Origin of the sequence: Vibrio sp. 10N.222.49.C12 (assembly GCF_041475025.1) — a bacterium.
Classification (GTDB): Bacteria; Pseudomonadota; Gammaproteobacteria; order Enterobacterales; family Vibrionaceae; genus Vibrio; species Vibrio crassostreae_C.
On record NZ_JBFRVF010000049.1, the window covers coordinates 22,594 to 70,364 of the forward strand.

The 47,771-nt window shown below is 44.0% G+C and carries 45 protein-coding genes and 1 pseudogene; 23 read left to right on the plus strand and 23 right to left on the minus strand.

Annotation, left to right across the window (positions count from 1 at the left end):
• Window positions 1-122: 122 nt before the first annotated feature.
• Together AB4583_RS15370 and narQ are read right to left on the minus strand one after the other, a co-directional pair.
• A complete protein-coding gene (locus AB4583_RS15370; protein WP_017062609.1) occupies window positions 123-755 on the minus strand; it encodes a response regulator in 633 nt (210 codons plus the stop codon).
• Window positions 742-2,472 carry a nitrate/nitrite two-component system sensor histidine kinase NarQ gene (gene narQ, locus AB4583_RS15375; protein WP_372118135.1) on the minus strand — a complete coding sequence of 577 codons (1,731 nt, stop codon included), beginning with the start codon at window positions 2,470-2,472 and terminating at the stop codon, window positions 742-744. The genes AB4583_RS15370 and narQ overlap by 14 nt, the downstream gene beginning before the upstream one ends.
• Before the next feature lie 253 nt (window positions 2,473-2,725).
• Here narQ and napF point away from each other — a divergent pair, with 253 nt between their 5' ends.
• From napF to AB4583_RS15405, 6 genes are all read left to right on the plus strand, one after another.
• Window positions 2,726-3,205 (plus strand): ferredoxin-type protein NapF, encoded by a 480-nt coding sequence (napF, locus tag AB4583_RS15380; RefSeq protein ID WP_017069141.1) that lies wholly within the window; start codon window positions 2,726-2,728, stop codon window positions 3,203-3,205.
• 23 nt (window positions 3,206-3,228) lie between these two features.
• The gene (locus AB4583_RS15385; RefSeq protein ID WP_017062612.1) at window positions 3,229-3,534 is read left to right on the plus strand and encodes a chaperone NapD; all 306 of its coding nucleotides are present in this window, start codon (window positions 3,229-3,231) and stop codon (window positions 3,532-3,534) included.
• Window positions 3,531-6,020, plus strand: coding sequence for a periplasmic nitrate reductase subunit alpha (gene napA / locus AB4583_RS15390; RefSeq protein ID WP_104216304.1), 2,490 nt, complete (start codon window positions 3,531-3,533; stop codon window positions 6,018-6,020). Before AB4583_RS15385 ends, napA begins: the two co-directional genes overlap by 4 nt.
• A 109-nt stretch (window positions 6,021-6,129) precedes the next feature.
• A complete protein-coding gene (locus AB4583_RS15395) occupies window positions 6,130-6,585 on the plus strand; it encodes a nitrate reductase cytochrome c-type subunit (protein WP_017069143.1) in 456 nt (151 codons plus the stop codon).
• Between the two features lie 29 nt (window positions 6,586-6,614).
• Window positions 6,615-7,193 carry a NapC/NirT family cytochrome c gene (locus tag AB4583_RS15400; protein ID WP_017069144.1) on the plus strand — a complete coding sequence of 193 codons (579 nt, stop codon included), beginning with the start codon at window positions 6,615-6,617 and terminating at the stop codon, window positions 7,191-7,193.
• Between the two features lie 11 nt (window positions 7,194-7,204).
• Window positions 7,205-7,342, plus strand: a complete 138-nt coding sequence (locus AB4583_RS15405) for a TIGR02808 family protein (RefSeq protein ID WP_017069145.1) — start codon at window positions 7,205-7,207, stop codon at window positions 7,340-7,342.
• 127 nt (window positions 7,343-7,469) lie between these two features.
• On the opposite strand, the gene phaC is transcribed toward AB4583_RS15405, so the two are convergent.
• From phaC to AB4583_RS15430, 5 genes are all read right to left on the minus strand, one after another.
• Window positions 7,470-9,296, minus strand: a complete 1,827-nt coding sequence (gene phaC / locus AB4583_RS15410; protein ID WP_372118141.1) for a class I poly(R)-hydroxyalkanoic acid synthase — start codon at window positions 9,294-9,296, stop codon at window positions 7,470-7,472.
• Window positions 9,297-9,371: 75 nt separating this feature from the next.
• Window positions 9,372-9,719 (minus strand): phasin family protein, encoded by a 348-nt coding sequence (locus AB4583_RS15415; protein WP_017062616.1) that lies wholly within the window; start codon window positions 9,717-9,719, stop codon window positions 9,372-9,374.
• A 130-nt stretch (window positions 9,720-9,849) separates the two neighbouring features.
• Window positions 9,850-11,061, minus strand: a complete 1,212-nt coding sequence (locus AB4583_RS15420) for an acetyl-CoA C-acetyltransferase (protein ID WP_029235610.1) — start codon at window positions 11,059-11,061, stop codon at window positions 9,850-9,852.
• A gap of 26 nt (window positions 11,062-11,087) precedes the next feature.
• Complete coding sequence (locus AB4583_RS15425) at window positions 11,088-11,828, minus strand: SDR family oxidoreductase (RefSeq protein ID WP_017062618.1); 741 nt, start codon at window positions 11,826-11,828, stop codon at window positions 11,088-11,090.
• Between the two features lie 529 nt (window positions 11,829-12,357).
• Window positions 12,358-13,041: an SH3 domain-containing protein gene (locus AB4583_RS15430; RefSeq protein ID WP_372118144.1), complete on the minus strand. Its 684-nt coding sequence runs from the start codon at window positions 13,039-13,041 to the stop codon at window positions 12,358-12,360.
• Window positions 13,042-13,137: 96 nt separating this feature from the next.
• Between AB4583_RS15430 and AB4583_RS15435 the strand changes: the two genes are divergently transcribed.
• Window positions 13,138-13,713 carry a hypothetical protein gene (locus tag AB4583_RS15435; protein WP_372118146.1) on the plus strand — a complete coding sequence of 192 codons (576 nt, stop codon included), beginning with the start codon at window positions 13,138-13,140 and terminating at the stop codon, window positions 13,711-13,713.
• Window positions 13,714-13,982: 269 nt separating this feature from the next.
• Window positions 13,983-14,225, plus strand: coding sequence for a hypothetical protein (locus AB4583_RS15440; protein ID WP_017062621.1), 243 nt, complete (start codon window positions 13,983-13,985; stop codon window positions 14,223-14,225).
• A 169-nt stretch (window positions 14,226-14,394) separates the two neighbouring features.
• Here the strand turns inward: AB4583_RS15440 and AB4583_RS15445 are convergent, their stop codons facing one another.
• Entirely contained in the window at window positions 14,395-14,853 is a 459-nt protein-coding gene (locus AB4583_RS15445; RefSeq protein WP_017062622.1) for an Lrp/AsnC family transcriptional regulator, read from the minus strand.
• A 149-nt stretch (window positions 14,854-15,002) separates the two neighbouring features.
• On the opposite strand from AB4583_RS15445, the gene AB4583_RS15450 reads away from it, so the two are divergent.
• Both AB4583_RS15450 and AB4583_RS15455 read left to right on the plus strand, forming a co-directional pair.
• On the plus strand, window positions 15,003-15,932 hold the full coding sequence (locus AB4583_RS15450; protein ID WP_372118172.1) for a DMT family transporter: 930 nt from the start codon (window positions 15,003-15,005) through the stop codon (window positions 15,930-15,932).
• Window positions 15,933-16,090: 158 nt separating this feature from the next.
• Window positions 16,091-16,555, plus strand: coding sequence for a hypothetical protein (locus tag AB4583_RS15455; RefSeq protein ID WP_017064489.1), 465 nt, complete (start codon window positions 16,091-16,093; stop codon window positions 16,553-16,555).
• A 49-nt stretch (window positions 16,556-16,604) separates the two neighbouring features.
• On the opposite strand, the pseudogene AB4583_RS15460 reads toward AB4583_RS15455, so the two are convergent.
• Window positions 16,605-17,360 (minus strand): annotated as a pseudogene (locus AB4583_RS15460) (sensor histidine kinase); the annotation flags it as partial.
• Between the two features lie 90 nt (window positions 17,361-17,450).
• On the opposite strand from AB4583_RS15460, the gene AB4583_RS15465 reads away from it, so the two are divergent.
• Window positions 17,451-18,212: an IS5 family transposase gene (locus AB4583_RS15465; RefSeq protein WP_026028612.1), complete on the plus strand. Its 762-nt coding sequence runs from the start codon at window positions 17,451-17,453 to the stop codon at window positions 18,210-18,212.
• Between the two features lie 229 nt (window positions 18,213-18,441).
• On the opposite strand, the gene AB4583_RS15470 is transcribed toward AB4583_RS15465, so the two are convergent.
• On the minus strand, window positions 18,442-18,783 hold the full coding sequence (locus tag AB4583_RS15470; RefSeq protein ID WP_017062629.1) for a YggL family protein: 342 nt from the start codon (window positions 18,781-18,783) through the stop codon (window positions 18,442-18,444).
• A 254-nt stretch (window positions 18,784-19,037) separates the two neighbouring features.
• On the opposite strand from AB4583_RS15470, the gene AB4583_RS15475 reads away from it, so the two are divergent.
• Window positions 19,038-21,065 carry a PhoX family phosphatase gene (locus AB4583_RS15475; protein ID WP_372118149.1) on the plus strand — a complete coding sequence of 676 codons (2,028 nt, stop codon included), beginning with the start codon at window positions 19,038-19,040 and terminating at the stop codon, window positions 21,063-21,065.
• Between the two features lie 254 nt (window positions 21,066-21,319).
• Here AB4583_RS15475 and AB4583_RS15480 read toward each other — a convergent pair whose 3' ends face one another.
• The 3 genes from AB4583_RS15480 to AB4583_RS15490 form a co-directional block, all read right to left on the minus strand.
• Entirely contained in the window at window positions 21,320-21,940 is a 621-nt protein-coding gene (locus AB4583_RS15480) for a LysE family translocator (protein WP_017064486.1), read from the minus strand.
• Window positions 21,941-22,104: 164 nt separating this feature from the next.
• Window positions 22,105-23,391 (minus strand): DEAD/DEAH box helicase, encoded by a 1,287-nt coding sequence (locus AB4583_RS15485; RefSeq protein WP_017062632.1) that lies wholly within the window; start codon window positions 23,389-23,391, stop codon window positions 22,105-22,107.
• Between the two features lie 182 nt (window positions 23,392-23,573).
• Window positions 23,574-24,557 (minus strand): GTP-binding protein, encoded by a 984-nt coding sequence (locus AB4583_RS15490; protein ID WP_017062633.1) that lies wholly within the window; start codon window positions 24,555-24,557, stop codon window positions 23,574-23,576.
• Between the two features lie 542 nt (window positions 24,558-25,099).
• On the opposite strand from AB4583_RS15490, the gene clcA reads away from it, so the two are divergent.
• Window positions 25,100-26,506 (plus strand): H(+)/Cl(-) exchange transporter ClcA, encoded by a 1,407-nt coding sequence (gene clcA / locus AB4583_RS15495; protein WP_017062634.1) that lies wholly within the window; start codon window positions 25,100-25,102, stop codon window positions 26,504-26,506.
• 239 nt (window positions 26,507-26,745) lie between these two features.
• Entirely contained in the window at window positions 26,746-27,693 is a 948-nt protein-coding gene (locus AB4583_RS15500; protein WP_017062635.1) for a TDT family transporter, read from the plus strand.
• A gap of 158 nt (window positions 27,694-27,851) precedes the next feature.
• On the opposite strand, the gene hmpA is transcribed toward AB4583_RS15500, so the two are convergent.
• A complete protein-coding gene (hmpA, locus tag AB4583_RS15505; RefSeq protein ID WP_017062636.1) occupies window positions 27,852-29,048 on the minus strand; it encodes an NO-inducible flavohemoprotein in 1,197 nt (398 codons plus the stop codon).
• Window positions 29,049-29,416: 368 nt separating this feature from the next.
• Here hmpA and norR point away from each other — a divergent pair, with 368 nt between their 5' ends.
• Together norR and AB4583_RS15515 are read left to right on the plus strand one after the other, a co-directional pair.
• A complete protein-coding gene (gene norR / locus AB4583_RS15510) occupies window positions 29,417-31,009 on the plus strand; it encodes a nitric oxide reductase transcriptional regulator NorR (RefSeq protein ID WP_017062637.1) in 1,593 nt (530 codons plus the stop codon).
• Window positions 31,010-31,098: 89 nt separating this feature from the next.
• The gene (locus AB4583_RS15515) at window positions 31,099-31,458 is read left to right on the plus strand and encodes a glutaredoxin (RefSeq protein ID WP_017062638.1); all 360 of its coding nucleotides are present in this window, start codon (window positions 31,099-31,101) and stop codon (window positions 31,456-31,458) included.
• Between the two features lie 101 nt (window positions 31,459-31,559).
• Here AB4583_RS15515 and AB4583_RS15520 read toward each other — a convergent pair whose 3' ends face one another.
• Window positions 31,560-32,195 carry an OmpA family protein gene (locus AB4583_RS15520; RefSeq protein WP_029235219.1) on the minus strand — a complete coding sequence of 212 codons (636 nt, stop codon included), beginning with the start codon at window positions 32,193-32,195 and terminating at the stop codon, window positions 31,560-31,562.
• A 258-nt stretch (window positions 32,196-32,453) separates the two neighbouring features.
• On the opposite strand from AB4583_RS15520, the gene AB4583_RS15525 reads away from it, so the two are divergent.
• From AB4583_RS15525 to AB4583_RS15550, 6 genes are all read left to right on the plus strand, one after another.
• The gene (locus AB4583_RS15525; protein ID WP_017062641.1) at window positions 32,454-33,080 is read left to right on the plus strand and encodes a thioredoxin domain-containing protein; all 627 of its coding nucleotides are present in this window, start codon (window positions 32,454-32,456) and stop codon (window positions 33,078-33,080) included.
• A 76-nt stretch (window positions 33,081-33,156) separates the two neighbouring features.
• Window positions 33,157-33,630 carry an FKBP-type peptidyl-prolyl cis-trans isomerase gene (locus AB4583_RS15530; RefSeq protein WP_017062642.1) on the plus strand — a complete coding sequence of 158 codons (474 nt, stop codon included), beginning with the start codon at window positions 33,157-33,159 and terminating at the stop codon, window positions 33,628-33,630.
• A gap of 180 nt (window positions 33,631-33,810) precedes the next feature.
• Window positions 33,811-34,401 carry a TetR/AcrR family transcriptional regulator gene (locus AB4583_RS15535; RefSeq protein WP_017062643.1) on the plus strand — a complete coding sequence of 197 codons (591 nt, stop codon included), beginning with the start codon at window positions 33,811-33,813 and terminating at the stop codon, window positions 34,399-34,401.
• Between the two features lie 143 nt (window positions 34,402-34,544).
• Complete coding sequence (locus tag AB4583_RS15540) at window positions 34,545-35,576, plus strand: NADP-dependent oxidoreductase (protein WP_017064480.1); 1,032 nt, start codon at window positions 34,545-34,547, stop codon at window positions 35,574-35,576.
• 35 nt (window positions 35,577-35,611) lie between these two features.
• Window positions 35,612-36,232 carry a glutathione S-transferase family protein gene (locus AB4583_RS15545; RefSeq protein ID WP_372118159.1) on the plus strand — a complete coding sequence of 207 codons (621 nt, stop codon included), beginning with the start codon at window positions 35,612-35,614 and terminating at the stop codon, window positions 36,230-36,232.
• A 150-nt stretch (window positions 36,233-36,382) separates the two neighbouring features.
• The gene (locus tag AB4583_RS15550) at window positions 36,383-38,059 is read left to right on the plus strand and encodes a pseudouridine synthase (RefSeq protein ID WP_372118162.1); all 1,677 of its coding nucleotides are present in this window, start codon (window positions 36,383-36,385) and stop codon (window positions 38,057-38,059) included.
• Window positions 38,060-38,225: 166 nt separating this feature from the next.
• On the opposite strand, the gene AB4583_RS15555 is transcribed toward AB4583_RS15550, so the two are convergent.
• From AB4583_RS15555 to AB4583_RS15565, 3 genes are all read right to left on the minus strand, one after another.
• Window positions 38,226-38,519, minus strand: coding sequence for a YkgJ family cysteine cluster protein (locus tag AB4583_RS15555; protein WP_080582263.1), 294 nt, complete (start codon window positions 38,517-38,519; stop codon window positions 38,226-38,228).
• A gap of 175 nt (window positions 38,520-38,694) precedes the next feature.
• Window positions 38,695-39,879 (minus strand): D-alanyl-D-alanine carboxypeptidase family protein, encoded by a 1,185-nt coding sequence (locus AB4583_RS15560; RefSeq protein WP_017064476.1) that lies wholly within the window; start codon window positions 39,877-39,879, stop codon window positions 38,695-38,697.
• Window positions 39,880-40,057: 178 nt separating this feature from the next.
• A complete protein-coding gene (locus AB4583_RS15565) occupies window positions 40,058-40,645 on the minus strand; it encodes a DUF4136 domain-containing protein (protein WP_017064475.1) in 588 nt (195 codons plus the stop codon).
• 268 nt (window positions 40,646-40,913) lie between these two features.
• Here AB4583_RS15565 and AB4583_RS15570 point away from each other — a divergent pair, with 268 nt between their 5' ends.
• Window positions 40,914-41,168, plus strand: a complete 255-nt coding sequence (locus tag AB4583_RS15570) for a YgjV family protein (protein ID WP_017068159.1) — start codon at window positions 40,914-40,916, stop codon at window positions 41,166-41,168.
• 135 nt (window positions 41,169-41,303) lie between these two features.
• On the opposite strand, the gene AB4583_RS15575 is transcribed toward AB4583_RS15570, so the two are convergent.
• From AB4583_RS15575 to AB4583_RS15595, 5 genes are all read right to left on the minus strand, one after another.
• Window positions 41,304-42,767, minus strand: a complete 1,464-nt coding sequence (locus tag AB4583_RS15575; protein ID WP_372118166.1) for a diguanylate cyclase domain-containing protein — start codon at window positions 42,765-42,767, stop codon at window positions 41,304-41,306.
• Window positions 42,768-43,061: 294 nt separating this feature from the next.
• Window positions 43,062-46,229 carry a chitinase C-terminal domain-containing protein gene (locus tag AB4583_RS15580; RefSeq protein ID WP_017072213.1) on the minus strand — a complete coding sequence of 1,056 codons (3,168 nt, stop codon included), beginning with the start codon at window positions 46,227-46,229 and terminating at the stop codon, window positions 43,062-43,064.
• 232 nt (window positions 46,230-46,461) lie between these two features.
• Complete coding sequence (locus AB4583_RS15585; RefSeq protein ID WP_372052159.1) at window positions 46,462-46,926, minus strand: acyltransferase; 465 nt, start codon at window positions 46,924-46,926, stop codon at window positions 46,462-46,464.
• Between the two features lie 118 nt (window positions 46,927-47,044).
• Entirely contained in the window at window positions 47,045-47,194 is a 150-nt protein-coding gene (locus AB4583_RS15590) for a hypothetical protein (protein WP_017067591.1), read from the minus strand.
• A 94-nt stretch (window positions 47,195-47,288) separates the two neighbouring features.
• Complete coding sequence (locus AB4583_RS15595; protein WP_017062659.1) at window positions 47,289-47,645, minus strand: hypothetical protein; 357 nt, start codon at window positions 47,643-47,645, stop codon at window positions 47,289-47,291.
• Window positions 47,646-47,771 lie beyond the last annotated feature (126 nt).

The following is a 47,771-nucleotide window of genomic DNA, read 5'->3' on the forward strand; positions in this document are numbered from 1 at the left end:
GAACTTAATAAGTTCAGCGCCTTTTTTAATGTCACTTTCTCAACATCGTTAAAACTATCGAGACATGTACAAAATGTATAAACAGTCAGGCTTGAAATAGTGTTATCTCAAAGGAACAAGCCCTACTTCATTTCACCATAGCGTTCTAGATACAGAACCGTTGCAGCGGTACGGGAAGGCACTTGCAGCTTTTTCAACAAGCTTTTCATATGTACCTTAACTGTCGATTCAGAAATAAACAGGTGATCGGCGATCTGCTTATTACGGTAACCTTTCGCGACTTCTTGAAGGATCTGCATTTCACGTTCAGTCAGTTGTTCGAAGATATCATTGCGGCTTCCAGCATCATTTAGGTAACGAGCAACCACACTGCTGTAAGCCTTGTCACCGCTGTGTGCTTGCTTAAGCAGTTCAATTAACTCATCGGGTTCAGTGTCTTTCAACAAGTAGCCATCAGCGCCTGCTTTTACAATCGCTTCAATGTCTGCAGGGCTATCAGAAACCGTTAGAATAACAATGTTTGCGCTAGAACCGTCAGTGCGAAGTGCTTTCAAGGTATCTAAACCAGACATGCCCTTCATATTGAGATCCAAAAGGATCAAATCAGGTTCTTCTTCATGAGCAAGAGCAACCGCTTCAGTGCCGTTACTTGCTTCTGCAATCACTTCGAATTCGTCTTCAAAGCTCAGTAATTGGCTTATACCTCTGCGCATCAATGGATGATCATCAACCAGCATTACTTTACAAATCGTCAACTTTAACTTCCTTCAAACTTTTATATTTCAATATGACTGTACAGCCTTCACCTTGCGCCGCTTCAATCGTCAAGTCGCCATTCAGTCTTGCCGCACGCTCCTGCATAATGCTCATCCCGTAGTGGTTCACCTTGGAACTACTTGAGTCAAAGCCATCTCCATTATCTTTTATCACGACTAATACTTCACCGTCCTCATCGATACAGCATACATCTATCAAGTCGGCATTGGCGTGTTTTATTGCATTTATTGTTGCTTCACGAATCAATTGAAGCAAGTGAACCTGACTATGCGCATCAAGCTCGATCGATGAGAGATTATTAGTGAGGTTAATCTTCGCATCGGTTCTCTCGCTGAGCGCCTCAAGCATGGTACTTAAGGCGTCTCCAAAGTTGCCCTCTTTAATGGTCAACCTAAATGTGGTGAGTAGCTCTCTTAACTGGGTATAAGCGTCGGCTAAGCCGTTTCCGATCTCAGACGCGATTTGTTCAGATTGCTCTCGGTGCTGTTGCTCTGGCAGTTTGCCAATCACACGCTTTAATAGTGTAACTTGAATTTTCAAGTACGACAGTGATTGAGCCAATGAATCGTGGAGTTCACGTGCAATCGTGGCACGCTCTTCCATGATAATAAGCTGTTCAGCTTTCTTTTGAGCACGATTGTAGTAGATCGCTCTCGATAGCAGTTGAATGAAGCTTTCGATCAGAGCTTTAGTTGAGTGCCCGTGGTGATATGAACAGTATAAATAGCCGAGAATAAGTTCGTTATCGTCGAGTTTCATCTCAAACTTTTCGTAGTCTAAATTCGAATCGTAACCTTCATCCATAATCAATGAACGGCCTGAGTTATCGACAATCTCGAGCCTCAGTGATCCAATCCCTTCCAAGCTCACGAGATGCTGCAAGATAGCTCGGAAGTTTTCAGGAGCAATACGCGTCACCGTGAGCTCTTGTGACGAGTTATAAAGTGCCTGCAGCGACTGGTTCGCATTTTGCAGCTCAATCGTCTTTGCATCCACCACATCTTCAAGGTTTCGATAAAGCACGCCTAAATCTTTGGCCATCGAGTTGAAGGTTTTGGTCAAAATGCCCATTTCGTTGTTACTGGTCACCTTGAGTTCTACCTCGAAGTCGCTGTTTTTGATTCTTTGGCTCGCACCGACAAGAGCATGTAGCGGTTTAACAACCTGTTTACGTACAAAATGAACAACAAAAAGAGATATGACGAGAATTCCGCCCAAACCGATACCACCAGCCCACGCCAGTTTAATCAATTTGTCTTCTGAGAATTCTTGCAGTTTAAAAACAAATCCATCGATTTCAGCCACGAAGTTTTCAACCAACACCAGGTAGTGATCGCGCTCTTCGCTATTCAAGACCTGTTTTAGCTCATGCCAACGGCCGATAATTAAATAGTAATCTTCTGTGATGTCTGTCGGAACATTCCAACTGACCAAATTAGTCATGGATGGCGAGTAAAGAGAACTTTCGAATTCACGAATATGAGATTCATAATCGACAGATTCTATTTGAATATCATGGGCTAAACGGTAGCTTTGCATTCGCATTGAACCGGCCACGTTAACCGCTTCCGCATCATTCAAACTTGAAGCCAAAGTAAAGATGGCAAAGCCAGTCGTAGCAACCGACAACAGCAGTATAGAGAGCAAAGATTTTGCTATCGTACTTGTTACAGATGAAACCGGTTTTATAAGCAAAAGTGCCTTCCTATTGATAAATGACTTGCCAGCGATATCGTATTGTCACACATCAAAAATCATAGCTCCATTCAATATGTGATCACTCGCTCCGTAATTTATTGATCTAAGACAATATATGCCCCCAATTAGCCCTTAGGGGGTATTTATACAATTGTTTCTAAAACTACACTACTTGTGAGGACTCATTACAAGATATTAATAGAATAATGACCTACAATTACAACATCTTAGTAACATCTATAGGTATCTAGTGGTAGATCTATCAAAACGCCGTCTTTTTTCAAGACGAAAAGTTGACTCAAGCCAGATTCGTTTGCCTTGGATTGACAGCCTAGAAAGCTTTACAGATGACTGTACTCGCTGCGGTAAATGCATCGAGAGTTGTGAGACTAAGATAATCATTGTAGGCGATGGTGGTTTTCCCACTGTAGATTTCTCTATTGATGAGTGTACGTTCTGCTATCAATGTGCAGATGTTTGTCCCGAACCCATTTTTAAGCCAAAGCAAGGAGAGCCTTGGCAAGCAAAAGCACAAATCTCTGATAAGTGTTTAGCGCAACAAAATGTTGAATGCCGAAGCTGTGGTGACATATGTGAACCTATGGCCATTCAATTTGAACTTAGAGCAGGCAGTGTTGCTCTACCAAAAATCGAGTTAGATGAGTGTAGCGGTTGTGGGGCCTGCGTAGCAATTTGCCCTACTTCGGCTATTCTTGTGAGTAATGCATAAAACAAAAATAACGAGAGCAATTTATGGCACTAAATGAAGTGCATATATCAAGTTTAGTCGTGCATGTGAGCCCTGAGCATCTAAATGAGATCAAAGCGGAGATCGATCAATTCGATAACGCTGAAATCTACGGAGATAGCCCTGAAGGCAAAATCATCGTGGTCCTAGAAACTGAAAACCAAGGTTTTGTAACGGACACCATCGAAGCAATAAACAACATTAAGAACGTTTTGGGGACAGCTTTGGTTTATCACCAAATCGAAACTGGACTCGACGAAACGGATTTAGAAACTGGAAGCAACAATTCTCAACTTGAGGGTGAAGTATGAAAATGACAAGACGTGCGTTTGTGAAAGCAAACGCAGCTGCATCAGCGGCAGCCGTTGCAGGTGTAACACTACCGGCAACAGCAACCAACCTGATCGCTAGCTCTGATCAAACAAAAATCACGTGGGATAAAGCGCCTTGTCGTTTTTGTGGTACGGGCTGTTCGGTACTAGTAGGTACTCAAAACGGCAAAGTGGTTGCGACTCAAGGCGACCCAGAAGCACCAGTAAACAAAGGCCTTAACTGTATCAAAGGCTACTTCCTTTCAAAAATCATGTACGGCAAAGACCGTCTAGAACAGCCTCTTCTTCGTATGAAAGATGGCGAGTTCCATAAAGATGGTGATTTCGCACCAGTATCTTGGGACAAAGCGTTCGACGTGATGGCTGAGAAATGGAAAGCATCTCTTAAGAAGAACGGTCCAACAGGTGTTGGTATGTTCGGTTCAGGCCAATGGACAGTAATGGAAGGCTACGCAGCCGTTAAGATGATGAAAGCGGGTTTCCGTTCAAACAACATAGATCCAAACGCTCGTCACTGTATGGCTTCTGCTGTAGTAGGCTTCATGCGCACTTTCGGTATTGATGAGCCAATGGGTTGTTACGATGACTTTGAACACGCAGACGCATTCGTACTGTGGGGTTCAAACATGGCAGAAATGCACCCAGTACTATGGACTCGTATTACAGACCGTCGTCTAAGCCACCCACACGTTAAAGTAAACGTACTGTCTACTTACTACCACCGTTCTTTCGAGCTTGCAGACACGGGTTACATCTTCGAACCTCAATCAGATCTAGCAATTGCTAACTTCATTGCTAACTACATCATTCAAAACGATGCCGTTAACTGGGACTTCGTGAACAAGCACACGAACTTCAAGCAAGCAACGACAGACATCGGTTACGGTCTGCGTGACGATGATCCACTACAGAAAGCAGCCGCAAACCCTAACTCAGGCGAAATGACTGCTATCTCTTTCGAAGACTACAAAGCGTCTGTTGCTGAATACACAGTTGAGAAAGCGTCTGAAATGTCAGGTGTATCTCAAGAAGACCTTATCAAGCTGGCTAAGCAATATGCCGATCCAAACATCAAAGTAATGTCACTTTGGACTATGGGTATGAACCAACATACTCGTGGCGTATGGATGAACAGCCTTGTATACAACATCCACCTTCTTACAGGTAAGATTTCTACTCCAGGTAACAGCCCATTCTCACTAACTGGCCAACCGTCAGCGTGTGGTACAGCGCGTGAAGTTGGTACATTCGCTCACCGTTTACCTGCCGATATGGTGGTTGCTAACCCTAAACACCGTAAAATTGCAGAAGATATCTGGAAACTTCCAGAAGGCACCATTCCACCGGTACCCGGCGCTCACGCTGTTCTTCAAGACCGTATGTTGAAAGACGGTAAAATCAACGCTTACTGGGTAATGTGTAACAACAACATGCAAGCGGGTCCAAACATCAACACTGAACGTCTGCCAGGTTACCGTAACCCAGATAACTTCATTGTATGTTCTGACCCGTACCCAACGGCAACAGCTCAAGCGGCTGACCTCATCCTTCCAACAGCAATGTGGATTGAGAAAGAAGGCGCTTACGGTAACGCAGAGCGTCGTACACAAGCATGGTACCAACAAGTGAAAACTGTAGGTGAAGCTAAGTCTGACCTATGGCAAATCATGGAATTCTCTAAGCGCTTCACTATTGAAGAAGTTTGGGGTGAAGAACTGGTTGCGAAAATGCCTGAGTACCGTGGCAAAACCATGTACGACGTGCTTTACAAAAACGGCAACGTTGATGCATTCCCACTGTCTGAAGCTCAAGAGCTTAACGACGATGCACAAGCTCAAGGTTTCTACGTTCAAAAAGGTCTATTCGAAGAATACGCAGCCTTTGGTCGCGGCCACGGTCACGATTTAGCACCATACGATCGCTACCACCAAGTTCGTGGTCTACGTTGGCCTGTTGTTGACGGTAAAGAGACACTATGGCGCTATAAAGAAGGTTCAGATCCATATGCTAAGAAAGGTTCTGATTGGGACTTCTACGGCAAACCAGATGGTAAAGCACTGATCATCAATGCACCATACGAAGCGCCACCTGAAGTACCAAACGATGAATACGATATGTGGCTATGTACCGGTCGTGTTCTTGAGCACTGGCACACAGGTACTATGACTCGTCGTGTACCAGAACTTTACAAAGCAGTACCGGATGCACTTTGCTACATGCACCCTGCTGACGCTAAAGCTCGTGGCCTACGTCGTGGTGATGAAGTTCTTATCGAAAACAAACGTGGTGAAGTTCGTGTGCGTGTTGAAACTCGCGGCCGTAACCGTCCACCACAGGGCTTGGTATTCGTACCATTCTTTGATGCAAGAATTCTGATCAACAAGTTGATCTTGGATGCAACGGATCCTCTGTCTAAACAGACAGACTACAAGAAGTGTCCAGTTAAGATCACTAAAGTTGCTTAAGCCCTAGGCTTAGAGAAACGATCTTAAGTATTTAATATTGCGACTACTTTTTCATCCTTTTGAAGAAGTAGTCCTCTCAAAGAATTAGCCTTTAGGCGGAGAAATTAACATGAAAAAACTGATTACTGCCCTACTATCAGCCGGTCTTTTGCTAGCTGGCGTAGCTCAAGCTGAGCTGGATAACCCTGGCGGCATTGGTGGCGTAGAATCTCTACGTGGTGCAAGTGAACTTGAAGCAACACGAGCAGCTGACGACTTCAAAGAGTACCCTCGCGACCAAGTACTTGAGAGTGACTACGTATACCAGCCACCATTGGTACCTCACAATATCCGTAGCTACGAAGTCTCTCTGAACGCAAACAAATGTCTGTCTTGCCACAGCTGGAAAAATGCGAAAGAGATGGGTGCGACAAAAATTAGTGTTACTCACTACATGAACCGTGAAGATGCAGTACTTGCTGACGTTTCACCTCGTCGTTACTTCTGTCTGCAGTGTCACGTTCCTCAAGCTAATGCGAAACCATTAGTAGAGAACGAGTTCAAACCTGTTGACTCACTACGCTAATCTTAGCCGTATTGTAGAGAGGCTATTATATGAAATTATTAAAAGCGTTTTGGAAAAGACTTGCGACACCAAGCAAAGCAGCCGTAGGCGTTGTTTTGTTCTTGGGTTTCTCGGGTGGTCTTTTGTTCTGGGGGGCATTCAACACGGGTATGGAGGCAACCAACACGGAAGAATTCTGTTCTGGCTGTCACGCACCTATCGTTGCTGAAATCCAAGAGACAATTCACTACTCTAACCGTTCTGGTGTTCGTGCAATCTGTTCAGACTGTCACGTACCGCATGAGTGGACTGATAAAATCGTTCGTAAAGTTCAAGCATCAAAAGAGCTATACGCTCACTTTATTGCTAAGACAATTGATACGCCTGAGAAATTCAAAGAGCGTCGTCATCACTTAGCTGAGCGCGAATGGGCTCGTTTGAAGAAGAACGATTCACTTGAGTGTCGTAACTGTCACCAGTTCGATTACATGGACTTCTCAGAGCAAAGCCCTCGTAGTGCAAAACAACACTCGACTGCGCTGGCTTCTGGTGAAAAAACGTGTGTAGACTGTCACAAAGGTATTGCACACAAACTACCAGACATGCACGGCGTTGAAGGCTGGCAATAAGGAGCGATTGAATGAGTACTTTAGAAAGCATAATTTGGCACATCCTAGGTTACAGCGCTATGCCAGTTATCATTCTTGGTGGCTTTGCAGGTGTTGCAGCCGTATCTCTTTGGATTTTATCTATGGGTAAAGACAAAGAAATCGATTAACAATCGAGATTCCATCAACTTCTACCAGATAATTCTGATATGAGTTGATACGAAAAAGCCACTGATTTCAGTGGCTTTTTTATTATCTGACGTTGTGTATCTTTATAATTGAATGTGACTTAACGCCCTAAGCTTCGTTTTCTGGCGCTTCTTTCTCTTCGGTCTCTTTATCAACCTGCTCTTGATCGACAATCGGCAGCACCTGTTTTACATAGTTGCCTGGCGCTTTGCCAATCACAGGATTAAGCTCTGAGCCTTGATTGAAAGGTTCGATTTTTTCGTCAGTTTCAAAACCTTGTAGCCACTGATTCCAGTGTGTCCACCAAGACCCCTCATTATGAGTCGCATTAGTTAGCCACTCATCCGCCGAGTCGTCTAGGTTGTCATTCAGCCAGAACCCGTACTTCTTCTTATCTGGATGGTTAACAATACCCGCGATATGACCAGATTCACCAAGCACGAACGTCTTGTTGCCACCGGTATTCAAGGCACCACGGTAAGTCCCCTGCCAAAGCGCGATATGATCTTCTTTCGCTGAAATGAAGTAGCTTGGTATTTTTATCTTATTGAGATCAATCCAGACACCGCCTACTTTCACGCCTTTGTCTTGAACAAGTTTATTCTCAAGGTAAAGCTCACGCAGCAAGAAATTATGGCATTTAGCTGCAACGTTAGTGCTGTCACTGTTCCAGTACAACAGATCAAACTCCATTGGGCTGCTGCCTTTTAGGTAGTTATCAATGTAGTAGTTCCAGTACAGGCTGTTTTCACGAAGCAAACTGAATGTCACGCTTAATGAACGACCATCCATGAATCCTTTAGCATCGTTCTGTTTCTCAATGGCGTTAATGATCGTTTCATTGATATATGCGCCAACCTCTCCCGGCTGAGAGAAGTCTAATAGAGTCGTAAAAAAGGTCGCAGTTTTAATGCGTTTCTTCATTCTTTTAGCAGCATAGTAAGCGACCGTTGAAGCGAGAACAGTACCACCAATGCAGTAACCTGCAGCATTGATTTGCTCTTTACCCGTGATATCTTCAATTGCCGTCACGGCTTTCGCTACGCCTTCCGTGACATAGTCACCGAACTCTAAGTCTTTTTGCGCTTCACCTGGGTTGCGCCAAGACATCATGAATACGCTGTGCCCTTGCTCAAGCAACCAACGAACCATTGAGTTCTTTTCACGAAGGTCGAGAATGTAGTACTTATTGATGAATGGAGGAACGATCAACAAAGGCGTGGCGTTCACCTGAGGTGTTTTTGGGTAGTATTGAATAAGCTCGAACAGATCATTTTGAAAAACGACATCACCTTCCGTGTTCGCAACATCAACACCTAATCGGAAGGCATTATTGTTGGTCATACGGATCTTGAGGATATCCGCGCTCGCTTCAACGTCAGCTTGTAGCTGCTCTAGGCCATCTAGCAAGTTCTCACCATTGCGCTCAAGCGTTAGCTTCATCAACTCTGGGTTAGTCGCAATGAAGTTACTAGGAGAAAGAGCATTGATAGCCTGACGTGAAAAGAACGCCACACGTTCCTTGGTTTTCTCGTCTATGCCTTCGATTGAATTAATGGTGTCTATATAGCTTTTGCTGAATAACAAATAAGACTGCTTGATAAAGCTGTAAAACGGGTCATTTTTCCACGCTTCATCAATAAAGCGTTTATCACTGCGCTCTTCAGTAATGACGCTTTCGGTATTACCCATCAGTGCGGCATTTTGCCAAATCTTAAGTTGCTGCTCCCACCATTGAGATTGTAACTGAAGCAGAACGGCGGGTTGGTTGGCGGCTTGCTCGAAGATTTTTGATGCATCATCAAAGTTCAATTCTTGCATCGCTTGGTTTAGGGGAGATTGCGCGGCTTCCTTGTTTTGTTCAAAGCTTTCCCACCATTGCTGGTTCGTTTGTTGAAGTTTAACAAGGTAGTCCGAAAAGAAGTGTTGAAACATAACATGACTCCAATAATCGGAAAATCGCCACCGAGCCTCACAGTAAATACTGCGCTAACTCGATGGCGATTAAATTTATGCAGGTGTAACTGTTTTCAAGTTTTCAGTTGTTAGTGTTTCAACATCTTCTTTGAACTCTTTTGCAGCAGCTTGCATTTTTGAGCTATCACTCATCATCTGTTGAGACAGTTGAGTTAGCGCTGCTAGTTGCTGGCTGTTGAACGCCGTTAGGCTAGTCACGTCTTTGATTTCAGTCACTGCTTTCATTTGCGCAAGACCCATGTTCGTGTAAGTCTGCATTGCATTCATTTGCAGTTCTGTCATCGTTTGGACGTTCTTTGCAACCAACTTGTTGAACTTTAAGTACGGTTCAAATTGCTTTTCAGTTTGGTCAGTAATTGTTTTGAAAATATCCGTGTACATAAGTAACTCCTGATGAATACATAGTTTAATAAATTTGTGTCACTATCGTTTCAGCCAACGCTCATCGATTAACTCGCGATGCTTTGAAAAGCTGATCCGATATTTAAGGTTGCTACCGATATATCAGGCTCTAACCTTCAATACCTTTTAGCAAAACAGCGGTTCCCATTCCTCCACCCACACAGAGTGAAGCAACGCCATAAGTCGTTTTCTGTTCAAGCATTTCATGGATGAGTGAAACAATAATTCGATTGCCTGAAGCACCTAAAGGATGGCCAAGCGCGATTGCACCACCATTCACATTGACCTTTGGCTTGAACTCATCAAGCGGTAAGTCATGCTGCTCTGACAATTGGTACATTACGCCAAGAGCTTGTGCTGCAAACGCTTCATTCAATTCAAACAAATCTACTTCTTCTAGAGTGAGATTCGCCTTATCAAGCGTTTTAGAAACGGCTTCTACTGGGCCTAAACCCATGATTTTTGGGTCCAAACCTGACTGTGCGTAGCTGGTCAGTTCCACTAAAGGTGTTAGACCATATTTCGCTACCGCCGACTCAGACGCTAAGATAATTGCACTCGCTCCATCATTGATGCCCGAAGCGTTACCTGCCGTAACAGACCCTTCACGGTCAAAAGCTGGACGAAGCTTTTGCAGACCTTCGAATGTCGCGTCTGACTTCGGATACTCATCGGTATCAAAAGTGACGGTTTGTCTGCGCTGCTTAACTTCTACAGGCACGATTTGCTCGTTAAACTTACCCGCTTCAATCGCAGCAACTGCTTTCTGTTGGCTTTCTAAAGCATAGTTATCTTGAGCTAGGCGCGAAATATTCAACGTGTGCGCGATATTTTCAGCGGTCATGCCCATGTGGTAGTGATTAAACGCATCGGTTAAGCCATCACCAACCAGTAAGTCTTTCATTGAGATGTCACCCATTTTGTGACCATTGCGAACGCTCGCTGGTACCACAAAAGGAATTTGTGACATCACTTCAACGCCAGCAGCAATAACCACTTCAGCATCTTGTGCTTTGATGTGCGCCGCTGCGTCCATCACTGATTTCATTCCGCTGCCGCAAATCATGTTCACGCCGTATGCTGGTGTTTCCTCAGGAAGCCCTGCATAGATGGAAGCCTGACGAGCAACCCCCATGCCTTGACCTGCCGAAATCACGTTGCCGACGATTACTTCATCAATCGCATCTAACGAAAGATCGACAGACTCAAGTGCACCTTTGATCGCAACGCCAGCCAGTTCACCCGCAGATACGTTTTTTAGCGACCCGGTAAATGCACCAATAGGAGTGCGCTTAGCCGCAACAATAAATACTTTTTCCATCATTCCAACCCCTTCAGTTTCGCCAATTACTGCATGTACAAGCCGCCATTCACAGACAATGTTTCGCCTGTAATGTACGCGCCAGATTCACTCGCTAAAAAGCCCACTGCGTCTGCAATTTCAACAGGTGTTGCTAAGCGTTTCATCGGAATTTGGTTCTTGATTGAATCCAGTACTTCAGGCTTCATTTGCTCAACCATAGGAGTTGCTGTGTAGCCAGGGGCAATCACGTTCACGGTTACGCCGCTACGAGCGCCTTCTGCAGCCAAAGCTTTAGAAAAACCAATCATTCCAGCTTTCGCTGCTGAGTAGTTAGTCTGTCCAAATTGACCTTTAAGACCATTGACGGAAGAGATGTTGATGACACGGCAGTTACCCTTTTCACACATAGGAGCGAACAAAGGTTGAGTCACGTTGAACAAACTGTTTAAGTTCGTTTCAATCACATCTTTCCACGCTTCGGCATCCATCTTTTTAAAGACGCTATCACGTGTAATACCTGCGTTATTGACCAGCACATCCACCGTGCCTTCTTCTTCTAACAACTTGCTTAAGCTCAGTGCACATTCCGCAGTATTGGTAACATCTAATTCAAACAATCTCACTTGATCTTCGGTGAATTGTTTTTCGTTAAACCAATCCAAGGCACATTGGTAATTTCCAGTAAAATAAGTCGCGATAACACGATAGCCGTCTGCAACTAATTTAGAGGAAATTGCTGAGCCGATACCGCCTTTTGACCCTGTAATTAAAGCAAGCTTTTTCATTAATGGTTCCATCCCTTACAAGCAATTAAATAACAATGATGTTAATAAGATAATGTCTTAGTTGATAATTAAACTTTACGTTTTGCTTTAATTAAACCCTACAACTCAAAATCAAAAATTATTATTACAAATATAAAATATTTTCGTATTATGATTAAAAACTAGACTTGCATCCCAAAACCAATGAAATGTTACGATTATGTAAATCAACGCAAGACTCTGATATTAATAAGGTTTGTTTAATTTTACTTTTATCACCAAGCAGATAAGCCTTTGTAAATACGAGATAAATCTATATCTCTCAGCTTGTTTCAAGAATAATGCAATGTGGGAATTTGAAATGATTGATCACGAGAATAATGACAAAACTCTTATTAGCCATTAATAAATGGTTCCTAATTATTCTATATAACCTTCGATATAATTAACGTTCTAAATGGGAAAGATGAACATTATGGATAGACAAAAAAGCCCACTCAACCTATGAGTGGGCTTTAGTAAATAGCATTATTAAATAGAGCGTGGGATCTTACTTCGTAAATATTTCATTTGTATTTACATCAAGATAAATTTTGTTTTCAAGGGACAACCCACCACAATAAATAAAATAGACATCTCGATTGCTGTACTTAACAGATTTCACCCATCCGCCTAATTCTTCAAAATCACTTGGGGCACACTCCCCCTCAGAGATCAGTTTAGCCACCGAATTACGGAATTTTTCTTGATGGATCTTGAGATCATCAGACTTAACCAAATAGGAATCCAATATCTCTTTGCTTTCTTTTTCCGAAATAATGACTTCATCATTCGATAAGCCTGACATAGAGACCCATTCCGCCGTCTGTGGGCCGCCATCTTTAAGGACAATATAGTTTGAGATACGAGCCCATTCTCCCTGTTTCTCGAGTACCTCCACCTTTTCCCCTTTGTAGAGGTAATCCGTTATCAAGCCATCAATTTCAGGTTGCTCGAACACTTCAAGCTTTCTCTCCAAAACGTAAAATTCCGTCTGCTCGGGTTCAGGCTGAAGATCCATGATGGGTACAAGGTCAGATTCAGATTGCTCGGTAGCTTCTAACGCCGGCTCTTCCGTTTTCTCTTGTGGGATTGGGTCTTTATTCATGACCAAGAAGTAGTATGCCGCTCCTCCCCCTCCGCCCAATATCAACAACACAAGTAAAGCGATCAGCGCTTTTTTCATCAAATCCACCAGCTCTTCCGTTATAGGTATGTCTCAAGTGTACATCAACTCATGCTGCTGCTCATCTATACTCTCAATAGAGCGCACGGTAAGTAGAGGAAAGTCATGAGTTTTTGGGGGAAAGTTATCATTGTAAGCGCAACTTTTAGTGCCAATGTCGCTCTAGCGAATCATTGTGACCGTGAAAACTGGCAAACACTGTTGGATCGTCAGCTCTCTTTTGAAGGTCGCTATAATCAGTACACCAAAGAGTTCAACCAAGTTCTTTCAACCTATGAGTCACAGACATTGTTATCTAAACACTTTAATGAAAAGCAGATCATTGAGCTTTGGGCAAAGTATGAAGAAAGGTTTAATGTGCAGCTCAATAGTCATATGAATACCGCGTATGACGTCTCCGAGGTTTTGCTACAACAGGCGTATGTTGTGTCTAGTGAACTTGAAGGCGCTGACTCTCTAGCGTATTCATGGCAAGCCGTCGCCAAACACTGCACCAAAGCAAGACTCCCGCGCCATGCAGAAAGCGCAAAGGTGCACGTCCAAAGCTCACAATCACTCTCCCGAGATCTCCATACACTCAGTGAAAAATTCCGTCAGCTGTCTTCAAAATACCGCAGAGAAGCGACGATGATTGATGAAGCGCGCCACATAAACCAACCAGCAAACGATGCATCAAACTGAAATCACCATTAGATTCTCTCACTCGTTCGACTGGACTTTTCCGATAAATATGCTCAATCCCATTCATAATATTCTAAGAACTCGTTAATCAAAGCTTTATCAATAGGTTGTAAAAGTAATGTGCTATCTATCAACAATGAAGTTCAATTTCCGACCAATGCAAGCGAGTATGTGAGATATTCATCACAAAATAGATTTACAAACGCCAGAAAATTGTTATCATGAATCTTCATATAACTTAATAACAAGAAACATTTTGGCTAGGTAATATGCAAAAGACTATGGCTTTCAACTGCTTGAGTAACACGGAATGGACTGCAGAGATAAGAGGTAAACTTTTATCTGTAGCTAAACACATGGAAGAGTTCGGTTCAGTAAGTGAGCTAGAGCTATGTAAGATATTTGGAGAGACAATTTGGAATGACGGCGTGGATTATCATTCACATGCTTTTTCATTCAGAATTAATGCACAAACTGGGGATTGTTCAATCTCTAACTTTAAGTATCACTAAGTTTTGCACCTATCATATACGGAGTACCTTTCACGAGGTGCTCCGTTTTTTATTGCCTGAAGCCTGACACTTAATGGATGATTTTTGATATTGACCGCGCTTCTACTTCCGGAGTAAACCATTTCGTTTTCAGCTCATTCTGCCTTCGTGTTACTGCTCAGAGTTTGGCTTAATCGGTATAAATTGGCAGTGGTGCATTGCCTTTTACTTGTCTTATCGCAAGGTGGGTATGAATATCTTTCACGTTAGAGAGCCTTTGAAGTTTTCTTGTAAATGCCTCGTAGGCCATCAAGTTCGGGCTAACCACTTCTAGCAAATAGTCATAAGCCCCAGATACAACGTGGCAACTGATCACCTCTTCCATCTCTACAACAGCCGCCTCAAACTTATCTATCGACACTTCTTGGTGGTTGTTTAGGCTCACCTCAACAAACACACTCATTGCGATGCCGACTTGTTCTCGTGACAAGCTCACACGATAACCGTCAATAATGCCCTTTTCTTCTAGCCTTTTGACTCGTCTTGCACAAGGCGAAGGTGATAAACCCACTTCATCAGCAAGTTCAGCCGTGGTTAACCTGCCATCTTTTTGTAGCAGTTCGAGAAGATGCCTATCAATTCTATCCATAGTAAATGCCAAACATTAGTTAAATCCGTTAATTATTTGGTGAATATTAGCAGAAATCATCAACGATAGTTCAAGTTTAGCCAAAACTTGCCAACCTGTGGCACACCAACTGTTCCATAATGAGTCATCACCCACTCTCCTTCTATATTATGAATCTTGGCTACTTATCTATTACTGTCACCCTACTCATTTGGGCGAGCTTTTTTCTTTCTCTTAAAGGCGGCGCAAATTCAGATTTAACACCTGCCGATATCGCTCTCACAAGATTTCTCATACCGGCTTTGGTGTTATTGCCTTTGATGTGGAAAGCACGCAGCGCAATTGCCGTCGTCCCTAAACGGTATCTAACGGGTATGTTCGTAGGTAGCGGATTACCTTATCTGCTTGTTGCCGGAACGGCCATGCAGTTTGTTCCGGTATCTCATGGCAGTGCTCTTGTTCCGGGCACGCTTCCTCTGTTCGTTACAGGAATTGCGGTACTCTTTTTTAAGCAGCCACTCAGCCGACATCGTGTTGTTGGTTTAGGTTTGGTTTTGTTCGGCATACTGTTGTTTTTAGGGAGTAGCTTAAGCAGCTTCAACTTCGAATACACCAAAGGTCATTTGTTGTTTTTATGCGGAAGCTTAATGTGGGCGATGTTCACCATCTCAGCCCGTGTCGCTAATCTTAATGCGTTAGTCAGTGCCGGTTTTATTTCTCTCTGTTCTACTTTGCTTTTACTCGTCCTAATCCTGACTGGAACCCTCCCAAGCCACCTAATGGACACACCAATCGCTAATTGGCCCTTCACGGAGCTTGCCGTTCATTCAACAGTGCAAGGCGTTGGGGCGGGTTTAATCGCTGCGTTCACTTACCTTTATGCGGTTAATACCTTAGGGGCTGAACGCTCTGCCGCTTTTGGCAGTGCAACACCCGCAGTGGCGACCTTGTTGGCGCTCCCACTATTCAACGAGATTCCTGATGCGATGACTTGGCTCGCCCTTGGTTCTATTTTCATCGGCAGTTTGGTCGCGAGCAACATATTCATGAGAAACGACCAGTCGATGCAGTACCAACCGCCAAGCCATAGCAAAGCCTGATACTGCGTTCAAACCTAAATACAGTTTCCCTAAGCATCGATTTTAGGGCTTGTAGTACACAGATAAACCTGCCAACGCAGGCTTATCTAAAATCTGCTTTTTCTAAACTCGCTTCTCCATTAAACTGTCCGACCTTTTTGCAGATCCAAGAGAACACCATGCAACGCGACTACACCTTAAATTGCTTAATCACCATGCCTCGCCATGAACTAGAAGAATTTAGTTTAAGAATGATTCATCGCCTTGTACCTGAAGATGCAATGACGGAATTGTTTACGTTCGAGCAAGAAGAAGTCACCAGCGAAGAACGCATGCAATCAGCGAAATTTGACGCAATGCTTCGAATGACAGCTATCGCGCTTGGTGAAGTAAACCTAGCCTTCTCAGAGTCGGATAACTCGCAACAGAACATCGAGCGAATGACTCGCCTACTACTTTGGCACTTCTACTCAATTTCTTTCAACCTTGAAGAAGCAATCGCAATCGAAGTGCACTGTGAGAAAGTAGAAAAGATCTTAAAGAACGCACCTAAAGATGCGTTTGGCTGGGTTAAAGAATTAACTGAGCTGCTTCACTTCTACGCGAAAGTGAACGAAGGTAACGAAGACAGAAAAGACGCTTAACGTTACTTCTACGTAAGTACACATCAAGCTAAATCGAAGGCAGATAGAGCTATACCGAAGGCAAGTAAAAGCTTTGCTGAAAGGAGTTCTCTGCCTTTGTTGTTTCTAGCACACTGTGATGCAACATCAGTATCGACTGCGCGATCTTGGTTCCTATTCCCAAAGAACCATTCGGCGCTTCCAGTTCAACCTCATTATGAATCACCACCTTCACCCGTTTGGAATCCGCTTCAAAACCAACATCTAACGACACCACAGTGCCACTTGGGCTATGCCTCAATGCATTATCTAACAGATTAAAAATCAACCTCTCAAGCAGATCACTGTCACCCACAGCCTTGATTCCAATAGGCATATTAATGTTCAACTCAACATTTTTATGGCGATATTGGCTTTGTATCGTTTCTAAGCATTCGCTCATCAGCCCATTGAAATCGATTGAAGCGTATTGATATGTGGGTACCGAGTTATCATTCTTGGCGCTATCTAACAGCGAATGGAGCTGTTCAGATAACTTGTTGCCATTGCGATATGCCACATCTATGAGTGGATCCGAATGTGGGTTTTGAATCCTCCACGTTTCTAGATACCCCAATACACTCGACAATGGCGTTTTCAAATCATGACTGAGCTGTAATAAGCTTTGTCTTCGATGTGACGACTGATATTCAAGTTGCAAAAATTGCTGTTGAATGTGCTTCGCCATCAACTGATACGAGCGTGCAATCGGCACCAATTCTGGTACTTGATGAATGAAGTTCGGGTCCAATCGAAAATCTTGCTCTGCTTGTTGTTGCAACTTGTTAGGGCGTGTTGATCTTTCGTGAGTGTTTTTTGAACAGCATGGTAAAGAGTTATAATTTGCTTCGCCAAAAGTAAAACCATAACCAATACCATGCCAAGAACAATGCTAACTGATATTCGCTGGGAACTGCTACTCCAAGTTATGAAAAGTACAGGTCGTATTTACGATAAAACTGAACATCGAATGACATTTGAAGGAATACTTTATCGAATGAGAACAGGTATTCCTTGGCGAGATCTACCCTCTGAGTTCGGAGAGTGGAGTACCGTTTACAGACGATTTAATCTTTGGTCAAAGAAAGGGATTTTAGATAATCTTTTCAAAAGTTTATCTAACATGGCTGATTTTGAATGGGTATTTCTTGATGGCTCTATAGTTAGAGCACATCAGCATAGTACAGGTGCAGCTACTGAAAGTTCAGAGCAAATAGGAAAAAGTCGCGGGGGCAACTCAACAAAAATTCACTTAGCCGTAGATAGTGGTGGCCTGCCGATTTGCTTTGATTTATCAGAGGGACAACGCCACGATATAGTGCATGCCGAAAGCTTAGTTGAGCAACTCGATGAAGTTAATACCATCGTTTGTGATAAAGGATATGACAGCGAACCTTTCCGTACTTTTGTTAAGGAACGTGGCGGAGAAACGGTAATTGCTAAACGCAATTACGGACAAGATATAGACAAAGACAGTATGGATTGGTGTTTATACAAGTATCGTCACTTGGTCGAAAATGCCTTTGGGAGAATTAAGCATTATCGAGCTATTTCAAGTAGATATGACAAGCTAGAAAGGAATTATGCCAGCATGTTATCGCTGGCATTCATGTTAATGTGGCTACCGATGTATTGTTGAACGCGAAATGTACAGCAAAGATCAACACGCCCTAATATTTAATCGAAAGATATCAATTTATCATTTACGTCAGAAGGGATAGAAAAGAAGATAAAGAATAGAAATGGAACGAATAAAACGCAAAAAGGCCGAATCGATTTAACGATTCGGCCTTTATTCTAGCGTACTGTTGTTACTCTTTCCTAAGCCGTATTTGGCCTTTCAATCGAGCTAACAACACAACATCAAATTAGAACGCGTAGTTTGCGTCAATCAGTTCGCTAACTTCCACTTTGCTTACTTCAGCACGAGCTTCAAGCCATTGAGCAACTTGCAGTTGTTCTGCTTCTGTTACTGAACGGTAGCGCTCAATTGAGCATAAGAAACCTTCAAACAGCTCAAGGCCGCCGCCACCAAAGCACAGGCCGATACTGTCGATGAAATCAATGAACTCATCAATGAACACATCGTATTGATCAAAATCAGTAATCGATGTCTTGCAGCTTACTTCAAAACCCAGAATCGCGAATTCACCTAGGTATAGCTTTTTGCGTAGGCGGCGATTTTTGTTTTCGATTTTATCTAATTTCATAACTGCCTCTCTTTTCGTTTGATAAAGCATTTATACACAGTTCTACCCTAATCCCCAAGAGTTTTGTCTTGCACGAGAGTGTTAATGGCAAAATTCGTGCTACAGAAACAAAACCTTAATCAAATCTATAAAAATCTGTCACTTAACTGCTTCACGATTAGTCACACATTGACCCAACTTATTAACCAATTAGTTAGTAACTGGGTTAGTCATGAATAACGAATAATAAAATCAGCCAATAGGAAGCAGTCGAAATGAGCAAGGAAACATTTGATAGCACTCGTTTTAACAAGAGCAAAAACAAACCCTTCGAAGAAGTTTTAGATGCGAACCTTTCAAGAAGAAATGTTCTCAAAGGCGGTTTAGGCATCAGTGCAATGACGGCGTTTGGTGCTTTTGGTTTAGCAGGCCACAGCACAGCGCACGCGGCGACAGCATCATCTAGCGCACCGCAAAAAAGCACTGCTACACTTGCATTCGAATCGGTTAAAGGCTCACTGACAGACAGTGTCGTTGTGCCAAAAGGCTATACAGCACAAGTATTGGTTCCTTGGGGTACTCCACTTAACAAGCAAGGCAATGCTTGGTTAAAAGATGGAACCAACACCGCACAAGATCAAGCAAACTCACTGGGCATGCACCACGACGGCATGCACTTCTTCCCGCTTAATGGCAACAGCAACGACGGTTTGTTGGTGATTAATCACGAATACATCGACCAAAAAGCACTTCACGCTAATGGCCCTACATACGATGAAGGCAACCGCCCAAGCCTTGATGAAGTTCGCAAAGAGATCAACGCTCACGGCGTCAGTGTGGTTCGTGTAAAACTTGATGGCAACCAGTGGGTGATGGTCGATAACGATCCTCTGAACCGCCGTTACACAGGCGCGACCGTAATGGATCTGTCTGGTCCTGTTGCACACAGTGAATTTACCAAAACCAAGTTCTCACAAGACGGCAGTCAAGCTCGTGGCACGTTGAACAACTGTGGTAATGGCTACACACCATGGGGCACTTACCTAACGTGTGAAGAAAACTGGCCGGGTTATTTCGTTAACAAAGGCGAGACAACACCAACGCAAGAACGTATTGGTATCGCTACCGACAAAACACGTTACGGTTGGGACACACTTTCTGGTGACAAACAAGAACGCCTAGACGAATTTGCTCGCTTTGACGTAACACCAACAGGTGAGTCAGCAATGGACGATTACCGTAACGAAGCACACGGTCACGGCTACATTGTTGAAATAGACCCATACACAGCAAACTCTCGCGCTAAGAAACGTTCTGCACTGGGTTGTTTCCGTCACGAAGGCTGTACGTTTGGTAAGTTGACCGAAGGCGAGCCAATCGTATTCTACTCTGGTCACGATTCTCGCTTTGAATACCTATACAAATTTGTTTCTGAAGAGAAATGGGACCCGCGTGACGCAGAACCGAGTAATCGCCTAAGTGCGGGTGACAAGTACATGGATAAAGGCACGCTGTATGTGGCTAAGTTCAACGATGACGGTTCAGGTACGTGGCTACCACTGAATCTGAGCAGCAAGACAACAAACGGCGGCAAGCTAGGTGATTCATTTGACTCTCAAGCAGCGCTTATCATCAATACAGCGGGCGCTGCCGACCTTGTTGGTGCAACGCCAATGGATCGCCCTGAATGGTGCTCTGTTGACCCAATGACAGGTACGGCTTACCTAACGCTGACTAATAACAACAAGCGTAAAGAAGCGAACTCTGCAAACCCTCGCGTAGACAACAAGTTCGGTCATGTTATCCGTTGGGATGAAGGCAAAACGGCAGGCGAGTTCGATTGGGATATCTTCGTATTTGGTTCACCAGCAGTGGAAGACAAGTCTATTAACCGCTCTGGTCTAACAGACATGAACCAGTTCGCGAGTCCTGACGGCTTAGCGTTTGATGCTCGTGGTATTTTATGGATTCAGACAGATAATGGCGCAGACGAAGTCACTGGCTACACCAATGACCAAATGCTGGCAGTGGTTCCATCTCAATTAACGGATGACCAAGGCAACAGCGCGGTAATTGATGCAAACAATCAAGCGCAGCTAAAGCGTTTCTTTGTGGGACCAAACGGATGTGAAGTAACAGGCTTTACCATAAGCCCAGATTTCAAGTCACTGTTTGTGAACATTCAACACCCGGCAAACTGGCCATCGTCTGAAGATGCAACCGCACAAACTCAAGGCAAAGTCCGCCCAAGAGCATCTACGGTTGTGATTCGTCGAGAAGACGGCGGTGAAATCGCGGTTTAAATATACAACGCAGGCTAATCAGAAACATTTCTGTTATCTAGTCTCTGTTCGCTAGCTAAGTAAAATCAAAAAGAGCGATAAGGCCAAATGCCCTATCGCTCTTTTTATATTCTATGCATTCTTCGGTTTAAGTAAGAATCCGAATTTTCAAAACTCACCGTAATCCTAAGTCGTCATCATCCCACGTACGCGTCACCCTCGAGAAGGAGGAACGACTGAGTCGGGGATCTCTGCTCGTTGTAGGCTAACCAGAATTAGCTCACGAACAACCAAACACCAACGCCCATCATCAACGTACCTGCAATGCGGTTCATCAACTTAACATTGTCGGCTTTGCCCAGCATATGCTTTAAGCTCTTTCCGCCTGTCGCGTATAAGGTCATGCAAACAAACTCAGAAACCAGAATGATTGACACGAGAATGAACAACTGCGGTGCTAAGTCTTTATTGCTGTTAATAAAAGGAGGCAGCAAAGAAATCATAAACGCCCAGCCTTTTGGGTTCGCAATTGCAGTGACAAAACCTTGAACCACCAAGTCCCAATCATTGCTGACTTTTGTTGTTTGGTTGTCAGTACTGATCGCCAGTTTGCCTCTCGAACGCCACATCTGAACGCCTAAATAAAACAGGTAACCCGCACCAACAAATTTAAAGCCCGTAAATAGCCATGGGTAATTCAACATGATCGAAGCGATACCCAATACCGCGGCAATAGAAACCACAGCGACACCAGCCAGTTCACCGATCATCATCCATAATGTACGCTTGTATCCAACACTCATTCCAAGTGTCAACGCCAAAGTCATACACATACCGGGCGTGATTGACACGAAGAAAAACGTGGGAATAAAAGCCCAAAGTAGTGCGCTATCCATATTATTACCTTATCGACTTGTTTTTATTTATTAGTTCTTGTTTCTTGATCGGGCTTGAAATGAAGCGAGGTTGAAACGAAGCAGTAATGACAATAAACAATATTGCGATCAATACAAACAAAAAGAGCCACATAACAGTGGCTCTTTTCAATCACCAACCGTAATTACTTACGACGGTTTTTAATTCGCTTCATCATAGTCAAACGACGTTCAGCGCTTGCTTGATCTTGTGGCTCTTCGTTCGCGTTGTTCTTACGACCCTGACGGTTTTTGTAAGCCGATTTAGTGTTCAGCTTCTCGATGTAAGCATCACGTTTCTTCGGTTCATAACCCGGTTGTTCAACACGACGAATGCGCTGTTGAATCAGTTTTTCAACTTGAACGACAGTCAGCTCTTCTTCGCGGTTAACGAAAGAGACAGCGTGACCTTGCTTACCTGCACGACCTGTACGGCCAATACGGTGAACATAGTCTTCTGCTAGGAAAGGCATGTCATAGTTAATTACGTGTGGTAAGTCTTCGATATCAAGACCACGAGCCGCAACGTCGGTTGCTACCATTACACGCGCTTTACCTTCTTTAAAATCGTCTAGAGCACGACGACGAGCACTTTGCGCTTTATCACCGTGACACAGTACTGCTTTAATGCCGTCTAGCTTAAGCTCTTTAACTACATCGTTCGCTGTTTCTTTGTAGTTAACAAAAACAAGCACTTGGCGCCAGTTTTTACGACCAATCAGCTCAGAAAGCAGTTCTGTTTTACGCTCTTGATCCACTGGGTAAACCACGTGGCCGACAGTAGCAGCCGTTGAGTTTTCGCGCTCAACACTAATACGTTTTGGTTTACGCAGAATATCAACAGACAGTTGGTTTAACTGAGTAGAAGTCGTTGCAGAGAACATCATGATTTGCGGTGATGTTTCTACATCCAACATGATCTTACGAACGGCATTGATAAAGCCCATATCAAGGATACGGTCAGCTTCATCAAATACTAGAAATTCTAGGTTAGCAATAGACACGTTACCCGCTTCTAAGTGCTCTTCTAAACGGCCAGGTGTTGCAACCAAAATATCCACACCCAGTTCTAGTTGACGAACTTGTGAAGACATCTTGTTACCACCGTAAACCGCAGAAACACTTAGATCTGTGTATTTAACGTAGTCTTTAATGTTTTGAGCGATCTGCGCAGCAAGCTCACGAGTTGGAGCAAGAATAAGGCCGCGAGCCGTTCCTCTAGACGCCTTTTTACCGCTGTTCAAAAGGTGTTGGATAACAGGCAATGAAAATGCCGCTGTTTTACCCGTACCGGTTTGAGCAGTAGCAAAAATATCATGGCCTTTACGAGCCATTGGAATCGCTTTTTGTTGAATTGGAGTGAGTTTTTCATAACCACACTCAGTCAACGCTTTGACTAATTCAGGAGCAAAACCTTGAGAGGAAAATGACATTGTTACGGGTTCCTTAAGCAGACAGCCTACATTCTTATTTCAGCCGAGCACTATAAAGTAATTAGAGTGATTTATCTCACATTTATCGTGATATAACGCAAACTTTCTCATTTAATCTGGTGTTTATCCCGCCTTCAACGAGGTAAACACCAAGATCCTTGGTTCAAACAGCAAAAACAGGGCTATTTGATACCACACAGCTTGAGTAGAATCTGCTCGAGATCGCCCCACGGCATGAGCTGCGAGTCGATCACTTCCAATCGAGATTCAAAGCCATCAAGCGTAATTTCGTTCACAGACACGACTTGATTCGCCACATTGAATGCGTAGCAACCTTGGTCGGTGTTCACGACAGCTTTTACACGCTCGGCCGTTAGATCTGACAACATAGAGAATAGCGCATCGAAGTTGAACTTATGCTCTGCGCCAAATAGCCAACCACAACTAAAGTAGCCCTGCCCTTTATTCTCTTTACGGATGAAAGCTTCACCAGGAGGAAGTTGGAATTGAGGCTCTTGTTCAGCGTGATCGTGATGATGCGCTTCAATATGAGAGGAAGCACTGCCGTATACTCTTTCAATGTCCAACACTTCCAATGGCACTTCACCATCGTGAATTAGCTTATGGAAGACTTTTGCTGGCGTTTGATCCGTCACCCAATCATTAAACACATCGATGTCTTCAGAATGAACAAGATCAACCTTAGTACCAAGAATCACATCTGCACTATTTAGTTGATCATTAAAATTCTGATTCGAGGTGTACTTTTCATTAGACAGATTTCGTGGGTCAACCAAACCAAGCGTCGCTTTTAAATCGACATATGGTGTGTACTGATCGGAAGTCAGTGTCGCTATAACCTGTTTAGGGTGACCAAGCCCTGTCGGCTCAATCAATAAACGGTCTGGCTTTTGGCGAAGTAAGGCATTAATACCCACTGACATAGGCACGCCCGCAGTACAGCACATGCATCCACCCGGCACTTCTTTAATCAAAGCGCCTTGATCTGTCATCAATGCACCGTCAATGCCGATTTCCCCGAATTCATTAACCAGAACAGCCCAGTTTTCATTCTCAGGTTTGTTTTTTAGTAGGTTCAAGATGGCTGTCGTTTTACCAACCCCCAAGAAACCCGTAATGATGTTTGTAGGAACTTTTTTAGTCATATCAGTTCTCCTTTTTAAGGGAGTATATACACAATCACGGAGAAATTGACCCCAATCGCTTGTTTATACGGAGAATGATTTAAGCCAGAAGTTGTATGGGTGTCACTAGAAAAGGGGGGGAATGAGGAAATGGGATGCTCCAGACGAACTAAAGGCGTACTTACTCAGTACGCCTCACCCTCGTTACTCAATCGTGAGTTCGCGAATCAGGAAGCCTTAAATATCGACCTGAACATTTAACGAGGAACTAAAACTTTGTTTCTGAATCCATCCAAATTGTGTGTAAAACCTCACTTCTCCTTGCGGTTCGTTATGTTGCTTTACGATTTAACTATGGTTCATTTTTGGGGATATTCAAGCCGCCGCCAGAGAATCGATCAAAATTGTGACGGTGATTCCACTATTGGCCATAGATTCCATTTATGTAACACGTACATTCAATAAATGAAATTCAACTTTTCAACTTTGTTGCTATAGGATATGCAGAGGAAGCGTATAATTTAATGCAACCCCGCCTTAACTCATTCAGGAAACTTATCTCTATGACCAGAAGAGAGAAAATTAAGCAGTCCTTATTAGCCAAAATGCCAAGGGATGCTATTAATCAATTTCTCTCAAGAGATAAGACCCCAGCTTCGGTTCTCTTCCTTTCTTGTATTGTGGGTGTACTTGCAGGTGTAGTGGGTACCTATTTCGAAGTTGCGGTTCATTTCATCACAGAAACCCGTACCGATTGGCTAAAAGATGAAATCGGTAGCCATCTACCACTGTGGCTTGCCGCTTTCCTTATTAGTGCTGCATTCGCCTTTATTGGCTATTTTCTCGTTCACCGTTTTGCTCCAGAAGCTGCCGGTTCAGGTATCCCTGAAATCGAAGGGGCAATGGACGGCATGCGCCCTGTTCGATGGTGGAGAGTATTACCCGTAAAATTCTTTGGCGGCATGGGCGCGTTAGGCTCTGGTATGGTTTTAGGCCGCGAAGGGCCAACCGTTCAAATGGGCGGCAGTATCGGTCGTATGGTCACAGATATCTTTCGAGTCAAAGATGATGACACTCGCCATTCACTGTTGGCTTCAGGTGCCGCTGGTGGCTTAGCCGCCGCATTCAATGCACCGCTAGCTGGCATCATGTTTGTGGTTGAGGAGATGAGACCACAGTTTCGCTACTCACTCATATCAATCAAAGCCGTCATCATCTCAGCAGTTTCGGCCAACATTGTATTTCGCTCTATCAATGGTCAATCAGCCGTTATTACAATACCTCAGTACCAGCCACCTGAACTCGACGCACTTTGGTTGTTCTTGCTGTTAGGTGTGTTGTTCGGTCTGTTCGGTGTAATTTTCAATAAGCTGATCACGCTTTCCCAAGACCTGTTTGTGGCGATACACAAGAATGACCGTAAACGCTACTTGATGACAGGTACCCTACTTGGTGGTTGCTTTGGCTTGTTGCTGCTCTATATACCTGAATTAACTGGTGGTGGTATTGGTATCATCCCGAACATCACGAATGGCAGCTACAGCGCCAATGTGTTGTTGCTGATTTTCTTAGGCCGAGTCCTCACAACCCTGCTTTGTTTCGGCTCTGGTGCGCCAGGCGGTATCTTTGCACCAATGCTTGCGCTAGGAACACTCTTTGGTTATGCGTTCGGGCTTATCGCAGCGGCATTCTTCCCTGAACTGAATATTGAACCGGGTATGTTTGCCATTGCTGGCATGGGAGCCTTATTTGCTGCCACTGTTCGAGCGCCTATCACTGGCATACTGTTGGTTATTGAAATGACCAATAACTACTACCTGATCCTGCCGTTGATCATCACCTGCTTAGGTGCGGTAATCATTGCTCAAATGTTGGGTGGGCAGCCAATTTACAGTCAACTGCTTAATCGTACGCTGAAAAACGAAAAACTAAGACAACAAGATCTCCCTCAACAAGAGAAAGTATGTTAATTACAAATGACTCATGAAACAAAAGCACACATTCAACGTGCTTAATCTCCCGATTCCGTATCAAAATCAAAAAAGCAAACGTTAAACTTGGTATCATCCACTCAAAATTAGTTGAGTGCCCTCAAAATCTATTGATGAAAGGCCTACACACTCTAACTAAAGCAAATATTCTAAAAGTCTTTAATTAACTAAGTCGGAGTAAGTCGTTGAACTGGAGAAGATTAACCCAAGTAAAAAATGTGCCGCCATCTCAGGCGTCTTTAGCACTTGGCGTTATTGGGTTAGGACAAGCTTGGGCGTTATATATCCCGGGCATTGGTGAGATAATTCGTCCCTACCTCGCTGCATTCGGCGCGCTATTATTGCTGCCTGTTTTACTGCGCTATTTAACGAGCTTTAATACCTTCCTTAATGACATTCGCCACCCGTTAAGTGGAAGCTTGATGGCACCAATGAGCATGGCTTTACTGATTCTGTGCGACTATTTAGCCGAGATATCGCCAGCTATCGCCTACCCAGTTTGGTTCTGCGCGCTATTGCTGCACTTTACCATGATGGTGTTGTTCTTTAGTTTTCAGATCATCAACTTCAAAATGTCGAACATTGTACCGAGTTGGTTTCTGTATCCGGTCGGTTTGATCAGCAGTTCCTTAGCTGGCACACAGTTCGGGCACACCGTATTTTCAGAAACACTTGCGGTCACTTGTATTGGTATCTATTTCCTTATGTTGCCAGTGGTGTTATACCGCTTGGTGTTCGAAGGCAATCTTCCTCGCCGAGCAAGACCAACACTCGCTATCATGGCAGCTCCGGTTAACTTGTCTTTAGCCGCTTACTTGGTTAACTTCGACAACCCAGACCCGATTCTAACAGGTGCATTGGCGGGCATTGCCATCACCATGACTTTGTTGATTTACTTGTGTTACATCCGCCTGATGCGTTTGAAGTTCCAACCTTCGATTGCTGCCGTCACCTTCCCATCTGTGATCAGCGCTATTGCCATGCATCGTCTAACTACATTTTTCGGCGCGGAATACCCACAATGGTATTGGCTACACAAGTTTGGTTTCTTTGAGCTAACCATCGCCACCATTCTAGTGATTTGGGTTGCCGGTGGTTACGTAAAAATGTACTGGCCTGAGTTTTTCGATTCCGACTACATGTCCAAGAAGATGAAACGTTCTTAGATAGAAGCGAAAAGATCTTAGCTGAACCATCGTGTTCTGCAGTAGTCGATGATGTCAGACAAAACCAACCAAACCCAAAAAGGCCTCACACTGTGAGGCCTTTGAATAGGCAAGGTATTAATAGTTCAGGCGAGTGTTACTAGAAATGCCGAGACCTATTAGAAGTTAGCGTGAGGGCCGAATACTTCGTAGTGAACGCGTGAACGGTCAACTTTCATTGCATCTAGCTGCTCTACGATGTTCTTCATGAAACCAACAGGACCACAGATGTAGAAATCGCTCTCTTCAAAGCCTTTAGTATCAGAGATAGACGCTAGATCCATTTGACCTTGATGCGTGTTTTCACATGCAGATTCATCTTTGTTCATGTACCACGTTTTCGCTTCCCAACCTTTGTCGGCAACAATATCTTTAACACGAGTCGTGAAAGAGTGTTGGCCTACGTTCTCACAAGCGTGAAGGTAAAGTACTGGCTCGTTTTTATCTTCCGTGTTTAGGAACTCAAGCATAGACTGCATTGGCGTTACACCAACACCTGCAGAGATAAGTGTTACTGGCTTGCTGCGCTCTTGATACATGAAGTCACCCGCTGGTGCGTATAGGCTAACCTCATCACCAACAGCAACCGTATCGTGTAGGTGGTTAGATACAACGCCTTGTGTCTCTTGGCCTTGTCCTTCACGTTTAACAGAAATACGGTATTGCTTGCCGTTTGGCTTATCAGACAGTGAGTATTGACGAATCTCGCTGTATTGAGAGCCTTCTGGTTTCACTTCGATACCGATGTATTGACCTGGTGTGTAATCCAGAACTTCACCGCCGTCTTTTGGCTGAAGGATAAAACTTGTTACTAGCGCTGACTCTTCGATTTTGTCTGCAATCACAAACGCACGCGCTGCTTCCCAACCACCAACAGCTTGCTTACGCTGTAGGTAAAGTTCAGCTTCACGATCGATGAATACTTGCGCCAAGAATAGGTAAGCGGCTGTCCATGCTTCTTCCACTTCTGGAGTAAAGGCGTCAGCAGCTAGTTCACGTAATGTCTCAATCAGGTGCAAACCAACAATTTGGTAGTGCTCTGGTTGAATGTTAAAGCTTGTGTGTTTCTGAGCAATACGTTCAACGGCAGTTGTTAACGCTGCTAGATTTTCAATGTTCTTTGCATATGCCGCGATAGCTTCAAACAGTGCTACGCCTTGGCGACCTGTTCTTTGGTGAGTCATATTGAAGATATCTTTCAACTCAGGGTTATGCGTGAACATACGTTGATAAAAATGCTGAGTTAAAGCTGGGCCTGCGCTCTCAAGTAGAGGAATAGTAGATTTGATGATTTCGATATGTGCATTGTTAAGCATGAATTTACTCCGAACACTGAGCCTTATGACCTATATGTCATTTTGACTACTAAAAATTAAGAATGACTTATCGATTTTCTGAAACCTTAGTTATTTTTAGAAACTGAGTTATTTTGACTCGTTTTCATTTCAAAAAATCGCGAAACCCGATTAATGCAACCTGATTGATTGAGATCAAGAATAGTCTGTTTAATCAGCGCTATAATTGGGCTTCTCTGTATCTTATGCACAATCAGTGCCAACTTTATCAATCCCCGTCATTACTGGTTTTCTTCTCAAAACTCATCTTATAAAAATGTCAAAAAGACCTTTTTTTTAAGTCAATAAGACTCTATTATGTAGATAAATACACACAGTTAGAGTTTTTTATGCAAGATATCTCCGCATCTACCCTCATGGAAATGACCATTGGCCTTGCAAGTGGTGTCAACGATCAAGATCGTTTCAATCGCCTGATCGATGCCATTCGCAAAACCATAACGTGTGATTGTGTCGCGCTTTTAAGCCTTCAAGGCGACACGCTAGTACCTATCGCAATGCAAGGGCTCAGCCGAGATACGTTCGGTCGTCGCTTTATCATTTCAGAACACCCACGGTTTGAAGAGATCTGCGCGTCTCGCTCTCCTGTTCGTTTCGATGCTGACAGCTCCTTACCCGATCCTTTCGATGGTTTGCTTATTGACCATGATGGCGATTTACCAATGCATGCTTGTATGGGCTTGCCTTTGCTATTTGGCGATAAGCTCTTAGGTATTCTGACTCTAGACAGCTTGAAACCTGATGTCTTCGCGAATATTCCGGCGCGTAACCTTGAAGTACTGGCAGCTATTGCAGCCTCAACCATGCAGATGGCACTGACCTTCTCGCAACTTGAGCATCAAGCAAAACAGTCAAAGCAATTACTCGAAGAATTGAACGTAGAAGCGTGGGAACGTGACGGCGGTGAGTTGATTGGTAACAGTGACACCATGGTCGCGCTTAAGAACGACATCGCTGTTGTAGCTCCATCTGAGTTTAATATCTTGATTCATGGTGACACCGGGGTTGGTAAAGAGCTTGTGGCTCGCACCCTGCACCACCAATCTCAACGTAAACGTAACCCACTCGTCTACGTAAACTGTGCTGCGATTTCTGAAAACTTAGTAGAGAGTGAACTGTTTGGTCACGTTCGTGGCGCGTTCACTGGCGCAGACAAAAACCGCTTAGGTAAATTTGCTTTAGCCGATGGTGGCACACTGTTCCTTGATGAGATTGGTGAATTGCCTTTGGCCGCTCAAAGTAAGCTCCTACGTGCGCTGCAAAACAACGAAATCCAACCGGTTGGCCAAGACAACATTCAAACCATTGATGTGCGAGTATTGGCAGCGACAAACCGAGATCTAAAACAAGAAGTTGAAGACGGTCGATTCAGAGCCGATTTGTACCACCGATTGAGTGTGTATCCTATCGCGGTGCCAGCACTGAAAGATCGTGGTGACGACATCAGCCTATTAGCGGGTTTCTTCTTAGAACAAGCGCGTCGTAAGCTTGGTATCAACCAAGTTAAGTTCCGCTCCGACGTTCTTTCTTTCCTAAACCGTTATGGTTGGCCGGGTAACGTGCGTGAACTTGAGCATGTGATCAGTCGTTCCGCATTGAAAGCGTTAGCGCGCAGCACCAATAAAAACCTGGTGACAATCACCAAGGAAGATTGTGGTCCTCTAGACCAAGATCAGCCAATTGCGACGACTCAGGTGAAAAACACACCATTATCGACACCAACGATCGACCTTTCTGCAGGGCTACGTGGTGCAACGGACGATTTTCAACGCAGTATCATTACTGAGGTGTTGGAAGATGCCAACTTTAACTGGGCACAAGCAGGGCGAGTTCTGAAAACAGACCGAGCAAATCTGACTCGACTGTCTAAGCGTTTAGGGCTAAATGTGGCTAAGTCTCATACGATCGAACGGACAAAATAGATATTAGCGGTTTGTTGCGAGCATCTGACAAAACTTGTGTATATAATGCTGCAAATTGTAACGCTAATTTTAAATATGTAGAGAGAGTTATGAAGTTTATCCGTTGGTTCTTAGGTCGTGTCATCTTGTTATTGAATTTTGTTTTCAGCCCACGTGGTGTGAAGCGTTCTCAAGAAGAACAAAGCAAAGTAAATGAGCAAGCAAAAACGCACACGTTATACCAATTCGAAGCGTGCCCATTTTGTGTGAAAGTGCGCCGCGCGATGAAACGTCAGTCGGTTCAATTTGAACTTCGTGATGCAAAAAACAACGAGCAACACCGTGCTGAGCTTGAAGCTGGCGGCGGTCGTGTGAAAGTGCCTTGTCTACGTATCGAAAAAGACGGTAAAACTGAGTGGATGTACGAATCTTCAGATATCGTGACTTACTTAGAAAAGCAGTTTGCATAAGCAACAAAAGTCAGATACAAAAAATCCCTCGAATGTGAGGGATTTTTTATGTCTGTTATTTGGCGTTAATCGCTTCAAATTGGGCGCGAAAGTTCAAACGACTACTTCGTGACAATCAGCATCAATTCAACACGGCGGTTACACGCCTTGCCTTGCGCAGAAGCGTTCGTACAAGCTGGAACATACTCACCGAAGCCACGAGTATAGATGGAACGACTTGATACGTAGTTACTCTCTAATCGAGCCTTCACTTCTTTTGCTCGCTGCTCTGAAAGCGGATCATTGATTCGATCTGTGCCCGTGTTATCGGTGTGCCCTTCAATCACCACATCAATATCTTGGCGTTGAGCAAGGTAGCTGCCTAGCGTATCTAGCCATTGATTATACGCTGGCTCAGGGAATGCTGAACCTGTTTTAAAGTTCACGTGCTGCTCAAGCTTTACCATCACATGGTTACCCGGCAACACTTCAAAATCGATGCGGTTTTGTCTTAAAAAGACTTCCAGTGGGTCGTTAGTCGAAACGCCACGTCCGTAGTTGGTCGTGATGGTTCTGTGTTGATGAGTGCTACTCTGGATAGAGTACCCACGATTGCTTGCTACATGAGTCGTTTGAACCACACCCCATTCAGGATGCATCAAGTCGTAATCGGTTTGTGGTGCAGTCTCTAGCATGTCACCGCCAAGTAAGTCAGTTGGTGACGTGGCTTCACACCCAGCCAAAGCTATGCTTAACATTATCGCTAAATATCTCATTACTTCACCAACCACTCATGCAGATAAACCATTCACTAATGTCTATATCGGCACCGAGGGAAAAACTTTAGACGAAAAGAAAGCAGAACCCAAAAAAGTGCTGTTGATCACAGTTAACCGTCTACTAGCTTGTCTTCAGCCGCTAGTTCGAACTGTTTGCATTTATTTACCTTATAATTGTTTTCCAATTCGTACTAAATAGTTAGAATCTCACGACTTCTCAACGCTAGAGCAAACATTATGTTTAAACCATTTACTAAATTCATCACAGCACTCGCTGCCGTACTCATTATCGCGGGTTGTAGTGAAACAGACGAGCCACAAAAAGGCGTTCAATACGAAGCGCTTCCTACTGCTCTAACAGAATTTAACTTGTCTCCGATCACTGAAATCTTCTCTCTTAACTGTGGTCACTGCCGTCAAATGGAAAGTGCCATTCCAGAGATTGAATCTCTAACAGACCAAACTATTGGCAAGATGCACGTGACGTTCAACGAAAGCGCTCAAATCAGCGCAATGATCTACTACACAGCAGTGATGCAGCTTGATGCGACGCCTGACCACGCATTCATGGACGACCTATTTGGTGCCGTTCAAATGGGTGCAGATGCAACACCTGAGCAGCGTCAACAAGCACTAGAGACAGCGTTTACTTCTCGTGGTTTGGTTAGCCCATACCAGCTGAATAAAGAACAGCAAGTCGCTCTTTTCGACTACGTTAAGCAAGCAGAAGAGATCTCAGTAAAAGGTCAGATCAACTCAGTACCAACCTTTATCATCAACGGTAAATACCAAGTACTAACAGCAGGTCACCAAGACGTTGCTGGCATTGCAAAAACGATCAACTACCTTTTGACTCAACCATAATCATGGCTTTAGTCAACTGATTAACACATTTTGTATTAACTACGAAATTCAGCACTCAATATAAATAGGTTTTACTATGTCTAAATTTGTCATCCCGGTCATTGTCTTTCTTTTGGCGGGTTTCATGATTTACCGTACTTGGACGAATCATAAGTCTGGCGGAGAAAACTTCGAACAAGGCCAACAATTTCTAATTGAAAACGGCACTAAAGAAGGCGTGATTACGACTGAAAGCGGTCTTCAATACCTTGTTCTTGAAGAAGGTACAGGCACAGAGCACCCAACTAAGAACAGCAAAGTAACGGTTCACTACCACGGTACGCTAATCGACGGCACTGTTTTCGACAGCTCTGTTGAGCGCGGCGAGCCAATCTCATTTGCTCTTAAGCAAGTAATTAAAGGCTGGCAAGAAGGTTTGACTTACATGGTTGAAGGCCAAAAAGTTCGTCTATTTATTCCAAGCACTCTAGCTTACGGTAAAGGCGGTTCAGGCCCTATCCCACCATCATCGACTCTGATTTTTGATGTAGAACTCATCTCTATCAAATAATCGAAGTTACTGATTTAAGCCCCAACATACGCGCTATGTCGGGGCTTTTTTATATCTGAACATTTGAAGCCTCTTTAGATATTGAGCTATTTAGCTATTTAGCTACTGTAACAACGACCAAATATACCCTCGAAAACCGACCACTAGACGACTGGTCTAATTTAACTTATAGTACCGCCCATGAACGAAAAAACGAATGACACACGCCTGCATGTTTTAGATGTTGGCTACCAATTAATAGTGAACAACGGCTTTAACGGCGTTGGCTTATCGCAATTGCTTAAAGAAGCGGACGTGCCGAAAGGGTCGTTTTACCACTACTTTAAATCGAAAGAGCAATTTGGCGAGGCTCTGATCCAGCACTATTTTGAGACCTACATCAGCAGAGTTGAAACTATTTTGGTTCATGGTGAAGGCAACCATTACCAGAGAATTGTCAGTTATTTCACTCGATGGTCACAGATTGAAAACGGCACCTGCAATGCTCATAAATGCTTGGTCGTTAAACTCAGCGCGGAAGTTTCTGATCTTTCTGATCCTATGCGCCAAGCGCTATTAAAGGGTGCAGAAAAAGTGACGAATACCATCGAACAGTGCATTGTCGGCGGTATTGAAGATGGCTCCATAAAGGTTGAAGAGAGCCAAGAAGCAGCTCAGAACCTATACTCAATGTGGTTAGGCGCCAGCTTATTGAGCAAGCTGAGCCAAAGCTCACATAGCTTACAGTCAGCTTTGAGCCTTACCGAACGAATTTTAAAAGGTGAAAGCTAATAACGCGCAGCGCGCTTTATTGGCTTTAACTTAAAAAAATCACCCGCCCTCTTATCAATTTGATGACGGCGGGATTTTTAGACAACAAGACTAGACGACTGGTCTAATTCTAAATGTATAAAATACACAATTAAGGACATCCAATGACTCAACAAGACAATCGCCGAATCGTATTGGCTTCTCGCCCAGTTGGCGCACCGACTCAAGACAACTTCCGTTTAGAGACAATAGCTGCGCCAAGCATCAAAGACGGCGAGATGTTACTTCGCTCAGTTTACCTTTCTCTAGACCCATACATGCGTGGTCGTATGAGCGATGCTAAATCCTACGCAGATCCCGTTGCGATTGATGAAGTGATGGTAGGCGCAACCGTATGTCAGGTTGAAGAATCAAACCACGCTGATTACGAAATTGGCGAGTGGGTACTGGCTTACACAGGTTGGCAAGATCTTGGTGTGTCTAACGGTGAAGGCCTTATCAAACTAGGTAAAGAACCAACGCACCCTTCTTACGCGCTTGGCATCATGGGTATGCCTGGTTTTACTGCTTACATGGGCTTGCTTGATATCGGCCAACCTAAAGAAGGCGACACGCTAGTCGTTGCAGCAGCAACAGGCGCTGTAGGCGCAACCGTTGGACAAATCGGCAAACTAAAAGGTTGTCGTGTTATCGGCGTTGCAGGCGGTCAAGAGAAGTGCCAATACGCGAAAGAGGTTCTTGGCTTTGATGAATGTATTGACCACAAAGCTGACGACTTCGCAGAGCAACTGGCTAAAGCGTGTGACAACGGCATCGATGTTTACTTTGAAAACGTTGGGGGCAAAGTATTCGATGCAGTAATGCCTCTACTTAACACAGGTGCTCGTATTCCTGTGTGTGGTCTTATTTCTCAATACAATGCGACTTCACTGCCTGAAGGCCCAGATCGCATGTCTAGCTTGATGGGTATGTTGCTGGTTAAACGAATTAAGATGCAAGGTTTCATCATCTTTGATGACTACGCGCACCGTTACAACGAGTTTGCTGTTCAAATGACAGAATGGCTATCTCAAGGCAAGATGCACTATCGTGAGCACCTTGTTGAAGGTCTAGAAAATGCGCCACAAGCATTCATGGGCCTATTGGAAGGTCAGAACTTCGGTAAGCTTGTTATCAAAACGAACGAAGCTAAATAAATTCAATAAACTGAACCCGTTAACTAGGTAGAATCATGATTACTTTGCATCACCTGAATAAGTCGCGCTCAAAGCGCATCATCTGGCTATTGGAAGAGCTTGGGGTAGATTACCAAATCAAACCCTACCAACGAGACAGTGTCACTTTTCTTGCACCACCAGAACTCAAATCCATTCACCCATTGGGTAAATCTCCTGTCATTGAAGACGATGGCGTCGTGATCACTGAATCTGGTGCTATCACGGAATACCTAATCGACAAATACGGTCAGGGTAAGTTCGCACCTACACGCGGCACCGCAAACTACGTTGAGTATTCGCAATGGCTTCACTTCGCTGAGAGTTCAGGTATTTTGCCAATGCTGCTTAAGATCTTTGTAATGAAGGACGGCTACGAAACTAACTTCCTAGGCGGTTATGCAGACGATGAAAACCAAAAGATCTTAACTTACGTGAATAATGCACTTGAAGGTAAAACCTACTTGGTTGCAGACACACTAACAGGTGCAGATTTTATGATGTCGTTCATCGTAGAAATCGTTGGTAACTTTGGTGCAACTGCGCTTTACCCTAACATCGCTAAATACGGTGAACTTTTAAAGAGCCACCCTGCTTACCAAAAAGCTGAGCAAGTAGAGCTAGAACACTCGAACTGATCGAGTTTCACTCAAACACGTGCTTGCTAGAGTAAACACAAGAAACGAAATGAAGCCAAAGCCGATTTATCTTCTGCTTTGGCTTCTCATTTGTCTTCATTTCGACAACAATACCGAACTCTAACTGAACAGCCATAGAGTTTGATCTTAATGCCAACAAACGTCGCTCAATACACACCTCTGCACCTAGCAAACACGAATGTCGATTTAGCGCTACCGACTCGTTTTACGTTTCCGTATTACTATACCCCGCACCCTGTGTGTGAATTCGCTATGCTGCAGCTTCAGCAATCACTTGTCGACTGTGGTGTGAATGAAACCTCGCAAGGTAATCTCTACGCTGTGCTTCTTGTTCAGAATCCAACCACACAAGGGTTAGGTTACCTTTCTGCGTTTTCAGGCTTGCAGTTAGATCCGGCTTTGGTCTCTCAGTTAAACAACATTCACTTTGTTCCACCAGCCTTCGATTCAAAACAGTTTCAATCTCAAAACAGTGCGAACCTTGCTCGACAATTGCAGCTCTCGGACGACATTGAAAAGCTGCAACAGTCGCACAATCTAGACACATTATTGGCCGAGCTTGAAGGGTTAAAAATCGAATCAGCAAAAGCTATCGAAGCCTTTCAGTTAGCAATGGCCGCAAACAAAGCTCAGCGTAACGAACTCAGAGAACAAGCCAATCAAGAAAAAGCATTAGGGAATCTAGAGTCAGCGGCGAATTTGCTCAAACAACTGGGCAATCAAAGTAGCCAAGAGAAACGTGACCTAAAAGCACTTCGTATTGAGTGGAAACAGAAGATCGCAGAGCGCCAATCACAAATTGATTTGATTGAAAGCGAACTGAAAAACCGTAAGCAAGATCACCAAGCAGTTTCACAACAGTTGGAAACTCAACGCCTCTCTCACTATCGCTTTATCAATCAAGCCAAGCAATCTAAGAATTTACTCGAGTTGCTCGATGTTAAAGACGCGCTTGAAGGCTCTGGTGACTGCTGCCTACCTAAGTTGCTTAACTTTGCGTTTGAACACGGGTTCAAGCCGTTAGCATTATCTGAGTTTTGGTGGGGATTACCGCCTACAGACATCATTCGACAACACGCAAACCTCTACCCTGTTTGTCAGAGTAAAAGCTTTGAGATCCTCGAACACCAGTTAAGTGGCATAGAGCTAGAAGATAACCCGCTTATCGTGAACCCTGCGGTTGGTAAGTCTTTTAATATTGTTTATGAAGACGATGAAATCGTAGTCGTCAATAAGCCTGAAGAGTTCTTGTCGGTTCCCGGTAAGTTCATCGAAGATTCAGTTTATACCCGCATAAAAGCGCGTTACCCGGATGCGACTGGTCCTTTGATTATCCATAGGTTGGATATGTCGACGTCAGGTTTGTTGATCTTGGCGCTCACGGCGGAATCAAACAAGCATATTCAGAAGCAGTTCATTAATAGAACCGTAGAGAAACGCTACACCGCTTTGTTAGATGGCGAGATAACGGGCGAATCTGGCAATATCAGCCTTCCTTTGCGCGGCGACATCACGGACAGACCAAGACAACTAGTTTGTCACCAACACGGCCGAAATGCAGAGACCCATTGGCAAGTGGTTAGCACTCACAATGGCAAAACCAAGGTTCACTTGTACCCTAAAACAGGGCGAACCCACCAGCTGCGAGTGCACTGTGCTCATCCATTAGGGCTTGGTGTACCTATTCGTGGTGACGACTTATACGGATACAAACGCGAGCGCTTACACCTGCACGCTGGCTACTTAAAGTTGATTCACCCGACAACCGGTGAATGGATGGAGTTTGAAGTACCTTCCGAGTTCTAAACTCTAACTTATCGAGCTAAGACTCTTATCTCACTCAATATTTGATCTCATAAAACGCATCAAGGTTCTACAACTGCTTAAGGTATAGAACCCTGATATTTAATTTTAATGTGGTTATCACAGTTCATTAGCGTACTTTAGTTACTGAGTTCAATACTGCAGACGCCTAGCCCATCACATCTTTGCGCTGGTCAACACATTCGAAAGAGCCCATTTCGAACTCGCGACAGATCCATGGTCGGTTTTCGTAGATAGTACACATCAGTGTTTCTCTATCTACCGCAGAACACCAGCCGTCGTCTAAGCGCTTCATGGTTTCACCGCCCCATTCATCATAAGCGATGTGCTCTTCAGGTACGCCCGTATCTGTGATGATCATAACCTCTAAACGACAACAGCATGCCTGACAATTTGCACAGGTTACTTCGGGTTCGGTTACGTTCTTTATATCTATCGTCATAAGTGACTACACTGCTAAATTTTGCGTATAGTAATCGAAACCGTCCGCTACGGCTAATAAAGATAGTGCGGCGCGGCGTTTTCATTGATGTAGAAATAACAAAGGGCGCTGTGATTCACTCACAACACCCATAATATTTCGACTTTTCAGCGCGGCTTATCGCCACAGGCTCTATTTAGAACAGGCTCGCGAAGAACAGCTTAACGTAGTCTATTAAACGTTTGAACAAACCGCCCTGTTCAACCGCTTCAAGCGCGATCAAAGGCTGAGTTTGAACATCTTCGCCATCAACGGTGTAATGAACCACACCTAGAGTTTGACCTTCTGCAATTGGCGCTTTCAGTTCAGAGTTAAGCTCGATAGATGCAGTCAGCTTTTTACTGTCTGACTTAGGCAACGTAATGAACGTGTCTTCTGCCACACCTAATTTCAATGTGTCTTGCTCACCAAACCATACCTTCTCTTCAGCCACTTGATCGCCGCCTTTATGCGGGTTTAGTGTATCGAAGAAACGGAAACCGTAGCTCAACAGCTGTTTGCTGTCTGATTCACGGCTCTTAACGCTTGATGCGCCCATCACAACCGCGATAAGTCTCATCTCACCTTGTGTCGCTGAACTCGCCAAACTGTAGCCAGCACCAGAGGTGTAGCCCGTTTTCATGCCATCAACGGTTAAGCTTCTATCACGCAACAAGCCATTACGGTTATGTTGAGTGATGCCGTTGTAACTGAAAGAGCGTTCGCTGTATAAGCCATACACATCCGGTAAATCACGAATAATGGCACGACCGAGTAACGCGATATCGTAAGGAGTCGAATAGAGGTCGTCTGCATCCAAACCATGTGCATTGGCAAAATGGGTGTTTTCTAGCTTCAGAGAGGTAGCCCAAGAGTTCATCAGGTCAACGAATGCATCTTGTGAGCCTGCAACATGCTCTGCAATCGCAACGCTAGCATCATTACCGGATTGAATAATCAAGCCACGATAAAGATCCATCATTGCTACATCGGTGTTTACTTCGATGAACATTTTTGAAGAGTCTGGGAAGTTCTTCGCCCACGCGTTCTCACTGATTCGTACCTGATCATCAGCAGAGATGTTGCCTCGCTTCATCTCTTGACCTGCCACATAACTGGTCATCAGTTTGGTCAAGCTTGCTGGGTTTAACTTCGTATGTGCGTTTTTTTCTACCAGCACATCACCAGAATTAAAATCAATTAACACATACCCTTTTGCGCCTAGGCTAGGTGGGCTTGGTACTATAGAAGGTGCTGCGATAGCTGCATTACTTACCATCGCGGCGTTACTTACAATGAATATACTTAATAGAGGGAGAGAGTATTTGGAAAACAGTTTCATTGAATCAAACCTAAGTTAACGTTTTGAGCAGTATAGACAAATGCTAGCAAAAGAAGCGCGAACTTTACGTTGCTTTACGTATTTGTACCATTCGTTACAAATAAAAAAGTATAATCTGCGATCTGACCATATTTTCCACAACTAATATTTACTCCACGAATGCATTCAACGCCTAATGCTATCGCTCAGGCATGCGTCTAAATAACATTTCAACAAAGCCAGTAATACGCTGTTTGCTCTCGCTTGGCTCTAAATCAGGTTGGATGCCAGACTGTGCTAATGCTTGCCATTGTACGACCTCTGAGTTAGGTACGAAAAACGCAATGTACAACGACCCTTTCTCCGCGACTTTACCTTCACCATCGTAAAATGGCACACCAGTAGATAGCTTAATCGCATCGAAGATAGACTCATCGTTCAGTTCCGATTCTTCCGCTAATCCAAAGCCTACAACAACATCACCGACACCATCCTGCTTTAACTGATAACCTTTACTTGAGAGCTGTTCTTGAATCGAATCACGCACTAAATCGGTTACCACGGTTTCATCGTATTTTTGAGAAAGGTAAACCTTTTCTGACTCAGGGTGCCAGGAGTACGTCATCACGCCGTGTTTCATGAAACCAAAGTCACCGCTAGTGACCACACCATAATTGTGTGTGGGTGGTATTTCTTGCGTAGAGCATGCGGTCAGCCCAATAGCCATCAAAGCCAATAGTGCTGCTTTTTTTATGCTTTTTGTTGCACAAATGGATCGTTTTATCATTCGAGGCTTCCTTACCTATATAAGAATAACTATCAATTCAACCTCCAACATAAATAGTAATTATGTTAATAGAAAGGTCATTAAACGTTTGCGTAATCGCTAACCTTCACCTCTGTCTGTTTTGGGGGTTTAATCACAAAAACAGAGTTGGTATAGTTCTCCCCGTTAAACAAAACCAGACCATTCGAGGCACGGAGCTTCCTCAATCATCTCATGAAGAGAAGAATTGGTACCGACAAAGTATCGGCAAATTTAAGAGGGTCAAACAATGGAATTCAATATGGTTGAAATTTTAGGTTACGCTGCGTCTATTATGGTCGCAATTTCATTAACAATGAAAGATATCGTTCGTCTGCGTGTCCTTAACTTTATTGGCTGTGCACTCTTCACAGCATACGGCATCATGATTGACGCATGGCCAGTTGCAGCCACCAACGGTTTTATCGCTTGTGTAAACATCTACTTCCTTGCAAAAATGCAAAAGGAAAAAAAAACGGAAGCGATGAAAGCAGCGAAAGCTTAAATTAACGATTAGCCTTTCAAATAATTCTGAAAAAGCCCAAATAGAGCGATCTATTTGGGCTTTTTTGTGTTTGTCGTTCTCAAGAGCTCGATTTGTGTGAACAAAACTTTTCAATTCAATGAGGCTTTCAACCGATCACATGTAAGCAACGTGATATTCGTTCTCTCGATACGCTTGAGTGTTGTTACGTCCACTCTCTTTTGCTTGATAAAGCGCTTTGTCGGCTTTATCGATAGCGGTTTCAATGTCAGTCAGTGCTTGAGCATGGCAACAACCAGCGCTGATTGTTACTGGCGACACTAAGCCTTGAAGTTGCTCAACACATAACCGTAACGCCTCTGATAATTCGAATAACTCATGTTCATCACAATCAAACGTCACCAAAATAAACTCTTCACCGCCATAGCGTGCAATCAAACGACGACGGTTAACAAATCTCTTCAGTGATTTTGCGACCTCACAGATAACCCTATCGCCTTGAGCATGACCATATTGATCGTTCACCCGCTTGAAATGGTCAATATCCAGCAAAATGACACCGACATTTGTTAGCGGATAAGGCGACCTTTGAGTAATTTTCAGTTTTAGCTGTTCGATAAAACTCCGTCGACTAGGAAGCCCAGTAAGGTAATCGAGGCTCGCCACATCCAAGATTCTAAGATGACGATGCCGCAGGTAAAGCACCAACACGACAATAATGCTCAACAAACTTACAACCAACGTCATCAAACTTGCCAACAATAAGCTGTGGTTCTTGTTGAGCTCTTGTTCTAAGACACCAGCAGAAATAACCCAATTAAGATACGGATAAAACTTGTAGAAGATGTTTTTACTCGTCGTGCCATCTGCCGTAGAGATAGAGTAACTAAAGTGACCTTCAGGTTCATCGACGACTTTATCGATAAGCAACTCTGAAGAGTCATCAATCAAGGTTTTTAAGTGCTCGTGTTCAAAGTTAGGTTGAAGGACTAACGTGCCTTGTAAATCAACGATATATACATAGCCACTATCGCCATACGAGTACTTTCTCAATTTGTCTTTAAGTGCTTCGAGATCAACCAGGTACATCAGTTCATCTTTATAGGTGGTCGCCACCAATGTATTGCCACTCGGTAGCCTCACTGAATATGCGACCTTCGCACGCTTGCCAACTTCATGTGGATTGGCGTGCGAGTATTGGGTCATTCCAGACTGTAAGCTCAGTTGTTGTTGAATATGGGTTAAATGCGCGCGATTTTTCCCTTGTAAAAACGGGTGATATAGATGAATACCTTGTGGTGACATCAGGTAGATATAACCAGACTCTCCAATCACCAATTCGTTGGCAATTCGAATGACTTCTTCAACTTCTTGTTCTGGAGAGACACGCAGTGCGTGAGAGGCGACGGTATCAGTCACACCTTTTAGATAGGTTTTGATCGCTTCGTTGACTGTGGTGTCGACAATATCGTAACTCGCGTTCACAATCGTACGAAAAAACAGTTGGTTAGATTCCAACAATGACCTTTCAGTTCGATTAAATTGAAAGGCAGAAAGAATCATCGACACGACGGCGAGCGCAATTGAAAAATTAAGAATGTATTTACGTCTGACTTTCAAGATTACCCCGTAGATTTATAATTTCAGGTAACGCTGTGACTTCTCTTATATACAGACTGTTTTATATCATGTTTTTATTTTTTACTGAACGAGTGTCGATATTTTTAAGGGTTTCTATACGTAATCTGTGACTTATAACAAAAACGCCGAACTGGATTCAGTTCGGCTTTTTGATTTTACGTCTAGATTGATTACTTAATTGATACTAATTCCTGATAAATAGACTTAAAAGCATTTGTGTTTATTACCTATTACTACACTCTATTGTCTATAAATAGTTTGCTTAGCATTAAATTAAGAACAAACTTGAGTCCAGCTACCATCGCTACCCGGTTCAGAACTTGTCCACCAGTTTGCTTGGTAAACACTACCGTTGTGAACCACTTGGTCTCCTGTGTTTGCATGGCTTGGGTTACCTGCCCAATCTTTCTGAGGTAAGTCTGGGTAAACCGCTAAACCTGCCGTATCACATGTACCTGGATTGGTGCCACCATCGCCAGGGTTACCGCCACCTGAACTGATATCACCTAATGGTAGATCTGGCTGCTCGAAGCTAAACGCGTAATCAACGCCACCGACATTCACCGCGTAGTTAGCAGGGCCAGAAATTGGCAAGTAATACACCATGTCTAACTCATACACACCGCCAGCAGGAAGCTCTTCCCATGTCGGCAACGTAAACGCCACTCGGTGCATGGTTCCATCTAGTCCACCGATGTTATCCGCGCGAGTATGACCTGAAGCAATCACGGTCAAACCACCACCCGATTGATCTTTCGCGTTATCAGGTGCAGATACTGGGATATCGAATTGGAACTCAGTTCCACCCGGAAGAGCTTGCCCTGTGTTGTTCGTGAACGTGATCTTAGGGTTGATTGGGTAGTTTTGGTCACCGACTTTGAAGCCACCAACCGATACCGCGATATCTAGCGCTTCTGTTGGAATAGCACCCGTCGCTACTTTGTTTCCATATGGTGTTGCAGACTTAAACTTATCGTAGATAGCTTTCGTCATGGTGTTACCCATGTGGAACTCACCGTTACCGCTGTTACACGCTTGCTCAGTCGTATCGATAGAGCTTCGGTTGCCATTCGCATCGAGAACATAACAGTTATAATCCCCTGCTAGTTCCCAGAACATAATGCCGCCGATCTCTTTGTCGATAACGTAGTCCGCTTTCACGTCGATAGACTGTTTATCTTCTGTTGAAAGGAATACGCCCTTCTCTGCGTTCCACAACCAAGGGGCAACCGCCACACTGTCGTAGTTTCTCGTGTAAGTGCCCGTTAGAACATCTGAAGGATCATTCACAGGATCAAGCTTGTAAGCTTCAGCGTAAGAGCCCCAAATACCCTTCTCTAGGTTCTTCGCGTGCCACATAGGGTTAGAACCCGCGCCCATTTCGTTACCTTTTGGATCGGTATCGTGCCACATGTTGTCGATACCAATAGCGCCATGGCCACAGTTGTTTTTCTCGCCTTCACCCGTACCCGCTGAACATTCAGATTGGTTTGGCAGTGCTGCTCGGCCCCAAAGACCATTCTCACCACCCGTTACGCCTTGCCAACCACGAGTGTAGTAAGGCACACCGATGTTAATACGGCCTGCTGGCATAGAACCACGGAAGTAATGGTAAGCCCAATCCGTGTTCAGATAACCAATACCACCGTAAGCCGCCGTGTCGTATACGTTCCACTGCGCTAGCTCTGAATCTTTACCCGTATCAAACAAGGCTGCGTTATGACCTACGTGATCGTTCCACGCACCGTGAAGGTCGTAAGACATGATGTTTACGTAATCGAGGTACTTGGTTACATCGAATGTTTCCATACCGCGTAATAGGTAACCAGAAGAAGGCGCTGCGATCGTTAACATGTAGTGATTGCCATCTTGCGCAGACGCCGCATCGAGCTTCTCACGTAGCACTTTCATCAACACTTGGTACGACGCCCACAGGTATTGACGACGCGGCTCCATGAAGTCTTTGTCGTATGGGTTACCTGCGCCAGCCATAGAAGTTGGGTATTCGTAATCGATATCTAGACCATCGAACTGGTACTTACGCAGCATTTCGACCGCTGAAGTCGCGAATGTTTCGATACCTTGATGGTTGATAGAACCATCAGCATTGGTCGTCATGGTGTAGAAACCACCATCAGCCACGCGGCTGCCATCAGTCGCGAAGTGACCACCTGTTTCAGCCCAACCACCGATTGAGATTAACGTTTTCACGCCGTGTTTTTTCTTCGCTGTCGCTAATGCACCGAAGTGACCTTTGAAGCCTAATGCCGGATCAACTTCCACACCCGGCCACTCTTTACCAACCGCTGCGTTATTTGGATCGTTTACATCACCGACGTTTACTTTGCCATCTGAACCGATGCTCACGAAAGCGTAGTTAATGTGTGTGAGTTGTTCCCAAGGAATATCATTTACTAGGTAAGCAGCTTGTGGGTCATCCCCTGCACGCCAACTTGTGAAGTAACCAATGACACGACGGGGATGGTCTGCACCCATTTTCTCACGGCCTTCATCATCGTAAATTGTACAGTAAGGAACATCGACACCTTGAGTTTGATATAAGCCATCAGGGCGACATGTGCTCACTGTTGGAGCGCCGTTCACGGTCAAAGATGCCAACGCAGAATCTGCAGTCGCGCCTTGGTCGTCTGTTGCTTTCGCGTAAACCGCTAAAGAACCCGCTTGAGTTGTTGTGTAATCTAACGTGTAAGGGCTCGTTGCAGCAGTGCCCACAAGAGCACCCGCTACGTAGAAATCAACCTTATCAACCGTGCCATCGCTATCTGCTGCCGTTGCTGTCAGTGTGACTACACCACCAACATCAACAGATGTCACTGAAAGTGCAACTGAAACTGTCGGTGCTTCATTCCCTGGTTGTGCTGAATCAACAGAAACAGAAACCGCACTTGCAACACTTGCTGCGCCTTCATTATCCGTTGCAACAACAGAAACCTGATGATTACCCGACGTTGCAGCCCAAGTCGCTTCGAAAGGTGCCGCTGTGACTACCGCAACAGATGCGCCATCAACAAAGAACTCAACCGAAGCCACACTGCCATCAGAATCTAGTGCTGTTGCACTCAATACAACATTATCGCCTTCAGTAATCACGTCAGAAGCAGAGGGTGCCGTTAATGAAGCCGTTGGTACTTCATTTGGCGTACCGCCACCTCCGCCACCACTACACACATCAATCTTTTTCCATTGTGCATAGTCACCCTCAAATTGGCTCGGGTTGTTATTTTGATTCCAGTAATTCGCTGAGTACGCGCTGCCGTCATGTGAAACCTGATCACCACCGGTGTACACCGTGGCGGAATCCCACGCTTCTAACGTTGAACAATCCACAGCCGCGTAGCTGTTGAACGCCATTAAGCATGACGCGGTGAGAGTACTGAGTGTAAAAACCTTCTTGGCCACTCTTCCTTGGTTTAGGTGCATGTTAGCTGTCCCTTAAGTTATTGTTTCAAGATGCTTAATTTAAGTGTCATATTTCTCATTACTTAAATCTCTTCGCAAAACAACTGTAGGTAACAGTGCCAATTTAACACCTAAAATATTCGATATTTATAAAATGACTCGCATTAATTTGTTTATAGCATGCAATGAGTCGACACTTATTTTGCACGAACAACTAATATTAAATTTATTTCGGTACGCTAAAAAAATACGGTTACGGTAAACCTCTCAATTTCTTAGCAGGATTGCCTGCATAGATACCTTTCTCGGTGATGTCTTTTGTCACCACACTGCCCGCACCGATTACCACCCCTTCGCAAACACTGACAGACAACACTGTCGCATTAGAACCGATGGTAACGTTATTTGCGATAACAGTTCGCCCCCAACTGTCTGGGTTTGGATCTGGCTTGCCCTCTTTGAATAAGTCGTTGGCAAACATGACTCCGTGACCAACAAAGCAGTCACTTCCAATGGTCACATACTCACAGATAAAGGTGTGAGATTGAATCTTGCTTCTCGCACCTATCACGGTGTTCTTTTGAATCTCAACAAAGGGGCCAACGAACACATCATCTTTAAGCTCACAGCCATAAACGTTACTTGGCTCGATGATAGTGACATTCTCGCCACAGGTAATATCAGTAATCTGTGACTTTAATACTCTTGGACTTGCCATACTTCACTTCCTCTCGACATTAGCGTCACAATTCAACCTAAGAGATTGTGCCGTAAGCATTAAAGTGCAGCAAATAGATATGTTGAGAGTTGGCAATGGATCAGAAATTCTGCATAAATTAAAACAGTCCCACCAGCACAACTGACAACAGCACCCCACCGATAAAACTTGGGGCGTGGAATGGCTGAGCTTTAGATCTAACGTACTCTTTTTGAAGGTCTTCTTGGTAAGTTTTAACGGCGAGTTCTTTTATGTAGTTATTTTGCATAATAAGCTCCTTCTTAATCAGTAAGAGAAGCTTAAGACTTGAAGTTAGGTTGAGGTAAAGCAAAAAATCAGATTAATTGAACACTTTATTTTTGTTACTCGAGGATTACCCTGAACACATCGTTATTCACGCCGCCAACATCTACTAACTCTCCCGGTTTCATTAGAAGCGAGGTGTTAAGCTGTCGTGTTGAACGTGGCTCTTTTGTTTCTCGAATCACTAACATATCGACAAAATAGCCAGAGTCTTTCTTTGATATTGAGCCCGAAAACGTAACGCTTTCAACCCTATCGGCAAGGACTGAATTGAATGTTTTATCCTCTAAAACACCTGCGGCGATGGATGTATCACCATAAAATAGCGTGATGGTTGTTGGGTCGGGTACCAACTCTTGATTGGACGAACACCCTATTAGGGTAAGGCATAGCAGTAAAATGGCTCGAAATTGCATAAACTGGTTTTCTTTATTACGTTAAGCGTCTGTTTTTCATATTAAAACACTTCAACCTTATAAATACCATGTTTACGGGATAAGCTTAGGTGTGTCGCTTCGATGGGGCTTTGTTTCCTAAATCAG

What these genes read in the sequence shown, in the direction of transcription:
- AB4583_RS15385 (WP_017062612.1), top strand. Translation starts at nt 3,229, where the DNA reads ATGGCACTAAATGAAGTGCATATATCAAGTTTAGTCGTGCATGTGAGC.
- napA (WP_104216304.1), top strand. Translation starts at nt 3,531, where the DNA reads ATGAAAATGACAAGACGTGCGTTTGTGAAAGCAAACGCAGCTGCATCA.
- AB4583_RS15395 (WP_017069143.1), top strand. Translation starts at nt 6,130, where the DNA reads ATGAAAAAACTGATTACTGCCCTACTATCAGCCGGTCTTTTGCTAGCT.
- AB4583_RS15400 (WP_017069144.1), top strand. Translation starts at nt 6,615, where the DNA reads ATGAAATTATTAAAAGCGTTTTGGAAAAGACTTGCGACACCAAGCAAA.
- AB4583_RS15405 (WP_017069145.1), top strand. Translation starts at nt 7,205, where the DNA reads ATGAGTACTTTAGAAAGCATAATTTGGCACATCCTAGGTTACAGCGCT.
- phaC (WP_372118141.1), bottom strand. Translation starts at nt 9,296, where the DNA reads ATGTTTCAACACTTCTTTTCGGACTACCTTGTTAAACTTCAACAAACG.
- AB4583_RS15415 (WP_017062616.1), bottom strand. Translation starts at nt 9,719, where the DNA reads ATGTACACGGATATTTTCAAAACAATTACTGACCAAACTGAAAAGCAA.
- AB4583_RS15420 (WP_029235610.1), bottom strand. Translation starts at nt 11,061, where the DNA reads ATGGAAAAAGTATTTATTGTTGCGGCTAAGCGCACTCCTATTGGTGCA.
- AB4583_RS15425 (WP_017062618.1), bottom strand. Translation starts at nt 11,828, where the DNA reads ATGAAAAAGCTTGCTTTAATTACAGGGTCAAAAGGCGGTATCGGCTCA.
- AB4583_RS15435 (WP_372118146.1), top strand. Translation starts at nt 13,138, where the DNA reads ATGAGTTTTTGGGGGAAAGTTATCATTGTAAGCGCAACTTTTAGTGCC.
- AB4583_RS15440 (WP_017062621.1), top strand. Translation starts at nt 13,983, where the DNA reads ATGCAAAAGACTATGGCTTTCAACTGCTTGAGTAACACGGAATGGACT.
- AB4583_RS15445 (WP_017062622.1), bottom strand. Translation starts at nt 14,853, where the DNA reads ATGGATAGAATTGATAGGCATCTTCTCGAACTGCTACAAAAAGATGGC.
- AB4583_RS15450 (WP_372118172.1), top strand. Translation starts at nt 15,003, where the DNA reads ATGAATCTTGGCTACTTATCTATTACTGTCACCCTACTCATTTGGGCG.
- AB4583_RS15455 (WP_017064489.1), top strand. Translation starts at nt 16,091, where the DNA reads ATGCAACGCGACTACACCTTAAATTGCTTAATCACCATGCCTCGCCAT.
- AB4583_RS15465 (WP_026028612.1), top strand. Translation starts at nt 17,451, where the DNA reads ATGCCAAGAACAATGCTAACTGATATTCGCTGGGAACTGCTACTCCAA.
- AB4583_RS15470 (WP_017062629.1), bottom strand. Translation starts at nt 18,783, where the DNA reads ATGAAATTAGATAAAATCGAAAACAAAAATCGCCGCCTACGCAAAAAG.
- AB4583_RS15475 (WP_372118149.1), top strand. Translation starts at nt 19,038, where the DNA reads ATGAGCAAGGAAACATTTGATAGCACTCGTTTTAACAAGAGCAAAAAC.
- AB4583_RS15480 (WP_017064486.1), bottom strand. Translation starts at nt 21,940, where the DNA reads ATGGATAGCGCACTACTTTGGGCTTTTATTCCCACGTTTTTCTTCGTG.
- AB4583_RS15485 (WP_017062632.1), bottom strand. Translation starts at nt 23,391, where the DNA reads ATGTCATTTTCCTCTCAAGGTTTTGCTCCTGAATTAGTCAAAGCGTTG.
- AB4583_RS15490 (WP_017062633.1), bottom strand. Translation starts at nt 24,557, where the DNA reads ATGACTAAAAAAGTTCCTACAAACATCATTACGGGTTTCTTGGGGGTT.
- clcA (WP_017062634.1), top strand. Translation starts at nt 25,100, where the DNA reads ATGACCAGAAGAGAGAAAATTAAGCAGTCCTTATTAGCCAAAATGCCA.
- hmpA (WP_017062636.1), bottom strand. Translation starts at nt 29,048, where the DNA reads ATGCTTAACAATGCACATATCGAAATCATCAAATCTACTATTCCTCTA.
- norR (WP_017062637.1), top strand. Translation starts at nt 29,417, where the DNA reads ATGCAAGATATCTCCGCATCTACCCTCATGGAAATGACCATTGGCCTT.
- AB4583_RS15515 (WP_017062638.1), top strand. Translation starts at nt 31,099, where the DNA reads ATGAAGTTTATCCGTTGGTTCTTAGGTCGTGTCATCTTGTTATTGAAT.
- AB4583_RS15520 (WP_029235219.1), bottom strand. Translation starts at nt 32,195, where the DNA reads ATGTTAAGCATAGCTTTGGCTGGGTGTGAAGCCACGTCACCAACTGAC.
- AB4583_RS15525 (WP_017062641.1), top strand. Translation starts at nt 32,454, where the DNA reads ATGTTTAAACCATTTACTAAATTCATCACAGCACTCGCTGCCGTACTC.
- AB4583_RS15530 (WP_017062642.1), top strand. Translation starts at nt 33,157, where the DNA reads ATGTCTAAATTTGTCATCCCGGTCATTGTCTTTCTTTTGGCGGGTTTC.
- AB4583_RS15535 (WP_017062643.1), top strand. Translation starts at nt 33,811, where the DNA reads ATGAACGAAAAAACGAATGACACACGCCTGCATGTTTTAGATGTTGGC.
- AB4583_RS15540 (WP_017064480.1), top strand. Translation starts at nt 34,545, where the DNA reads ATGACTCAACAAGACAATCGCCGAATCGTATTGGCTTCTCGCCCAGTT.
- AB4583_RS15545 (WP_372118159.1), top strand. Translation starts at nt 35,612, where the DNA reads ATGATTACTTTGCATCACCTGAATAAGTCGCGCTCAAAGCGCATCATC.
- AB4583_RS15550 (WP_372118162.1), top strand. Translation starts at nt 36,383, where the DNA reads ATGCCAACAAACGTCGCTCAATACACACCTCTGCACCTAGCAAACACG.
- AB4583_RS15555 (WP_080582263.1), bottom strand. Translation starts at nt 38,519, where the DNA reads ATGACGATAGATATAAAGAACGTAACCGAACCCGAAGTAACCTGTGCA.
- AB4583_RS15560 (WP_017064476.1), bottom strand. Translation starts at nt 39,879, where the DNA reads ATGAAACTGTTTTCCAAATACTCTCTCCCTCTATTAAGTATATTCATT.
- AB4583_RS15565 (WP_017064475.1), bottom strand. Translation starts at nt 40,645, where the DNA reads ATGATAAAACGATCCATTTGTGCAACAAAAAGCATAAAAAAAGCAGCA.
- AB4583_RS15570 (WP_017068159.1), top strand. Translation starts at nt 40,914, where the DNA reads ATGGAATTCAATATGGTTGAAATTTTAGGTTACGCTGCGTCTATTATG.
- AB4583_RS15580 (WP_017072213.1), bottom strand. Translation starts at nt 46,229, where the DNA reads ATGCACCTAAACCAAGGAAGAGTGGCCAAGAAGGTTTTTACACTCAGT.
- AB4583_RS15585 (WP_372052159.1), bottom strand. Translation starts at nt 46,926, where the DNA reads ATGGCAAGTCCAAGAGTATTAAAGTCACAGATTACTGATATTACCTGT.
- AB4583_RS15590 (WP_017067591.1), bottom strand. Translation starts at nt 47,194, where the DNA reads ATGCAAAATAACTACATAAAAGAACTCGCCGTTAAAACTTACCAAGAA.
- AB4583_RS15595 (WP_017062659.1), bottom strand. Translation starts at nt 47,645, where the DNA reads ATGCAATTTCGAGCCATTTTACTGCTATGCCTTACCCTAATAGGGTGT.